Source organism: Streptomyces sp. NPDC042638, assembly GCF_040647235.1.
Classification (GTDB): Bacteria; Actinomycetota; Actinomycetes; order Streptomycetales; family Streptomycetaceae; genus Streptomyces; species Streptomyces rameus.
Window position 1 is genome coordinate 1 of the sequence record NZ_JBEZBT010000062.1, and the last position, 41763, is coordinate 41763.

Annotated in this window: 38 protein-coding genes and 1 pseudogene; 22 read left to right on the forward strand and 17 right to left on the reverse strand. The window is 72.4% G+C overall.

Annotated features, from left to right (window positions below; genetic code table 11):
- On the reverse strand, positions 1-978 hold a 978-nt coding region (locus tag AB0B40_RS32945), incomplete at its 3' end, for a phosphatidylglycerol lysyltransferase domain-containing protein (protein WP_362267181.1).
- A 227-nt stretch (positions 979-1205) separates the two neighbouring features.
- Here AB0B40_RS32945 and AB0B40_RS32950 point away from each other — a divergent pair.
- Positions 1206-2333, forward strand: coding sequence for an alpha/beta hydrolase-fold protein (locus tag AB0B40_RS32950; protein WP_345053481.1), 1128 nt, complete (start codon positions 1206-1208; stop codon positions 2331-2333).
- A 100-nt stretch (positions 2334-2433) separates the two neighbouring features.
- Entirely contained in the window at positions 2434-3813 is a 1380-nt protein-coding gene (locus AB0B40_RS32955; protein ID WP_345053483.1) for a hypothetical protein, read from the forward strand.
- A gap of 57 nt (positions 3814-3870) precedes the next feature.
- Here AB0B40_RS32955 and AB0B40_RS32960 read toward each other — a convergent pair whose 3' ends face one another.
- Together AB0B40_RS32960 and AB0B40_RS32965 are read right to left on the reverse strand one after the other, a co-directional pair.
- Positions 3871-5178, reverse strand: coding sequence for a PH domain-containing protein (locus tag AB0B40_RS32960; RefSeq protein WP_362267207.1), 1308 nt, complete (start codon positions 5176-5178; stop codon positions 3871-3873).
- A gap of 146 nt (positions 5179-5324) precedes the next feature.
- Positions 5325-5828, reverse strand: coding sequence for a PH domain-containing protein (locus tag AB0B40_RS32965; RefSeq protein WP_345053486.1), 504 nt, complete (start codon positions 5826-5828; stop codon positions 5325-5327).
- Between the two features lie 31 nt (positions 5829-5859).
- Here AB0B40_RS32965 and AB0B40_RS32970 point away from each other — a divergent pair, with 31 nt between their 5' ends.
- On the forward strand, positions 5860-7011 hold the full coding sequence (locus AB0B40_RS32970) for an NADH-quinone oxidoreductase subunit D (protein WP_345053489.1): 1152 nt from the start codon (positions 5860-5862) through the stop codon (positions 7009-7011).
- A gap of 42 nt (positions 7012-7053) precedes the next feature.
- Here AB0B40_RS32970 and AB0B40_RS32975 read toward each other — a convergent pair whose 3' ends face one another.
- Entirely contained in the window at positions 7054-8211 is a 1158-nt protein-coding gene (locus AB0B40_RS32975; protein ID WP_362267185.1) for an SAM-dependent methyltransferase, read from the reverse strand.
- Positions 8212-8329: 118 nt separating this feature from the next.
- Here AB0B40_RS32975 and AB0B40_RS32980 point away from each other — a divergent pair, with 118 nt between their 5' ends.
- Both AB0B40_RS32980 and AB0B40_RS32985 read left to right on the forward strand, forming a co-directional pair.
- Positions 8330-9535 carry a sensor histidine kinase gene (locus tag AB0B40_RS32980; protein ID WP_362267187.1) on the forward strand — a complete coding sequence of 402 codons (1206 nt, stop codon included), beginning with the start codon at positions 8330-8332 and terminating at the stop codon, positions 9533-9535.
- 105 nt (positions 9536-9640) lie between these two features.
- Positions 9641-10312, forward strand: coding sequence for a response regulator transcription factor (locus tag AB0B40_RS32985; RefSeq protein WP_345053496.1), 672 nt, complete (start codon positions 9641-9643; stop codon positions 10310-10312).
- A gap of 19 nt (positions 10313-10331) precedes the next feature.
- Here AB0B40_RS32985 and AB0B40_RS32990 read toward each other — a convergent pair whose 3' ends face one another.
- Positions 10332-11438: a DUF5937 family protein gene (locus tag AB0B40_RS32990; protein ID WP_362267189.1), complete on the reverse strand. Its 1107-nt coding sequence runs from the start codon at positions 11436-11438 to the stop codon at positions 10332-10334.
- A 163-nt stretch (positions 11439-11601) separates the two neighbouring features.
- On the opposite strand from AB0B40_RS32990, the gene AB0B40_RS32995 reads away from it, so the two are divergent.
- Entirely contained in the window at positions 11602-11832 is a 231-nt protein-coding gene (locus AB0B40_RS32995; protein ID WP_345053502.1) for a hypothetical protein, read from the forward strand.
- 121 nt (positions 11833-11953) lie between these two features.
- Here the strand turns inward: AB0B40_RS32995 and AB0B40_RS33000 are convergent, their stop codons facing one another.
- Positions 11954-13168, reverse strand: coding sequence for a beta-eliminating lyase-related protein (locus tag AB0B40_RS33000; RefSeq protein ID WP_362267191.1), 1215 nt, complete (start codon positions 13166-13168; stop codon positions 11954-11956).
- A gap of 186 nt (positions 13169-13354) precedes the next feature.
- On the opposite strand from AB0B40_RS33000, the gene AB0B40_RS33005 reads away from it, so the two are divergent.
- From AB0B40_RS33005 to AB0B40_RS33050, 10 genes are all read left to right on the forward strand, one after another.
- Positions 13355-14419, forward strand: a complete 1065-nt coding sequence (locus AB0B40_RS33005; RefSeq protein WP_362267193.1) for a DUF2520 domain-containing protein — start codon at positions 13355-13357, stop codon at positions 14417-14419.
- Positions 14416-15408, forward strand: coding sequence for a pantoate--beta-alanine ligase (gene panC / locus AB0B40_RS33010; protein WP_362267196.1), 993 nt, complete (start codon positions 14416-14418; stop codon positions 15406-15408). The genes AB0B40_RS33005 and panC overlap by 4 nt, the downstream gene beginning before the upstream one ends.
- Positions 15405-17099, forward strand: a complete 1695-nt coding sequence (locus AB0B40_RS33015) for an L-aspartate oxidase (protein ID WP_345053512.1) — start codon at positions 15405-15407, stop codon at positions 17097-17099. The genes panC and AB0B40_RS33015 overlap by 4 nt, the downstream gene beginning before the upstream one ends.
- Positions 17100-17128: 29 nt before the next feature.
- Positions 17129-18106, forward strand: a complete 978-nt coding sequence (gene nadC, locus AB0B40_RS33020; RefSeq protein ID WP_345053515.1) for a carboxylating nicotinate-nucleotide diphosphorylase — start codon at positions 17129-17131, stop codon at positions 18104-18106.
- Between the two features lie 5 nt (positions 18107-18111).
- Positions 18112-18909, forward strand: a complete 798-nt coding sequence (locus tag AB0B40_RS33025; protein WP_345053517.1) for a type III pantothenate kinase — start codon at positions 18112-18114, stop codon at positions 18907-18909.
- Positions 18910-19067: 158 nt separating this feature from the next.
- Complete coding sequence (locus tag AB0B40_RS33030) at positions 19068-19733, forward strand: hypothetical protein (RefSeq protein ID WP_362267210.1); 666 nt, start codon at positions 19068-19070, stop codon at positions 19731-19733.
- A 204-nt stretch (positions 19734-19937) separates the two neighbouring features.
- Complete coding sequence (locus tag AB0B40_RS33035) at positions 19938-20114, forward strand: hypothetical protein (RefSeq protein ID WP_345053519.1); 177 nt, start codon at positions 19938-19940, stop codon at positions 20112-20114.
- A gap of 168 nt (positions 20115-20282) precedes the next feature.
- Positions 20283-20741: a BlaI/MecI/CopY family transcriptional regulator gene (locus AB0B40_RS33040; protein WP_345053522.1), complete on the forward strand. Its 459-nt coding sequence runs from the start codon at positions 20283-20285 to the stop codon at positions 20739-20741.
- Between the two features lie 9 nt (positions 20742-20750).
- Positions 20751-21284: an amino-acid N-acetyltransferase gene (locus AB0B40_RS33045; RefSeq protein ID WP_345053524.1), complete on the forward strand. Its 534-nt coding sequence runs from the start codon at positions 20751-20753 to the stop codon at positions 21282-21284.
- A gap of 203 nt (positions 21285-21487) precedes the next feature.
- The gene (locus tag AB0B40_RS33050) at positions 21488-21823 is read left to right on the forward strand and encodes an Lsr2 family protein (protein ID WP_030751806.1); all 336 of its coding nucleotides are present in this window, start codon (positions 21488-21490) and stop codon (positions 21821-21823) included.
- Here the strand turns inward: AB0B40_RS33050 and AB0B40_RS33055 are convergent.
- Positions 21802-22527 (reverse strand): SCO3374 family protein, encoded by a 726-nt coding sequence (locus tag AB0B40_RS33055; protein WP_362267199.1) that lies wholly within the window; start codon positions 22525-22527, stop codon positions 21802-21804. The two genes, AB0B40_RS33050 and AB0B40_RS33055, sit on opposite strands and share 22 nt — an antisense overlap.
- Positions 22528-23030: 503 nt before the next feature.
- Between AB0B40_RS33055 and AB0B40_RS33060 the strand changes: the two genes are divergently transcribed.
- Entirely contained in the window at positions 23031-25556 is a 2526-nt protein-coding gene (locus AB0B40_RS33060) for an ATP-dependent Clp protease ATP-binding subunit (RefSeq protein ID WP_345053531.1), read from the forward strand.
- Positions 25557-25676: 120 nt separating this feature from the next.
- Here the strand turns inward: AB0B40_RS33060 and AB0B40_RS33065 are convergent, their stop codons facing one another.
- Complete coding sequence (locus AB0B40_RS33065; RefSeq protein WP_345053533.1) at positions 25677-26309, reverse strand: HAD family acid phosphatase; 633 nt, start codon at positions 26307-26309, stop codon at positions 25677-25679.
- 466 nt (positions 26310-26775) lie between these two features.
- Here AB0B40_RS33065 and AB0B40_RS33070 point away from each other — a divergent pair, with 466 nt between their 5' ends.
- Entirely contained in the window at positions 26776-27327 is a 552-nt protein-coding gene (locus AB0B40_RS33070) for a M23 family metallopeptidase (RefSeq protein WP_345053535.1), read from the forward strand.
- Between the two features lies 1 nt (position 27328).
- Here AB0B40_RS33070 and AB0B40_RS33075 read toward each other — a convergent pair whose 3' ends face one another.
- Positions 27329-27928: a helix-turn-helix domain-containing protein gene (locus AB0B40_RS33075; RefSeq protein ID WP_345053537.1), complete on the reverse strand. Its 600-nt coding sequence runs from the start codon at positions 27926-27928 to the stop codon at positions 27329-27331.
- A gap of 127 nt (positions 27929-28055) precedes the next feature.
- On the opposite strand from AB0B40_RS33075, the gene AB0B40_RS33080 reads away from it, so the two are divergent.
- Complete coding sequence (locus AB0B40_RS33080) at positions 28056-29627, forward strand: MDR family MFS transporter (RefSeq protein ID WP_345053540.1); 1572 nt, start codon at positions 28056-28058, stop codon at positions 29625-29627.
- A 490-nt stretch (positions 29628-30117) separates the two neighbouring features.
- Here the strand turns inward: AB0B40_RS33080 and cseC are convergent, their stop codons facing one another.
- From cseC to AB0B40_RS33105, 5 genes are all read right to left on the reverse strand, one after another.
- Positions 30118-31470 (reverse strand): two-component system sensor histidine kinase CseC, encoded by a 1353-nt coding sequence (gene cseC / locus AB0B40_RS33085; protein ID WP_345053541.1) that lies wholly within the window; start codon positions 31468-31470, stop codon positions 30118-30120.
- Between the two features lie 13 nt (positions 31471-31483).
- Entirely contained in the window at positions 31484-32185 is a 702-nt protein-coding gene (cseB, locus tag AB0B40_RS33090; protein WP_345053543.1) for a two-component system response regulator CseB, read from the reverse strand.
- Positions 32186-32224: 39 nt separating this feature from the next.
- Positions 32225-32878, reverse strand: a complete 654-nt coding sequence (locus tag AB0B40_RS33095) for a hypothetical protein (protein WP_345053545.1) — start codon at positions 32876-32878, stop codon at positions 32225-32227.
- Positions 32866-33405 (reverse strand): SigE family RNA polymerase sigma factor, encoded by a 540-nt coding sequence (locus AB0B40_RS33100; RefSeq protein WP_345053547.1) that lies wholly within the window; start codon positions 33403-33405, stop codon positions 32866-32868. The genes AB0B40_RS33095 and AB0B40_RS33100 overlap by 13 nt, the downstream gene beginning before the upstream one ends.
- Before the next feature lie 272 nt (positions 33406-33677).
- Positions 33678-34553 carry an A/G-specific adenine glycosylase gene (locus tag AB0B40_RS33105; protein ID WP_345053549.1) on the reverse strand — a complete coding sequence of 292 codons (876 nt, stop codon included), beginning with the start codon at positions 34551-34553 and terminating at the stop codon, positions 33678-33680.
- 180 nt (positions 34554-34733) lie between these two features.
- Here AB0B40_RS33105 and AB0B40_RS33110 point away from each other — a divergent pair, with 180 nt between their 5' ends.
- Positions 34734-35573, forward strand: a complete 840-nt coding sequence (locus AB0B40_RS33110) for a hypothetical protein (protein WP_362267203.1) — start codon at positions 34734-34736, stop codon at positions 35571-35573.
- A 120-nt stretch (positions 35574-35693) separates the two neighbouring features.
- On the opposite strand, the gene disA is transcribed toward AB0B40_RS33110, so the two are convergent.
- Both disA and radA read right to left on the reverse strand, forming a co-directional pair.
- On the reverse strand, positions 35694-36818 hold the full coding sequence (disA, locus tag AB0B40_RS33115; RefSeq protein ID WP_345053554.1) for a DNA integrity scanning diadenylate cyclase DisA: 1125 nt from the start codon (positions 36816-36818) through the stop codon (positions 35694-35696).
- A gap of 80 nt (positions 36819-36898) precedes the next feature.
- A complete protein-coding gene (gene radA, locus AB0B40_RS33120; RefSeq protein ID WP_345053556.1) occupies positions 36899-38308 on the reverse strand; it encodes a DNA repair protein RadA in 1410 nt (469 codons plus the stop codon).
- A 218-nt stretch (positions 38309-38526) separates the two neighbouring features.
- Between radA and AB0B40_RS33125 the strand changes: the two genes are divergently transcribed.
- The gene (locus AB0B40_RS33125) at positions 38527-40389 is read left to right on the forward strand and encodes a hypothetical protein (RefSeq protein WP_362267205.1); all 1863 of its coding nucleotides are present in this window, start codon (positions 38527-38529) and stop codon (positions 40387-40389) included.
- 145 nt (positions 40390-40534) lie between these two features.
- On the opposite strand, the gene AB0B40_RS33130 is transcribed toward AB0B40_RS33125, so the two are convergent.
- Entirely contained in the window at positions 40535-41287 is a 753-nt protein-coding gene (locus AB0B40_RS33130) for a hypothetical protein (RefSeq protein ID WP_345053586.1), read from the reverse strand.
- Between the two features lie 170 nt (positions 41288-41457).
- Between AB0B40_RS33130 and AB0B40_RS33135 the strand changes: the two are divergent.
- Positions 41458-41763, forward strand: a pseudogene (locus AB0B40_RS33135) (Ppx/GppA family phosphatase); the annotation flags it as partial.

Sequence of the window (41763 nt, forward strand, 5' to 3'; positions counted from 1 at the left end):
CGTCTCCGAGCAGCCCATGACGGCGGGCGTCCACGAGTGGGCCTTGGCCTCGTCCATGAAGCGCTCGATGGCACCGGGCCAGGCCTCGACGTCCCCGATGGGGTCGCCGCTGGCGAGCATCACACCGGAGACGACCCGGTAGGTGACGGCGGCCTTGCCGCTGGGCGAGAACACGACCGCCTTGTCGCGGCGCAGCGCGAAGTGGCCGAGCGAGTCGCGCCTGCCGTGCTTGTCCAGCAGGGCGCGCAGCTTGGTCTCGTCCTCCTCGGTGAGGCGGGCGGCCGGGTGTTCCGGGCGGAAGGCCAGGTAGATGGTGGTGGCCGCGGTGATCCAGCCGAGCGCGCCGAGGGAGAAGGCGACGGTCCAGGAGGTGTTGCCCTGGTAGTCGACGGGGCCCTCGAAGCCGAAGAGGCCGTAGATGACGTGCGTCAGCCGGTCGGCCAGACTGGGGTCGCCGATGGTCCGGTGGGGGTGGACGCTTACGATGACGAGGCCGAGCATCAGGGAACCGGCGCTCATCAGGACGAAGTTGGCGAGCGCGCGCCACCTGCTGCGGGGGTCGGGCAGGGCGGCGAACTGGTCGCGGTGGCGCAGCAGTGGCACGAGCAGCGCGACCGCGATGAGTACGCCGATGACCGAGTGCCGGTAGTCGAACTGCGCCACGGCGCCCGCGGGAAGCAGTGCCACCGCGGCCCGCCATGCCCGCCGCTTGCGCCGCTTGAGCCCGTGCGCGAGCAGCAGCAACAGCACGCCCGCGCTGAGCGAGAGTGCCGCCGCGAAGGGCCCGAAGGAGCCCGGCAGCACCTCGGCCAGGGCGTGCATACGGCTGTGCCGGAAACGCGGGAACACGCCCGCGGCAATGTCCAGGAGGCCCACGAGCGCGGCTGCCCGGCTGACGAGTGCGGGAACGGCATCGGGGCGAGGGCCGCGCAGCATGCGCCGCGTCCGGCTCGATCGGCCCGGAACCCCGTCCGACATTTCCCCATCTATCCTGATAGACATCGTATCCCGTAGTTCTGCGAGAGTCCTTGAACCCGGTGCCGATCGGGGCATCCGGCGACATTGCGCCCTCTAGGACGGTGTCTTGGGGAGAGAGGTTCACTCCCCACCGGAAAGTCCGGTCAAAGGCAAAGGAAAGCCCCGGGCAAACCCTCGCGACCATGCGTGGGCACACACGGGCGGAAAGCGCAGGCAGGAAACAGCTCATGGGTCTCACGAGCAACAAAGTGCTGGTGCTGGCGATAGTCGTCGCCGCCGCGCTGTTCATCGGCACGGTGTGGCTGTGGCCGCGCCTGGCCCGGCAGAGCTGGCGGGCCGTCAGTGGACGGGTCGGTCTGATGCTGTTCACTCAGGTGGCACTCTTCGTGTCGGTCGGACTCGCCGCCAACCAGGCATTCGGCTTCTACGCCAGCTGGGCCGACCTGTTCGGCACGGAGACGGACACGGGAGTCGTCGTCGACCACTCGGTCAACGGCAGCACCGGCGGCCCGCTCCAGGTGGTCTCCACCTCCGATGTGCCCGGTGTGCGCGCCACACGGCCGGAGACGGGCGGGCAGGTCCAGAAGGTGGACATCGTCGGCCGTACGACGCATATCGGCGCGCCGGCCTACGTGTATCTGCCGCCGGAGTACTTCCAGCCGCAGTACCGCAAGCGCACGTTCCCGGTGGCGGTCGTCCTGACCGGTTACCCGGGCACGGCGAAGTCGCTGGTGACCAAGCTGAACTATCCGAGCACGGCGCAGCGGATGGCCAAGGACGGGCAGATGCAGCCGATGATCCTGGTGATGCTGCGGCCGACCGTGGCACCGCCGCGGGACACCGAGTGCGTGGACGTGCCGGGCGGACCGCAGGCGGAAACGTTTTTCGCGAAGGACCTGCCGGACGCCGTCCTCTCGCACTACCGGGGCGGCAAGCAGCCCGGCAGCTGGGGCGTCATCGGGGATTCCACGGGCGGCTACTGCGCGCTCAAGCTCGCCATGCACCACCCCAACGTGTACACGGCCGGCGCCGGCCTCTCGCCGTACTACAAGGCGCCGATCGACCCCACGACCGGTGACCTCTTCCACGGCGACAAGAAGCTGCGGAACCGCGCCGACCTGTGGTGGCTCCTGCGGCACGAGCCCGCGCCGGACACCTCGCTGCTCGTCACCAGCAGCAAGGTCGGTGAGCACAACTACAACGACACGATGAAGTTCATCGAGCGTGTCCAGGCCACGAACCGGACCCGGATCTCTTCGATCATCCTCCAGAGCGGCGGACACAACTTCAACACCTGGCGGCGCGAGATCCCGCCGACGCTCCAGTGGATGAGCGGGCGGCTCGTCGACCACTGAGCAGCCGTGCCCCTGACGCCCCGTGAGGTCCCCGAGGTACAGCGGGGTTTTTTGCGGGGCGGGGGCCCACGGTTCGCCTACGCGCGGTAAGTTTCTGGCCATGCCACGTGGACGCCACCGCCATTCCCCTCCTCTGCACCGGCTGTTGCCTCCCTCGGCGATCGCCGGCGTGTCCGTCGTCTGCGCGCTGGGTCCCTGGGCGTTCTCCGGGGCCACGGTGTTGCGGGCGCTGGCCGCCGTCGCCGCGGCGACGGCGGTCGCCGGCGCGGTCGTGCTGCGCCGCTGGGACACCCAGGCGGGCAGGCAGGTCGCCGAACTCACCCGCGCGCGTGCCGGCGACGAGTGGCGGTACGAGGAGCGGGTCGCCGAGCTGGAGACCGACCTGGAGGAGTCCCGCGAACTGCGCACCAAGCTGGAGCAGCGGCTGCGCGCCAAGCGGGCCGAACTGGCCGGCCTGCGCAACGAGCACGCCGCCCTGCTGCGCCGGTACGCCACCGCGGAGACCGAGCGCGCCAGCGCCCTGGAGGGGCGGCGGCTGCTGGAGATCGAGGCGGCGCCCTCGGGAGCGGGCCCCGCGGCCTCGTCGCTGCCCGCCCTGCCGCCCGCGCGGAGCGGCGAGTCCGCGACGGCCTCCGGGGCGTCCGGCGCTTCCGAGTCGTCCACGGCTTCCGAGTCGTCCACGGCTTCCGCGGCTTCCGGGGCGTCCGGGGGCAGGCCGGCGGCGTCGGTGGTGTTCTCCGCCGAGGGCGCGCCGCTGTACCGGCAGGCGCTGAAGGCTCTGGCCCGGTTCGACCGGGAGGCCCCGGCCGGGTCCGTGGGCGAGTCCCGCTCGGTGAACGAGTCCCGGTCCGCGGGCGAGCCCGCGGGTGCGGTGGGGGCGGAGCAGGCGGGCGAGGGCGCCACGGCGTCCGAGGCCGGCCCCGAGGAGGACGAGCCTGCGGCGGCGGAGCCCGTGGCCGTCCGGCACGAGTCCCCGGAGCCGGGCGCGCCCGTGACCGGCACGCCGGAGACGGCCGAGCCGGAAGCTCCCGAGGGCGCCGTGGCCGAGGCCGTGCCCGCGGCCGGAGAGAAGGGCGCCCCGGACGGCGTGCGGGACGGTGTGCGGGACGGCGCCGGCGTTCCGTCGGCGGCCGGAGCCGCCGCCCCGGCCGTGGGCCGGCCGCCCGCCGGGCACTTCACGGTGCCGACCGCGGTGGCCGTCGTACCGTCCGGTCCGGCACGGCGCCCGGTGGTGGAGGGCGGTTTCGACTTCTTCGGCACCCAGAAGGGCGCGTCGAAGGCCACATGGGACTCCGTGCAGAACGAGGACCTCGCCGACGTGGTCGGCCCCGAGGCCCTCGCGGTGCACAAGGCCGAGGCCGAGGCCGGGTTCAAGCCCGCCGACGAGCGGTCCCGGGGAGTCGGTCAGGTCATCGACCTGACGGCGCACGACGAGACCGAGCAGATCGACATCCAGGGGCTGCGCAGCGCGGCTTCCTGAGCCGCCGTCAGCCGTACCCGGGCACGAGGTGCGTGTCCGGGTACGGCTGACGGGCGGTCAGCCGGCCGTCATCCAGCGGTCCGGGAGGGCGTCCCTGCGGCCCGTACGGGACCTCTCCGCCTGCTCGTCGAGGAGCCGCGCGGCCTCCTCCGCGTCCCGCAGACGGGCCGTCACGGTCTTGCCGGCACCGGTGTCCACGTGGACGTCGGCGAGCCCCCAGCAGCGCTCCCACGGGCCCTGGGTGAGCCGCATGCTCTGCACCTTGGCGTGCGGGACCAGCGAGAGCCGGCGGCACAGCAGGCCGCTGCGGGCGGCGAACACGGTGCCGGTGACCGCGAGCCGGTGGCCGCGCCACCGTACCGGCACGCACCACCGGGCCCGGCGCGGCGCCCGCGACAGTTCCCGCGGGACCGTCACGCCGGGCAGCACGCGCGCGACGACCGACTCGGCCACCGCGCGCGGGGCGACCGGGACCAGCACCGAGTTGGCGGAGCCGGCCACATCCAGTTCCACCCGCACCCAGCCGCACGGCCGCCACAGCAGGGGCTCCACGATCCGTACGGTCTGCACCCGGCCGGGCGGCACCGTCTCGTGGGTACGGTCGAGCAGTCCGTGGTCGATGTGCAGGCCGTCCGGGGACTCGCTCACCGTCCAGTCGAACTCGGAGACGAACCGGCCCACACTGCTCGCGCCGGCCGCGCCGAGCAGGGGCAGGGCGCTGGCGAGGACCGTCCACACGTTCTGGGTGGTGAGCCAGAGCACGGTCGGGACGACCAGCGCGGCGCACAGCGAGCCCCAGGTGGCGCCCGTCAGCACCAGGGAGCGTGCCAGCTCGCGCGGGGGCACGCGCAGGAGCGCCTGCGCCGGTGCTTCTCCGACGTCACGCGCGGTCTCGGGGGCGAAACCGGCCGCGCGCGCGAGCAGCTCCGCGCGCAGGTCGCGCGCCTCCCGCTCGCTCAGGAAGGCCAGCTCGTCCTTGTCGTCGGCGCCGACGACGTCGATCCGCAGCTTGGCGACGCCCGCCACGCGCGCGAGGAGCGGACGGGAGACGTCCACGGCCTGCACGCGCTCCAGCCGGATGTGCGCGGTGCGCCGGAACAGCAGTCCGGTGCGTATGCGCAGCTCGGTGTCGGTGACCGCGTAGTGCGTGAACCACCACGACAGGAAGCCGTAGAGGCCGGCCGCCGGCACCAGCACGGCGAGCCCCAGCAGGAGCATGGTGTGGGTCAGCCGCGCGAGCTGCTCCTGGGCGCCGCCCGGGTCGTGCGCCGCCCAGCCGGCCAGCACGGCGAGCGGCGCCCAGGCCCGGCGGAAGGGCGTGACCGGGTGCAGCCGGCGCTCGGTGACGGGCGGGCGCTCCGGTATGCCGCCGGTCGACTCCGCGCCGGTCGCGTGGTCCGCGCCGGTCGCGTGGTCCGCGCCGGTCGCGTGGTCCGTGCCGGCTGTGGGGTCCGCGCCGTTCGTGCCGGCCGGGGGCGTCGCAGGGCCGCCGTCCGCGTCGGCCGGGGATGTCACAGGCCCGCCGATCGTGCCTGGCCCAGCTCGTTGAGCCGGTCGCGCAGTCGTTCCGCCTCCGCTGGGTCCAGGCCGGGGATGGTCGCGTCGGTCGCGGCGGCGGCCGTGTGCAGCTGTACGGTGGCCAGCCCGAACCGCCGTTCCACGGGTCCGGAGGTCACCTCCACCAGCTGCATCCGCCCGTACGGCACCACCGTCTCCTCGCGCCACAGGACACCGCGGCTGATCAGCAGGTCGTCGGCGCGCTCGGCGTACCGCCAGGAGCGCCAGTTGCGCCCCAGCAGCCGCCAGCACCAGGCGGCGAACACCGGCGGCAGCAGCGCGCAGGCCGCCCAGGAGGGCCCCGCGAGAAGCCCCGGCACCAGCCCCGCGACGGCCGTGAGCACCCCCGTCCACACCGCCAGCAGCAGCCGGCGCACGCGCAGCAGACCGGGCTGCACACCCCGCCACACCAGCTGGTCCGCCGGTGCTGTAGTCCCTTCCGGGCTCCCCGTTTCCATGAGGCCAGCGTACGTAGGGGAAACTGGGGCCATGACTCCCACGACGGAGACCACGGTCGGTATCGGCGGCGCGGCGGAGAGCACCGACATGGTGCTCAACATCGGACCCCAGCACCCGTCCACGCACGGCGTCCTGCGGCTCAGGCTGGTGCTGGACGGGGAGCGCATCGTGCGCGCGGAGCCGGTGATCGGGTACATGCACCGGGGCGCCGAGAAGCTCTTCGAGGCACGCGACTACCGGCAGATCATCGTGCTCGCCAACCGGCACGACTGGCTGTCCGCGTTCTCCAACGAGCTGGGCGTGGTCCTCGCCGTGGAGCGGATGCTCGGCATGGAGGTCCCCGAGCGGGCGGTGTGGACGCGCACCCTGCTGGCCGAGCTGAACCGGGTGCTGAACCACCTGATGTTCCTCGGCTCGTACCCGCTGGAGCTGGGCGGGATCACGCCGGTGTTCTACGCGTTCCGGGAGCGCGAGGTGCTCCAGAACGTCATGGAGGAGGTCTCCGGCGGGCGCATGCACTACATGTTCAACCGCGTCGGCGGCCTCAAGGAGGACCTCCCGGCCGGCTGGACGGCACGCGCGCGTGAAGCCGTCGCCGCGGTGCGTTCGCGCATGGACGTCTTCGACGACCTGGTGCTCGGCAACGAGATCTTCCGGGGACGCACGCGCGGGGTCGGGACGCTCGCTCCGGAGACGGTGCACGCCTACGGAGTGAGCGGGCCGGTCGCGCGAGCCTCCGGCGTCGACTTCGACCTGCGCCGCGACGAGCCGTACCTGGCCTACGGCGACCTCCAGGACGTCCTGAAGGTCGTGACCCGGGACGCGGGTGACTGCCTGGCCCGCTTCGAGGTCCTGCTGGAGCAGACCCACAACGCCCTGGACCTCGCCGACGCCTGCCTGGACCGGCTGGCGCAGCTGCCGCCCGGGCCGGTCAACCAGCGGCTGCCCAAGGTGCTGAAGGCGCCCGAGGGCGACACGTACGCGTGGACCGAGAATCCGCTCGGCATCAACGGCTACTACCTGGTCAGCAAGGGTGAGAAGACGCCGTACCGGCTGAAACTGCGCTCGGCCTCGTACAACAACATCCAGGCGCTGACCGAGCTGCTGCCGGGGACGCTGGTGGCCGACATGGTGGCGATCCTGGGGTCGCTGTTCTTCGTGGTCGGCGACATCGACAAGTAGGCCGCGCCCGGGGTGGGCCGACGGCGGACGGCGGGGCCCGGCTCACCGGGCGGGCGGCTCCCGGAGGCCCGGGTCCGGGCCCAGGGGGTCCGGGATGCCGACGGGCTGGAGCAGCCAGCCGAAGTCCCCGAGGCCGCCCGGTGCGGTGAGTTCGGCGGCCTCACCGGCACTCGCGAGGGCGCGTACGTAGGCGGAAGGGTCTGTGGACGCCAGCGCGAGCGGAGGGCGCGCGCCGGTGATGTCCAGGGCGCGCAGGGCGGCACGTTGCGTGAGCAGGCGCGCGCCGGGAAGGTCGCGCGCTGCTTCGCCGGTCCCCTGCGCCGTGTCCGGCCGCGTGCGGGACGGCATGTGCGCCGGAGGGGGAGGCGTGCGTGTGGTGTCCCGCGTGCGTGCTCGCGGCGCCGCCGCGCACGCGTCCAGTGCCACATGCGCCGTGATGTCGCACGAGCCGTCCGGTACCGGTGCCCTCTCGCGTCCCTCCCGGAAGCCGGTGAGCGTCCCGAACGGAGGGCGCGCGTCCGCGGTGTGCGCGTAGTCCACGGCCACCGCGAGCCCCCGCACCACCCGGTCCACGGCCGACGCCCAGGCCCGGTCCCGGGGCAGCCCGATCTCCGCCCGCAGCCCCTCCTCGGCCGGCAGCGGCCACCAGCGCGAGAGCCAGTCGGCCTCGGCGCCCGCCACGCGCTCCCCGAGCCGCTCGGAGCCGTCCTCCGCGACGAGCACCAGCCGGGGCACGCCCGCGGAGTCCACCTCCACGACGTCCAGGGGGACGTTGTCCAGCCACTCGTTGGCGAACAGCAGCCCGGAGACCGCGTCCGGGAGCCCGCCCAGCCAGACGACCCGTTCGTCCAGGCCGGCGGGGCGGTCGGCGATCTCGACGGCGTACGCACGCGCGCGTGCGGCCACGTCGGCCGGCAGGGCGGCGAGCACCCCGGTGACCAGTTCCCCCCGCCCGGCGCCCATGTCGACGAAGTCCAGCACCGCGGGCCGCCCCAGCGCTTCGTCGACCCGGCACAGCAGCCGGGCCACGGCGCGTGCGAACAGCGGGGAGGCGTGCACGGACGTGCGGAAGTGACCGGCCGGCCCCTCCGGGCGCCGGTAGAAGCCGCCGGGCCCGTACAGCGCCTCCTCGGCCGCCGCGCGCCAGCCGCGCCGACGGGAATTCCCGCGGAAGCCCCCCACTGTCGTCTCATCCGTCACCGGGACAGCGTAGGCGCACAGATGATCACCGCCTCCACCTTGCGGAGTACGCGCGCGGGGCGCGGATCGGCCCTCCGGTTGACCCCTGCACCTGTCCGGTTTCCCTACTCTGGGTTACGTGCAGCGCCTCTATGACTTCCTCCGCCGTCACCCGACGTGGGTCGACGCCTTCTGGGCCGTCGTCCTGTTCGGTGTGTCGGGGCTGAGCGTGGTCACGCTCGACGGGGTGCGCGGTCACCACGGCTCGGTGGCCGCGGGGATTGCCGTGTCCACCGCGCTGTGCGTCGTCGTGGCGCTGCGCCGTCGTCTTCCCGAGCCGATGCTGCTGCTCGCCCTCGGGGCAGGGCTGGCCCAGCTGGTCCTGGACGTCGAGACGACCACCGCCGACTTCGCCATGCTGGTGATCACCTACACTGTCGCGGCGACGGGCGCGCTCTGGTCCTCGCGGCTCGCGCTCGGTGTCAGTCTCTGTGCGGCGACCGTGGCCGAGATCCGCTGGCCGACCGGTCACAGCAGCTTCGCCGGGCAGATCGCCATAGCGGTCTTCCAGACGGTGCCCTTCGCCCTCGCCTGGGTGCTCGGCGACTCCGTGCGCACCCGGCGCGCCTACTTCGCCCAGCTGGAGGAGCGCGCGGCCCGTCTGGAGAAGGAGCGCGAGGCCCAGTCGAAGGTCGCGGTGGCCGCCGAGCGCGCCCGTATCGCGCGCGAGCTGCACGACGTGGTCGCACACAACGTGTCGGTGATGGTGGTACAGGCCGACGGCGCCGCCTATGTCATGGATGCCGCACCCGACCAGGCGAAGGCGGCCCTGGAGACGATCTCCTCCACCGGCCGCCAGGCCCTGGCCGAGATGCGCCGCCTGCTGGGTGTGCTGCGCACCGGTGAGCACCAGGAGAGCGGCGAGTACGTCCCGCAGCCCGACGTCGAGCAGATCGACGACCTCGTCGAGCAGTGCCGCAGCTCCGGCCTCCCGGTCGACTTCAAGGTGGAGGGCACCCCGCGCCCGCTGCCCAGCGGCGTGGAGCTGACCGCGTACCGGATCGTGCAGGAGGCGCTCACCAACACCCGCAAGCACGGCGGGCCCAACGCGGGCGCGAGCGTACGGCTGGTCTACTTCGACGACGGTCTCGGCCTGCTGGTCGAGGACGACGGCAAGGGCGCCCCGCACGAGCTGTACGAGGACGGTGGCGTCGACGGGCGGGGGCACGGCCTCATCGGCATGCGCGAGCGGGTCGGCATGGTGGGCGGCACCCTGGACGCCGGGCCGCGTCCGGGCGGAGGATTCCGCATCAGCGCGCTGCTCCCGCTCAAACCGGCGCATTGACCCGGCCGCACGCCCCCTGTACGCCCCCCGCAATCCCCTGGCGACCGTGGCCTGTGACGCCGTACGGCGGCAGGGACGGCAACCGAAGACACGGAAGAGGACCCGATGACGATCCGCGTGATGCTCGTCGACGACCAGGTGCTGCTGCGCACCGGATTCCGGATGGTGCTCGCCGCCCAGCCGGACATGGAGGTCGTCGCGGAGGCGGGCGACGGCGTGGAGGCCCTCCAGGTGCTGCGGTCAGCCGCCGTCGACGTCATCCTGATGGACGTCCGTATGCCGAAGCTGGACGGCGTGGAGACCACCCGGCGGATCTGCGCGGAGCCGGACGCGCCGAAGGTGCTCATCCTCACCACCTTCGACCTGGACGAGTACGCCTTCTCCGGGCTGAAGGCGGGCGCCTCCGGCTTCATGCTCAAGGACGTGCCGCCCGGCGATCTGCTGGCCGCGATCCGCGCCGTGCACAGCGGTGACGCGGTCGTGGCACCCTCCACCACCCGGCGGCTGCTGGACCGCTTCGCGCCGATGCTGCCCTCCGCCGGCAACGAGCCCCGGCACAAGGAGCTGGAACGGCTCACCGAGCGGGAGCGCGAGGTCATGGTGCTGGTCGCCCAGGGCCTGTCCAACGGAGAGATCGCGGCCCGGCTGGTGCTGAGCGAGGCGACGGTGAAGACCCATGTGGGCCGCATCCTGACCAAGCTCGGCCTCCGGGACCGGGTGCAGGTGGTGGTGCTGGCGTACGAGACGGGGCTGGTGCGCGCGGGCGGCCACGGCTGACCGGAGGCGGTGGGGCGCGCTACCGGAGTATGCCCTCCAGGAAGTCACTGCCCAGCCGGGCGACGACGGTGACGTCGAGCTGGTGCAGCACGTACCGGCCGCGGCGGCGGGTGGTGACCAGGCCCGCCTTCTTCAGCGAGCCGAGGTGCCGGGATATCTCGGGAGCCGTCATCCCGTGGATCCGGGCCAGTTCGCCGGTGGTGTAGGCGCTGCGCGCCAGATGGCGGCACAACCGCATGCGCACGGGGTGGGACAGGGCGCTCATCCGCAGCGCGAGCTGCTCCACCGAGGGCGGGGCGGCCAGTTCGGGTGAGCCGACCGGGTAGTGCAGCACCGGCTGCCAGCCGTACCGGTGCAGGACGCTCAGGTGCGGCCAGCCCAGGCTCGTCGGAACGAGCAGGAGACCGCCGTCCGCCGTGGCCGAACGGCCGCTGCCCAGCTTGTCGACCGTGATCGTGGCGGCTTCCCTGTCGAGCGTCACGGTGGGCGACACCGCCTCCAGCGCCTCGGCCAGGCCCCGGCGCAGCAGGAGGTCCGTCTTGAGACGGGCGTCCGCCGCGAGCTGGTGCCGCAGCCTGGCCCAGGTGTCCGCGAAGAACGCCTCGTCGCAGTCCCGCACGAACTGCCGCAGCCAGTCCCGGATCCTCGGCGGATCGGCCAGCAGCCGCTCGGTGAACCGCACCTGCCGGGGCCCGCGCGAGGCGGCCAGCTCCAGCGCCCGGCGGCGCACCTCGGGGTCGGAGAGCGCGGAGGGGCCGCGCGAACAGTACGGCAGCGCGCAGGTGAACTCCATCGCCGCGTCCACGAACTGCTCGTCCGTCAGCTTGTCCAGCAGGTCCAGGTCCTCGGCGAGGGTGGCACCGGGCAGCGTGTCCCGGCCCGCGACGCCCGCGAACGGCAGGAACAGGTCCGAGAAGGTCGAGCGCCAGAGGAAGTCCGCCTCGCACATCCGGTCGGCCAGGTGCGAGTCCAGCCGGGTGGTCACACCGGTCACCCAGCCCTGCAGGCCGGGGTGGTGACCCGGCTCCGACAGCGCGTGCAGCGCCATGCCCAGTTCGGCCAGGGGCGAGGTGACGGCGGCGACCCTCTCCGGACGCAGCCCCGCGATGTCGATGCGCACGCTCATGCCCCCATGGTGCCCGCCGCCACCGACAACCAGGTCCTCGATTGACGGGTGACGTCAATCGACGCGACGTGCCGCGCGGAGCGGCGCAGTCTGGAGAGCGCCGGGGCAGCCGCGGAGCCCGAGCAGTCAGCGATCACTCAACGTCCCGAGAAGGCCGTCCGCCATGAGCATCACCCAGCAGTACCTCCTCGACAGCTACCGCGCCCGTCGGCACGGCGAGCCGGAGCCGCCCGTACCGGGCCGCCACGACGTCGACGTGCTCCGCGAGCTGCGCGACTACCGCCGCTTCCGCGCGGTGATCGCCGGCCGTCCGGCGCACGGGCGGCTCCGGCACGCTCTCGCACGCCTGGTGCGCCCTTTCGCGCGCCTGTTGAACCCCCGCGCACTCGGCTGATCCGGGGGCCCGGCGCACTCGGCTGATCCGGGCGCCCGGCGCGCTCGGCCGTCCCTGGCGCGCTCGGCCCGCCCCGGCGCGGCCCCGGCACGCCCGGCCGGCCGGGGCCCGGTGTGCTCCGCTACGCCGTGTCCGGCAGGCGGTCCGCGAAGTCCCGCACGGCCGCGCGGACGTCGTCGGCCGTCCACTCCAGGCCGGCGGCACGGACGGTGACCTCCGTGCAGGCCAGGCCGGGGCCCTTGGCGTCCCAGGCGTCCGGGAAGAGCATCACCGAGGTCTCCTCGCCCTGGCGCACGGCCGCCTCGGCCACCACCTCGGGCGCGTACGGCAGCCAGACCTGGAACTCGTGGGTGTGCGGCACCTCCGGGTGGACGCGGGCCCAGGGCACCCCGGCCGCCGCGAAACCCTCCCGCAGCGCCTCGGCCACCACGCGCGCGTGCCGCACGTACTCCGGCAGCCGGGGCAGCTCACGGTCCAGGCCGATGAGCGCGGACAGGACGGTCGGGAACTGCTGGAAGACCGTGCCGCCGTACCGGTGGCGCCAGGTCTTCGCCTCCTCGACCAGCGTGTTCGGGCCGGCGAGCGCGGCGCCGCCGAAGCCGTCGACCGACTTGTAGAACGACACGTAGACGCTGTCGGCCAGGCTCGCGATCTCCTCCAGGGGGCGGCCGAAGTGGTCCGTGCACTCCCACAGGCGCGCGCCGTCGAAGTGCACCACCGCGTCCCGCTCCCGCGCCGCCTCGACGACCTCGGTCAGCTCCTCCCAGGTGGGCAGCACGAAGCCGGCGTCCCGGAGGGGGAGTTCCAGCATCAGCGCCCCGAAGGGCTCCTCGAAGTCGCGTATCTCGGCCGCAGTGGGCAGCCGGGGCCCGGAGCCGACCCTGACCGGACGCAGGCCACTGACCTGGCTGAACGCGTTCCGCTCATGCACCTCGGGATGGGACAGCGGGTGCAGGGCGACCGTCGGGTCGCCGGTGCGGCCGGCCCAGCAGCGCAGCGCCACCTGCTGGGCCATGGTGCCCGTCGGGAAGAACGCGGCGGCCTCCGTGCCGAGCAGTGTGGCGACCCGCCGCTCCAGGGCGGCCACGATCCGGGTGCCGTAGACGTCGGCCGGCTCGTCCAGGTCGTAGGCCTCGGGCGCCGCCTCCGTCAGGAGCGCGAGACGTTCGCCGATCGTGCCCTGCCAGCCCGCGCGGGACAGGGTGCGCCGGGCCCGCCGGTGGGCCGCCACGCGCCGGTCCCGCAACCGCTCCCGTGCCGAACCTTCCGCCTCCTGCTCGGTCTGCCCGGTCTGCTCGGTCTCCCGGTCGGTGTTCTGCTCAGCCGTGTCCGTCATGCCGTGATCATGCCGTGCCGGGGCCGAGGGGGGCACTGGCATTTCCGCCCGGCGAGGGGCCCCCGGGACGGCGTGGCGAAACCCACAGCCTGTGGACAACCGGTCGGCACCGGACCGAGATAGCGTTAACATGACGAGAAATCGTCCGGTACCCAGTGCGGACTGGAACGGGAAGGCCGTCGTCGCGTGAGTACAGTCCACCAGCCAGACCTCAGGGACCGCCCCGCGCGGCTCACCGTCGGTGTCGTCGGCGCCGGCCGGGTGGGCCCCGCGCTCGCCGCGTCCCTCCAGCTCGCCGGGCACCGCCCGGTGGCCGTCTCAGGTGTCTCCGACGCCTCCCGCAGGCGCGCCGAGGCCATGCTCCCGGGTGTCCCGCTGGTGCCGCCCGCCGAGGTCCTCCAGCGCGCCGACCTCGTGCTGCTCACGGTGCCCGACGACGCCCTGCCCGGCCTGGTCGCCGGACTCGCCGAGACCGGCGCCGTACGGCCGGGACAGCTGCTCGTGCACACCTCCGGCCGGTACGGCGCGCGGGTCCTCGACCCGGCCCTGCGCGCGGGCGCGCTGCCGCTGGCCCTGCACCCGGCGATGACCTTCACCGGCACGCCCGTGGACGTCCAGCGCCTCGCGGGCTGCTCCTTCGGCGTCACCGCGCCCGAGGAGCTGCGGCTGGCCGCCGAGGCCCTGGTGATCGAGATGGGCGGCGAGCCGGAGTGGATCAGCGAGCGCGACCGCCCGCTGTACCACGCGGCCCTTGCCCTCGGCGCCAACCACCTGGTGACCCTGGTCGCCCAGTCGATGGAGCTGCTGCGCGCGGCCGGTGTGGGCGCGCCCGACCGGATGCTCGGCCCCCTGCTCGGCGCCGCCCTGGACAACGCGCTGCGCTCCGGCGACGCCGCCCTGACCGGGCCGGTCGCGCGCGGAGACGCCGGCACGGTCGCCGCGCACGTCACGGAGCTGCGCAGGCACGCCCCGCAGACCGTGGCGGGCTATCTGGCGATGGCCCGCGCGACCGCCGACCGCGCCCTCGCCACCGGCCTGCTGAAGCCGGAACTCGCCGAGGACCTCCTCGGGGTACTCGCCGACGCAGGCCACGCAGGCGACGCAGGCCACGGGGGCGACGCGGCCGGCGGCCCGAGCGGCACGGACGGCACAAGCGGCCCGCACGGCACCGACGGCACGGACGGCACAACCGGCCCGAACGGCACTGACGGCACCGACGGCTCGACCGGCACCGAGGGGAACGACCGATGACCACCGCCCTGCTGAGCACCGCCGAAGAGCTGCACGCGCGCGTGCGTGAAGGCCGTCGTGCCGTCGTGATGACCATGGGCGCGCTGCACGAGGGTCACGCGACCCTCATCCGCTCCGCGCGCGAGATCGCCGGCCCGGACGGTGAGGTCGTCGTCACGGTCTTCGTCAACCCGCTGCAGTTCGGTGCGGGGGAGGACCTGGACCGCTACCCGCGCACTCTGGACGCCGATCTGAAGCTCGCCGAGCAGGCGGGCGCGGACGCCGTCTTCGCACCCTCCGTGGACGAGGTCTACCCGGGCGGCCGGCCCCAGGTGGGCATCTCCGCCGGGCCCATGGGCGAGCGTCTGGAGGGTTCCTCGCGGCCCGGCCACTTCGACGGCGTCCTCACCGTCGTCGCCAAGCTGCTGCACCTCACCCGCCCCGACGCCGCCCTGTTCGGGCAGAAGGACGCCCAGCAGCTGGCCCTCATCCGGCGCATGGTGCGGGATCTGAACTTCGGCGTCGAGATCGTCGCCGTACCCACCGTGCGCGAGGAGGACGGGCTCGCCCTGTCCAGCCGCAACCGCTACCTCTCGGCCGACGAGCGCCGTACCGCGCTCGCGCTGTCCCGCGCGCTGTTCGCCGGCCGCGACCGGCACGCGGCACAGGAGGCGCTGCGCGCGCGGGCCAGGGAAGTGCCCTCCACGCACGCGCGTGCCGAGGCCCTGAGCGCCATAGGCGAGTCCCGCGCGGCGGCCGACGCGCACGCGGTGGCCACCGCCGCGCCCGGCGGCCCGGCGGCCGTCCGCGGCGCCGCCCGCCAGGTCCTGGACGAGGCCGTCCGTCTCGACCCGCCGCTGCGGCTGGACTACCTCGCGCTGGTCGATCCGGCCGACTTCACCGAGATCGGCGACGGCTTCACCGGCGAGGCCGTCCTCGCCGTCGCCGCCCGGGTCGGCACGACCCGGCTGATCGACAACCTTCCTCTCACCTTCGGAGCCGCCTCGTGACCAGCACAGGCATACGACTGCACGCACCCGCGCCCGGGTGGAGCATCCCGGCGGACGTGGTCGTCGTCGGCTCCGGAGTGGCCGGCCTGACCGCGGCGCTGCGCTGCGAGGCCGCGGGGCTGACGACGGTCGTCGTCACCAAGGCCCGCCTGGACGACGGCTCCACGCGCTGGGCGCAGGGCGGCATCGCCGCGGCCCTCGGCGAGGGCGACACCCCGGACCAGCACCTGGAGGACACCCTGGTGGCCGGCGCGGGGCTGTGCGACGAGGAGGCCGTGCGGATCCTCGTCACCGAAGGCCCCGACGCCGTACGGCGGCTGATCTCCACCGGCGCCCACTTCGACACCGACGACGAGGGCGACATCCACCTCACCCGCGAGGGCGGCCACCACCGGCGCCGGATCGCGCACGCGGGCGGGGACGCCACCGGCGCGGAGGTCTCCCGGGCGCTCGTGGAGGCCGTACGCGCGCGTGGGGTGCGCACCATCGAGAACGCGCTGGTGCTGGACCTGCTGACCGACGCCGACGGCCGTACGGCCGGGGTCACGCTGCACGTGATGGGCGAGGGCCAGCACGACGGCGTGGGCGCCGTGCACGCCCCCGCGGTGGTGCTCGCGACCGGCGGCATGGGCCAGGTGTTCTCGGCGACCACCAACCCCTCCGTGTCGACCGGCGACGGCGTGGCGCTGGCCTTGCGCGCGGGCGCCGAGATCAGCGACCTGGAGTTCGTGCAGTTCCACCCGACCGTGCTGTTCCTCGGCACGGACGTCGAGGGCCAGCAGCCGCTCGTCTCCGAGGCGGTGCGCGGCGAGGGCGCGTACCTGGTCGACGGGGACGGCGTGCGCTTCATGGCGGGCCAGCACGAACTGGCCGAGCTCGCGCCCCGCGACATCGTCGCCAAGGGCATCCTGCGGCGGATGCTGGAGCAGGGCGCCGAGCACATGTACCTCGACGCCCGGCACTTCGGCGCCGGCATGTGGGAGCACCGCTTCCCGACCATCCTGGCCGCCTGCCGCGCCCACGGCATCGACCCGGTCACCGAGCCCATCCCGGTCGCCCCGGCCGCTCACTACGCCTCCGGCGGTGTGCGCACCGACGCGCGGGGCCGTACGACGGTCCCGGGCCTGTACGCGTGCGGCGAGGTCGCCTGCACCGGTGTGCACGGCGCCAACCGGCTGGCCTCCAACTCCCTCCTCGAAGGCCTCGTCTACGCCGAGCGGATCGCCGACGACATCGTCGCGGCCCGCGCGGGGAACGGCCTGCACGCGCGCGTGCCCGCGCCGGTCCCGCACCCCGAGACGCCCGCGCACCCGCTGCTGGCCCCCGAGACCCGCTTCGCCATCCAGCGGGTCATGACCGAGGGCGCGGGCGTGCTGCGCTCGGAGGAGTCCCTCGCCCGGGCCGCCGAGCAGCTCCAGCGGCTGCACGCCGACGCCCGTGACGCCCTGGACGAGAACGGCAAGACCGCCGAGCCCGGCGTCGACACCTGGGAGGCCACCAACCTCCTGTGCGTGGCCCGCGTCCTGGTCGCCGCCGCCCGGCTGCGCGAGGAGACCCGCGGCTGCCACTGGCGCGAGGACCGCGCCGAGCGCGACGACGACTGGCGGCGCCACATCGTCGTACGGCTCAATCCCGACCGGTCGCTGGCCGTACGGACCACGGACACCGCAGACTTCCCCCCTACCCGGTAACACCCCAGTGCCCAGGAGCAGTGACGAACGTGAGCACCGACGACCTTCCTCTGGCCCCCGACGGCGGCTGCGGTGACGGCTGCGCCTGCGGCGCCGAGGGCGACGAGGAGTACCTGGAGTGCGGGCTCGACCCCGCGCTCGCCGAGTTGCTGGCCGCTGCCGGACTCGACCCCGTCGAGGTCGAGGACATCGCCAATGTCGCCATCCAGGAGGACCTCGACGGCGGTGTGGACGTGACCACCGTCGCGACCATCCCGGAGGACGCCGTCGCCACCGGTGACTTCACCGCGCGCGAGGCGGGCGTCGTGGCCGGCCTGCGGGTCGCCGAGGCCGTGCTCTCCGTGGTGTGCACGGACGAGTTCGAGGTCGAGCGGCACGTCGAGGACGGCGACCGGATCGAGGCCGGGCAGAAGCTGCTGTCGGTCACCACGCGCACGCGTGACCTGCTCACCGCCGAGCGCAGCGCGCTGAACATCCTGTGCCGCCTGTCCGGCATCGCGACCGCCACGCGCGCGTGGGCGGACGCGCTGGAGGGCACCGGCACGAAGGTCCGCGACACCCGGAAGACGACGCCGGGGCTGCGCTCGCTGGAGAAGTTCGCCGTCCGCTGCGGCGGGGGCGTCAACCACCGCATGTCGCTGTCCGACGCGGCCCTGGTCAAGGACAACCACGTGGTCGCCGCCGGCGGCGTCGCGCAGGCCTTCAAGGCCGTACGGGAGACCTTCCCGGAGGTGCCGATCGAGGTCGAGGTCGACACCCTGCACCAGCTGCGCGAGGTCGTGGACGCGGGCGCCGACCTGATCCTGCTCGACAACTTCACGCCCGGCGAGTGCGCGGAGGCCGTCGGTATCGTCGGCGGTCGTGCCCTGCTGGAGGCGTCCGGGCGGCTGACGCTGGGCAACGCGCGCGCGTACGCCGACACCGGCGTGGACTTCCTGGCCGTCGGCGCGCTCACCCACTCCTCGCCGATCCTGGACATCGGCCTGGACCTGCGCGAGGCGGAGTAACGGCCATGCTCCTCACGATCGACGTCGGCAACACGCACACCGTCCTCGGCCTGTTCGACGGCGAGGACATCGTCGAGCACTGGCGCATCTCCACGGACGCGCGCCGTACGGCGGACGAGCTGGCGGTGCTGCTCCACGGTCTGATGGGCATGCACCCGCTGCTCGGCGAGGAGCTGGGCGACGGGATCGACGGCATCGCCATCTGCGCGACCGTCCCGTCGGTGCTGCACGAGCTGCGCGAGGTGACCCGGCGCTACTACGGCGACGTACCCGCGGTGCTGGTGGAGCCGGGCGTGAAGACGGGCGTGCCGATCCAGTTCGACAACCCCAAGGAGGTCGGCGCCGACCGCATCATCAACGCGGTCGCGGCGAACGAGCTGTACGGCGGTCCGGCGATCGTCGTCGACTTCGGCACGGCGACCACCTTCGACGCGGTCTCCGCGCGCGGGGAGTACGTCGGCGGGGTCATCGCGCCCGGTATCGAGATCTCGGTGGAGGCCCTCGGGATCAGGGCCGCGCAGCTGCGGAAGATCGAGGTGGCCCGGCCCCGGAACGTGATCGGCAAGAACACGGTCGAGGCCATGCAGTCGGGCGTCGTGTACGGCTTCGCCGGGCAGGTCGACGGAGTGGTGAGCCGGATGGCCCGGGAGCTGGCCGAGGACCCGGACGACGTCACGGTGATCGCCACGGGCGGCCTGGCCCCGGTGGTGCTGGGCGAGTCCGCGGTGATCGACGAGCACCAGCCGTGGCTGACCCTGATCGGGCTGCGCCTGGTGTACGAGCGGAACGTGTCACGGCTGTGAGGGACGGCCGGCGCCCCGCCCGGGTGCCGGCCTCACCGGTGGCCCCGGACGAGGGAACCCCGGAACGACACGCTCCGAAACAACGTTCCGATCCGTCACTTTTGTCCGATTAGCGATAGCGTCGCCGCATGCCCACGCCATACGGATCCCGCGGCGGCATGGCGTTCGGCGTGGAGGAGCTGCGTGTGCTCCGCCGCGCCCTCGCCCTCGCCCTCCACCCCGGCCACGCTTCCGCCGAGGACGTGCAGGACTGTTTCCGGCTCGCCGAGTCGCTCGACGAGGCGATGCGCGAGGGGGCCAGGCTGCGCGCCTTCCTGGTGGCCGACCTGGGCCGGTACCGGGCCGCCCTGCCCGGCACCGCGGCCGGCTACCTGGCCGTGCTGGAAGAGGCGCTGGGGGCCGGGCACCGGCCGACGCCGGACGATCTCGCCGCACTGCGGGCACTGCGCGGCAACCCCGCGGCGGCGGAGCTGCTGGACCGCTGCCAGGCGCTGGCCGAGCAGGACGTGCGGGCACGGTTCGCCCAGGGGGCGCGCAAGGTGCCGGCGCCCGCCGTGCCGCCCGCGCGGACGCGTCTGCTGGCCCTCGCGGGCGGCGCGGGGGAATCCGGGGCCCGGCAGGTCGACGGGCGGGCCGAGGAGCCGTCCGAGCCCACGCGGAAGCCCGCACCCAAGCCCGCGCCGGGCCCGGCGGAACGGCCCGCGCCGGGGCCGGCCGAGCCGGAGCCGGTCGCGCCGAAGCGGCCCATCCCCACGCCGGGGGAGGTCTTCCCGCGCCGCAAGCCCACGCCGCCGGCGGAGTCCCGGCAGCTGGCCGCGGGCTGAGGCCCCGCCGCCCCGGCCCGCGGGCGGCCGGGCCGGTCTCCGGCCGAGACCAGGGTGGTTCCGGCCGGTACCAGGGGTGGTTCCGTGTGCCCCCGCCTTCGTGTGCCGCGCCTCCCCGTGCCCCTGCCCCCCTGTGCCCCCGCCCTTTGGTCCCTTCGTGTACCCCGGCCCTTTCGTCCCTTCGCCCGTGGATACTCTGGAGGCATGGACTACGTCTCCGCGCTCGTGCCCCCGGTCGTCATGGCCGTGTTCTTCATCGGTTTGGTCAGGGTGATCGTGAAGACCCAGGGCGGGGCCGCCAAGACCAAGGAGGACGCGGCCGTCGACGCCGCGCTCGCGCGCGTGGAGGGTCCGCGCCAGACCCCCGCCACCGACGCCTGAGCCGACCGCTCCGCGCCCTGGCCGGCCCCGGCGGGCCATTCGCCGTCCCGGCGTACGACTCACCGCACCCCGCTGCTTTCCGAGTCGTACGCCCTTTTTGTGCGCGTTTGTAGTCCTAGCGCACGTCCGGCACGCCATTGCCGGGATCTCCCACTATTGTTCTGAGCTGTGCCTCGCCCATTGGGAGAACTCGAAGACGCGGTCATGACGCGGGTGTGGAAGTGGAACCGCCCGGTGACCGTTCGAGAAGTCCTGGAAGACCTCCAGCAGGAACGCTCCATCGCGTACACCACCGTGATGACCGTTTTGGACAATCTCCATCAGAAGGGCTGGGTGCGCCGTGAGGCGGAAGGACGGGCCTATCGATATGAGGCCGTGTCGACGCGAGCCGCGTACGCCGCCGCCCTGATGAACGACGCCTGGTCCCAGAGCGACAACCCGGCCGCCGCTCTCGTCGCCTTCTTCGGCATGATGAGCGAGGAACAGCGCCAGGCCCTCAGGGACGCCGTACGCATCGTCCAGGGTCCGGAAGAAACCCGGGAAGCCCCGGCGGTGCGGCAACAGGAACCTCCGGAAGCCCGGCAAGAGGAGAACCCCGGCTCGGCGCGGGACGCGGACGGGCGATAGCGTCCGCTCATGTCAGCAGAGCGTCCCGAAGTCCCCGCAAAAGCCATCACCGTCCGGCGGGCCCGGACCAGCGATGTCCCGGCCGTGCGCCACCTCCTCGACGCCTACGTACGCGACCGCATCCTGCTCGACAAAGCCACCGTCACGCTTTACGAGGACATCCAGGAGTTCTGGGTCGCGGAACGCGACGACAACGCCGAGGTGGTCGGCTGCGGCGCGTTGCACGTCATGTGGGAGGACCTGGCCGAAGTCCGCACTCTGGGGGTGAAGCCCGGCCTCAGGGGCGCCGGCGTCGGCCATCAGTTGCTGGAGAAGTTGCTCCAGACCGCACGCTGGCTCGGCGTTCGACGCGTTTTCTGCCTGACCTTCGAAGTGGACTTCTTCGGGAAGCACGGCTTCGTGGAGATCGGGGAGACACCGGTCGACACCGATGTGTACGCGGAGCTGTTGCGTTCCTATGACGAGGGCGTCGCCGAGTTCCTCGGTCTCGAACGAGTGAAGCCGAACACCTTGGGCAACAGCCGGATGCTTCTGCATCTGTGATCGTCATTGCCCAGGTGCCCTATGTCCGAAACGCGCATGTTTCCGGACCTCGGCGGTGCGCCGAGTCTCTCCCGAGGGTTTGTGTTTTTCCGGCAAAAGCGGTTTGCTTTCCGACGTACTGCAGTACTGCATATAACAGGGGCGGCGAAACGGCGGACGCCGCACACCCCTGGTCCTCAACGTTATCGATGAAAGGAAATGCGGTGGCACAGAAGGTTCAGGTCCTTCTTGTCGACGACCTCGACGGCGGCGAGGCGGACGAGACCGTGACGTTCGCGCTGGACGGCAAGACGTACGAGATCGATCTCACGACCGCCAATGCGGACAAGCTGCGTGGCCTTCTTGATCCCTATGTGAAGGGCGGACGTCGTACCGGCGGCCGTGCCTCGGGTGGGCGTGGAAAGGCGCGTGCCGCTTCCGGCGGCAACCAGGACACCGCGGCGATCCGCGCCTGGGCGAAGGAGAACGGTTACGAGGTCAACGACCGCGGCCGTGTTCCCGCGTCGATTCGTGAGGCCTACGAGAAGGCCAACGGCTGATTCCGCCGGTCGGCGGGATCCCCGGCGCGGTCGCGCCGCAGCCGGACCCGGTGGCACTGCGCTGCCATCGTGTCCACCAGTCGCACGAGATCGGGGGCGCTCCCCTCGCGCCCTGCGCCCGGCCCGGCGGGTACGCCCGGCATGGCCGGCAGCGAATGCCCGACCTCGCCTCCCGGCCCGGGGGGCCGCAGCCACACACCGGCAACGGCCCCCTGAACGGATCGGCCCCGCGCGGATTCAGCGCTCCCCGGGCGGGCCCGCAGGGAATCGGGCCACCCCGGGGAATCAGGCCGTACGGATGTGAGCCGTACGGCAGCGGCCCCTACGGGCGGTGGCGGTGCCTCCAGCGCGCCGCCCTGCCCCAGGACCCGCAGATCCAGGGGCACCGCTCCCCACTCCAGCCAGTCGAGCAGTCCGGGCAGCTCCTCCGCGCTCCCCGGGGCCACCAGCAGCTCCATCCGGTCACCCCGAAGGATGACCGGAGAGCCCGGTGCGAGATGCCGGAGCGCCTGCGCGCCCGCCTCGGCCGGCACGTCGAGCACGTCGAACCGCACTCCCGTGAGCAGCCGCAGCGGCCGGCCGGGCACTGTCGGCCAGCCCAGATCGTTCTCGTACCAGTGCCGGGCCCGCGCGTCCGGGCCGGCGCAGATGTCACCGGCGCAGACGGCCCCGGCGCGGACATGACTCGTGAACCCATCTCCCATGGGTGAGGTGTCCGGGGCGGGGGGCCGGCGGGGAAGGGGGACCGCGGAAATCATGGGGACTGGGCCAACCATGCCAAGTGCAACCGCCGGAGTGGCGTTCAGGTTACGCTGGGTGCGCCACCGGCTGCGCAGAGTGCCGGAAAGAGGGGGCGCGTGGGGGTCGGGGGAGGCGCAAGGTTGTTCGCCCGTAGCTGAGCGAACCGGTGGGCGCGGCATGGAGTGTCAGTCCCCGCGGGTAAGACATGCCTAGTGGGAGGGGGCGACACGCAGTACAGGCCGTCTCACGTTCGCCATCGGCGTACTGGCGAGTGGGGTAACTGCCTGGCCTGCGGGAACATCGTCTCGCACCATCGGGTTGGAGCAGATGTCGGCGTTCGGGGTCAGGAGGCCATCGACGGTGTCGGCAGTTGGAATGAGCGGTCCCCGCTTGCGGGACTAAGCTGCGGAAGGACAGGGAGGGGAAGTTCCCCCCACTGCCTGACCGCTCTGAGGAGCGATTAACGATGTTCGAGAGGTTCACCGACCGCGCGCGGCGGGTTGTCGTCCTGGCTCAGGAAGAAGCCCGGATGCTCAACCACAACTACATCGGCACCGAGCACATCCTCCTGGGTCTCATCCACGAGGGCGAAGGTGTCGCCGCTAAGGCCCTGGAGAGCCTCGGCATTTCGCTTGAGGCGGTCCGCCAGCAGGTGGAGGAGATCATCGGCCAGGGCCAGCAGGCCCCGTCCGGGCACATCCCCTTCACCCCCCGTGCCAAGAAGGTCCTGGAGCTGTCGCTCCGCGAGGCCCTTCAGCTGGGCCACAACTACATCGGCACGGAGCACATCCTGCTCGGCCTGATCCGTGAGGGCGAGGGCGTCGCCGCCCAGGTCCTGGTCAAGCTGGGTGCAGACCTCAACCGGGTGCGGCAGCAGGTCATCCAGCTGCTCTCCGGTTACCAGGGCAAGGAGACCGCCACCGCCGGCGGCCCGGCCGAGGGCACCCCCTCGACCTCTCTCGTCCTGGACCAGTTCGGCCGGAACCTCACCCAGGCCGCTCGTGAGTCCAAGCTCGACCCGGTCATCGGGCGCGAGAAGGAGATCGAGCGGGTCATGCAGGTGCTGTCCCGTCGTACGAAGAACAACCCGGTGCTGATCGGTGAGCCCGGCGTCGGCAAGACCGCCGTCGTCGAGGGCCTGGCCCAGGCCATCGTCAAGGGCGAGGTGCCCGAGACGCTCAAGGACAAGCACCTCTACACGCTTGACCTCGGCGCCCTGGTCGCCGGCTCCCGCTACCGCGGTGACTTCGAGGAGCGCCTGAAGAAGGTCCTCAAGGAGATCCGCACCCGCGGCGACATCATCCTGTTCATCGACGAGCTGCACACGCTGGTCGGTGCGGGTGCCGCCGAGGGCGCCATCGACGCGGCCTCCATCCTGAAGCCGATGCTGGCCCGCGGTGAGCTGCAGACCATCGGTGCGACCACGCTGGACGAGTACCGCAAGCACCTGGAGAAGGACGCGGCCCTGGAGCGCCGCTTCCAGCCCATCCAGGTCGCGGAGCCGTCGCTGCCGCACACGATCGAGATCCTCAAGGGCCTGCGCGACCGGTACGAGGCGCACCACCGGGTCTCCATCACGGACGAGGCGCTGGTCCAGGCCGCCACCCTGGCCGACCGGTACATCTCCGACCGCTTCCTGCCGGACAAGGCGATCGACCTGATCGACGAGGCGGGCTCCCGGATGCGTATCCGCCGGATGACCGCTCCGCCGGACCTGCGCGAGTTCGACGAGAAGATCGCCGCCGTCCGCCGGGACAAGGAGTCCGCGATCGACTCGCAGGACTTCGAGAAGGCCGCCTCCCTGCGTGACAAGGAGAAGCAGCTCCTGGCCGCCAAGGCCAAGCGGGAGAAGGAGTGGAAGGCCGGCGACATGGACGTCGTCGCCGAGGTCGACGGCGAGCTGATCGCCGAGGTCCTCGCCACGGCCACCGGCATCCCGGTCTTCAAGCTGACCGAGGAGGAGTCCAGCCGCCTGCTCCGCATGGAGGACGAGCTCCACAAGCGGGTCATCGGCCAGGTCGACGCCGTCAAGGCGCTGTCGAAGGCGATCCGCCGTACGCGTGCCGGTCTGAAGGACCCGAAGCGCCCCGGTGGTTCGTTCATCTTCGCCGGCCCGTCCGGCGTCGGTAAGACCGAGCTGTCCAAGGCGCTCGCCGAGTTCCTCTTCGGTGACGAGGACGCGCTGATCTCCCTCGACATGTCGGAGTTCAGCGAGAAGCACACGGTGTCGCGTCTCTTCGGTTCGCCCCCCGGCTACGTGGGCTACGAAGAGGGCGGCCAGCTGACCGAGAAGGTCCGCCGCAAGCCGTTCTCCGTCGTCCTCTTCGACGAGGTCGAGAAGGCCCACCCGGACATCTTCAACTCGCTGCTGCAGATCCTGGAGGACGGCCGCCTGACCGACTCCCAGGGCCGGGTCGTGGACTTCAAGAACACGGTCATCATCATGACGACCAACCTCGGCACGCGGGACATCTCGAAGGGCTTCAACCTGGGCTTCGCGGCCTCGGGTGACACGAAGACCAACTACGAGCGCATGAAGAACAAGGTGTCGGACGAGCTGAAGCAGCACTTCCGCCCCGAGTTCCTCAACCGCGTCGACGACGTGGTCGTCTTCCCGCAGCTGACGCAGGCGGACATCCTGCGGATCGTCGACCTGATGGTCGGCAAGGTGGACGAGCGCCTGAAGGACCGGGACATGGGCATCGAGCTCTCCCAGTCCGCCAAGGAGCTGCTGGCCAAGAAGGGTTACGACCCGGTGCTGGGCGCGCGTCCGCTGCGCCGCACGATCCAGCGCGAGGTCGAGGACACGCTCTCGGAGAAGATCCTCTTCGGCGAGCTGCGTCCCGGTCACATCGTGGTCGTGGACACCGAGGGCGAGGGCGACGCCCAGACCTTCACCTTCCGGGGTGAGGAGAAGTCGGCGCTGCCCGACGTCCCGCCGATCGAGCAGGCGGCCGGCGGTGCCGGACCGAACCTGAGCAAGGACGCGTAAGCGTCCCGACGACGGCCGAATGGAAGGGGCCGGTGCCTTTGGGCACCGGCCCCTTCCGGCTTTTGCGCGCCGGGCGGGCTCCCGCCACGGGGAGCCCGCACGGCCAGGTGTCGGCGCGCGTCAGGACAACTGACCGTTGTAGTCGGGGAGCTTGTACGTCTTCTCGGCGTGGCCGCCCGACAGGTCGGTGGCGCTGTTGCCGATGTTCGCGATGATCGTGTAGCCGTCGTTCTCGATGTCGGCGCGCTGGGCGGTCTTGTAGGCGGCGACGTCCTTGAAGAGGTCGAAGAGGCCGCGGACATGGAGGCCGGAGACCTCGTAGCCGTCGTGTTCGAGGTTGAACTCGGTGGGCCAGTACAGGATGCCGGGACGGGCGGTGACGAAGAACAGGGAGACGCCGTGGTCCTGGGCGTAACGGGCGACGTCCAGCACGGGCTTGTTGGCCGGCTGGGGGTAGCTGAAGCCGAAGTCGGTCTCCAGCGTGGTGTTGTCGATGTCGAACACGATCGCCTGCTTCTCGCCGGGCGCGGCGGCGGCGATGCGGTTCTTCAGGTACGGCAGCGCCTGGTCCATGACCGCCTGGCAGTCCTTCTGCCAGGTGGCGTAGTCGGCCTTGGAGGCCGTGCTCGTGGCCGCCGCGGCGGTGGTGGCTCCCGCGGCCTCAGCCGCCTGGGCGGGGGCTGCCAGCGCGGCCAGGGCGGCCACGGATACGGCGGTCGCGGAGATGCGGCGTGCCCAGGGGCGTGTGGTCATCGTCGGGGTCCTCTCACGTCCGTACGTCATGTCCGTACGGGGCCGGAATGTCAGGGGCATGATCCTTGGCGAGAGTGGCGCGAGGGGAACCGTAGGGTTACTGGAGGGTAGGTGCCTAGAGGTCTGCGTCACATTCCTGAGGGCTCCGGTTTCAGTGGCCGGTGATAAGCGGCACAGGCGAAATGTCCGTTACTAGCCCTGATAGTGGGATGAGTCGGTCGGGCAAATCGGACAAAAAGTGTACGTATGCCCCGAAGCCTCACGGAGGAGAATGCCGTCGTCAGAGGGGTGCCGGCCGGGCGGCGGGGCTGTCAAGAACGGGGTTTGTTCTGCGGTCATCTACTACGCTATGCCGTAGTTGACCGGTTTTGGGCTTGGTGCGGTGCTCGGTTACCAAGGGATGGCCGCTCCGGAAGAACGTCTGTGCGCCGGGTGGCCGACTTGTCTCCGAGTTCACGAGGTCACGATGTTCCGACGCTTCACGTCCCGCTCCACCCGTACGTCCTCGCAGCGCAACCGCGTGGCCGTCCTGGCTGCCGGAATCGGCGCCGCGGCCGTGCTGGGGACCGGGGTCGCGAGCGCCGCGGCGCCGTCCGCCGCCTCCTGGGTCGACCCGGTGAAGAAGTACACGCTCTCCGCCAGCTTCATGCAGTCCGGCAGCCACTGGGTCGCCAAGCACAGCGGCCAGGACTTCGCCGTGCCGACCGGCACCGAGGTCCTCGCCGCGCACGGCGGCACCGTCGTCAAGGCCGGCGCGAACGGTGCCGGTGACGGCCCGGCGTACGGCAACGCCGTCGTCATCAAGCACGGCAACGGCACCTACTCGCAGTACGCGCACCTGTCCCGGATCGACGTCAAGATCGGTCAGATCGTGCAGACCGGCCAGCACATCGCCCTGTCCGGCTCCACCGGCAACTCCACCGGGCCGCACCTGCACTTCGAGATCCGTACCACCCCGAACTACGGCTCCGCCGTCGACCCGGTCGCGTTCCTGCGCTCCCAGGGCGTGACGGTCTGACCTAGTCCGTCTCGCGGGCGTGCTCGTGCGCCTGCTTGACCAGGTCCAGGGCGACCTCGAGAACGGCCTCGCGCTTCTTCTCGGGGTCGCCTTCCAGGTCCTGCATCACGAACATGCCGGCGTGCAGCGTGAACATCGCGCTGACCGAGCGCACCTGGTCCACGAGCTGCGCCTCGGGATTGATGAGGATGTCCCGCAGGCCGCGCATCCGGTCCTTGAAGGTGTCGCCGATGCGCAGTTCGCGCACCGTCGCCTGGTTCTCCTGCATGAAACGGAAGAGCGGTTCCGCCCCTGCGAGCGCCTCGCTGTAACGGCGGAGGATCTCCTGCTTGGTCTCCAGGGTGTGCGGCTGCAGCCGGCCCCACTCGATCAGGTTCTCGATCGGCTTCGTCAGGTCCTCGAAGAGGCTGACGATGATCTCTTCCTTCGTCCTGAAGTGGTAGTACAGGGCCGCCTTGGTGACGTCGAGACGCTCGGCGATCTCCCGCAGGGAGGTCTTCTCGTAGCCCTGCTCCGCGAAGAGTGCGAGCGCCACGTCCTGGATGCGCTGACGGGTGTTGCCCCGGCGCTGCTGCTTGGTGCCGTCCATGGTGACGCCCATCCTCGTACTCCTCGCGCTCCAGCGGAAACTTACTTGACGCCCGGCTAGTAGCGCGTCTACCTTCCCAGTGTAGTGAGTACTAGCCGGGCGGCAAGTAAGTAGTTGCCGCAGGGGGAATGGGAAGACGATGGCGGACACGGTCGAACAAGACAAGCAGGGCAAACAGCCCAGGAGTGTGCGGGTGGTCCTGCTCGCACTCATGATCGCGATGATGCTCGCGATGCTCGACAACATGATCGTGGGTACGGCGATGCCGACGATCGTGGGCGAGCTGGGCGGCCTGGAGCACCTCTCCTGGGTCGTCACCGGCTACACCCTGGCCACCGCGGCCTCCACCCCGGTCTGGGGCAAGCTCGGTGACATGTTCGGGCGCAAGGGCGCCTTCCTCAGCTCGATCGTGATCTTCCTGATCGGTTCGGCGCTGAGCGGCATGGCCCAGGACATGGGCCAGCTGATCGGGTTCCGGGCCGTGCAGGGTCTCGGCGCCGGCGGTCTGATGGTCGGCGTCATGGCGATCATCGGTGACCTGATCCCGCCCCGGGAGCGGGGCAAGTACCAGGGCCTGATGGCCGGTGTCATGGCGCTCGCCATGATCGGCGGCCCGCTGGTCGGCGGCACCATCACCGACAACTGGGGCTGGCGCTGGGCCTTCTACATCAACCTGCCGCTCGGCGTGGTCGCCCTCGCGCTGGTCACGGCCGTGCTGCACCTGCCGAGGAAGCGGGCGAAGGCGGGCATCGACTACCTCGGCGTCGCGCTGCTGACCGTCGGCATCACCTCGATCGTGCTGGTCACCACCTGGGGCGGCACCGAGTACGCCTGGACCTCCGCGCGGATCATGGAGCTGATCGGCATCGGTGTGGCCGCGCTGGTCGGGTTCGTGTTCTGGCAGACCCGGGTCGCCGAGCCGGTCCTGCCGCTGCACATCTTCAAGAGCCGCAACTTCACCCTGATGTCGGTCATCGGCTTCATCACCGGCTTCGTGATGTTCGGCGCCACGCTGTTCCTGCCGCTCTACCAGCAGGCGGTGCAGGGCGCCTCCGCGACCAACTCCGGGCTGCTGCTCCTGCCGATGCTCGGCGCGATGCTCGTGACCTCGATGGTCGCCGGGCGGGTCACCACCAGCAGCGGCCGGTACAAGGTCTTCCCCGTCGTCGGCGGCGTGCTGATGATCGTCGGGCTGTACCTGCTGTCCCTGATGGACACGGAGACCACCCGGCTCACCTCCGGCATCTACATGGCCGTGGTCGGCGCCGGCATGGGCTGCCTGATGCAGATCACCATGCTGGTAGCGCAGAACAGTGTGCAGATGAAGGACATGGGCGTGGCGTCCTCGTCCACCACCCTGTTCCGTACGCTCGGCTCCTCCTTCGGCGTGGCCATCATGGGCGCGCTCTTCAACCACCGGGTCCAGGACGTCATGGCCGAGCGGGCCGGAGCGCTGGGCAAGAACGTCACCGAGCAGTCGGCGCAGCTGGACGCGGCGAGCCTCGCGAAGCTGCCGGCCGCGGCCCGGGAGGCGTACCAGCACGCGGTGTCCGCGGGCACGCACTCCGCGTTCCTGCTCGGCGCCGGCATCGCGGTGGTGGTGCTCATCGCGGCGCTGTTCGTCAAGGAGGTGCCGCTGAAGGGCGGCCCGCAGAAGTCCGCGGCCGACGGCTCCGACGCCGCCCCGGCGGCTGTGATCGAGCCCGTCTGACCCTTCCCCCGCGTTCCGAAGGCCCCGGCAGGTGTCCGCCCCGGGGCCTTCGGCCTTTTCCCCGTCACTCCCGGCCCGCGGGCGCCGTTCCGCGCTCCCGGCTCGCGGACACCGATCCCCCTCAGGGCCCCCGGACACCGATCCCGCACTCCCGGACCACGTACAGGATCCGCAGTCTGCGTCCGGCCAGGCACGCCATGGACCCGGAACTGGACCGGAACTGGACCGGGACCGGGCCGACCCGGGACTCGACCGGAGCATGACGTGACAGCCGGGTGCCAGGGCGGCGCCGCGGCCCGTGCGCTGGGTCGCGCTGCTTCGCCGCCGAGTGCCGAGGGCCGGGCGCCGAGGGCCGGGCGCCGAGGGCCGGGCGCCGAGGGCCGGGCGCCGGGCGACGGGCGCCGAGTGCTGAGGGCCTGAGCGGCCGGGCGCCGAGGGACCGGCCGCCCCAGCCCCCGTGGCTTCGAGCCCGGCACGATCCGGACGACCCCTAGTTGCCCCCGGGCAGCGGCAGTGTCTGGTAGCTGCCGGTGCTGGTCGGGGCGTGCTCCGGCAGCCACAGGACGGCCACCGCGCCCTCCGCCGGAATGTGGGCCGGCGCGCCCGCGGGCCGTACGTTGCGGAACGTCAGCCGGGCGCCGAGCACGCGCGCCTGGCCGGCCGCGATGGTCAGCCCCAGCCCGTGCCCCTTCCCGGCGCGGTCCTTGCTGCCGGTGCGGAACCGGCTCGGCCCCTCGGCGAGCAGCTCCTCGGGGAAGCCGGGGCCGTGGTCGCGGACCCGGATGACCCGGCCCTCCACGGTGACCTCGACCGGCGGCCTGCCGTGCCGGGCGGCGTTGGCCAGCAGGTTGATCAGCACCCGCTCCAGGCGCCGCGGATCGGTGGTCACCTCCGACTCGTGCACCACCCGTACGGTGACGTCCGGATCCTTGGCCGCCACCCGGCGCGCGACGAACTCGCCGAGCATGATGTCCTGCAGCTCCGCCCGCTCCGAGGCGCTGTCGAGCCGGGCCACCTCCAGGACGTCCTCGACCAGCGTGCGCATCGCCTTCGCCCGGTCCAGGACCAGTTCGGTGGGCCGGCCGGGCGGCAGCAGCTCGGCGGCCGTCAGCAGGCCCGTCACCGGGGTGCGCAGTTCGTGCGCGATGTCGGCGGTGACCCGCCGCTCCGCCTCCAGGCGCAGGCGCAGCGCGTCCGCCATGGCGTCCACCGCCCGCGCGAGATCGTCGGTCTCGTCCCGTACGACCCCGCCGATGGCCGCCCGCACCCGGACCTCGGTCTCCCCCTTGGCCACCTCGTTCGCGGCGGCCGCCGCCTTGCGCAGCCGGCGGGACAGCTGGCCGCCGATCAGCACGCCCAGCGCGCTGCCCCCGAGCACCACCGCGACCGAACCGATGACCAGGGCCTGGTCGAGGTCGTTCAGCATGTTGCCGCTGCGGTCCGGGAGATGGATGTGCACGGACAGCACGTGCCCGTCCTTCACCGGTACGGCCGCCCAGATGTCCGGCTGCCCGCCGTGCTCGGAGACGTCACTGACCCGCCGGCCCCGCTCGACGCTCTCGCGCAGCGCGGCCGGCAGCCCCGGGTCGTTCACCTTGACGTACGGGAAGACCGGCCCCCGGTTCAGCTCGTAGTTGCGCTGGGCCAGCAGGAGCCGGTCGTTGGCCAGCTCGCGCGCGTTGTCCAGCATCGAGACACGGGCCGCGTTGTGCACGACCAGGCTCAGGACGATCGCCACCAGTCCGGCCACCAGCGCGATCGCCGCGCTGAGCTTCCATCTCAGCCCGGTGCGCAGGCCCGCGCGCTCCACGCGCCGGACCGGATGCCGAAGAAACCCCCGCATACCGCCGCTCCGCTCAGGCCTTCAGTTTGTAGCCGAAGCCGCGGACCGTCTCGATCCGGTCCTGGCCGATCTTCTGCCGCAGCCGCTGCACATGCACGTCCACGACGCGGGTGTCACCGCCCCAGCCGTAGTCCCACACCCGCTCCAGCAGCTTGTCGCGGGAGAGCACGGTGCCCGGCGCGGAGGAGAACTCCAGCAGCAGCCGCATCTCGGTCGGGGTGAGCGCCACCGGCTGCCCGGCCCGGCGCACCTCCATACCGTCGGTGTCGATCTCCAGCTCACCGAAGGACAGCGTGCCGGCGACCTCGGGCGCGGGCGTCTCCGCCTGTGCGGCCCCGCCGGCGTGCCCGAAACGGCGCAGCACCGCACGGATCCGGGCGACCAGCACGGCACCGTCGAACGGCTTGGTCACGTAGTCGTCGGCGCCCGCCTCCAGGCCGAGGACGACGTCGATGGAGTCGGCGCGCGCCGACAGCATGATCACCGGCACGGTGGACTCGTCCCGGATCCGGCGGCACAGGCTGACCCCGTCCAGACCCGGCACCATGACGTCCAGCAACGCGATGTCGGGGCGGTTCGCCCGGAACGCCTCCAGGCCCGACAGGCCGTCGGGCATCGCGGTGACCGCGAAGCCGTCCCGCTCCAGGGCGAGCTGGGTGGCCTCGCGGATGACGTCGTCGTCCTCGACGAACAGGACGTGGGTCTGGTCTGCCATCCCGGTGCTCTCAGTCCTCATGGTCTTACGTGTGGGCGATCAGTTGTCGGGCGCGGGCTGCGCGCCCCCGCCGCCGGCGTTGCTGTACTCGTTGCGGGTGGGCTTGCCCGGGACGAACCGGCCGCCCTTCCAGGTGTACGGGGTCACGATGTCACCGGACGGGCTGGAGATCGGGTCGTCCTTCTCGTAGTACTGCCGGAAGACCGACAGGGTGCCCTGGTCGATCTCCGCGTAGACCGGGGAGTCCTCGCTCTTGAAGACGTTGGTGAACCTGCCGTCCTCGTCCCGGTAGACGTACGAGGCGACACCGACCCAGTCGGCGCAGGTCATCACGTTGACGACGACGTCGTCGACCGTGGCGTCGGTCAGGTCGCCGTAGGAGACGTCGACCTGGTACTTGTCGCCGTCGCACGGCTTCAGCTCCCGTTTCACCGTCTCCGACACCTGGGGGTCGTTCCTGAGCAGCTCCACGACGTCCACCCGCCGGTACCTCTGGACGGAGGTGGGGGAGGGGGAGGCGACGGATCCCGCCATCGCCGAAGCACGCGCCGGGCCCTCGTCCCGGGCGCCCGTGCCCCCGCTGCCGCACGCGGCGAGGAAAAGGCCGAGGGCGGCGAGCGCGGTCCCCGCCGCGATCACCGCCTGTGTACTGCCGCGGACCCGGTCGGGTCCGGCCCCGGTCAGGCCGCGCAACGCTCCCGCTCCTCACGCTCCAGCGCGCGTGCGTCCAGATCGCGGGCCTCCAGCTCCTCACGGAGCCGGGCGAGCGCCCGGTGCAGCGTGCTCTTGACCGTACCGGCCGACATGCCGAGGGCCGCGGCCGTCTCCTCTGTGGACATCTGCTCCCAGTGTCGCAGCACCACGACACTGCGCTGCTTGGGTGCCAGCACCTTCATGACGTCCATCAGCAGAGCGCGGTCGGCGTGCTGCTCGGTGGAGTCCGCCACGGAGGCGTCCGGCAGCTGCTCGGTCGGCACTTCCTCCAGCTTGCGCGCCCGCCACCACTCGGTCCGCGTGTTGATCATGACTCGGCGCAGATAGGCGTCCGCGAGCCGCTTGTCGGCGATGCCCTCCCAGCGGCCGTACGTCCGTACCAGCGCGGTCTGCAGCAGGTCCTGGGCGTCGACCGGGTCCGGCACGAGCCGGCGGGCGCTGCGCAGCAGCGCGTCCTGCCGGGTACGGACGTACTCCTCGAACTCGAGCACCTCGCCCTGGGCCATGATCAACCGCCTCCGTTCCCCGTTGTCCCCCGGCTCGTGCCGGAAGTCCCGCTGTTCCCGAGCCCGGTGGTCCGCCGGGCACGAGGAAGAAGCTACGGAGTGGTTGTCACGGGGCTGTGCGGACCAGCCTGCGGCTGGCACTCGGCTATCCGTCGGTTGTGTAACAGGCACGGAAAAGGGGTAAGGCGAAGGGTGCTTATGTCCTTGTCCAGGTGATTTGCCCGGTTGGTTCCTTCGTAACGGACGCCTGAGGACTGTGACCTGGCTGCGCGTCAGCCCAGTGGCAGCCGGTACAGACCGCCGGGCAGCGGCTCCACCAGACCGTCCGCGACCAGCCCGTCGAGGGCGCGGGCCCGCTGCACCGGCTCGTGCCACACCCGGTCCAGCACTCCCTGCGGCACCGGCGTGCGCGCCTCCCGCAGCACGGCCAGTAGCTTGCCGCGCACCTGCCGGTCCGTACCGGCGTACGTCTGCCCGCGCCGCGGCGGCCCCGCGTGCTCCGGCTTGCCCGCGAGCCGCCAGGCGCACTGCGCCGCGATCGGGCACCGCTGGCACCCCTCGTTGCGCGCGGTGCACACCAGCGCGCCCAGTTCCATGGAGGCGGCGGCCCACCGCGCGGCGGTCCCCTCGTCCTGCGGCAGCAGCTCCCGCGCGAGCCGCCGCTCGGCGGCCGTGGTCGCGTTCGGCGGGTACTGCACACCTGTCACCGCCCGTGCGAGAACGCGGCGGACATTGGTGTCCAGCACGGCGTGCCGCTGTCCGTAGGCGAACGAGGCCACCGCGGCCGCCGTGTACTCGCCGATACCGGGCAGCGCCAGCAGCTGCCCGTGATCCGTCGGCACGTCCCCGCCGTGCCGCTCCGTTATGGCGACCGCGGCGCCGTGCAGGCGCAGGGCGCGGCGCGGATAGCCGAGCCGGCCCCAGGCGCGCACCGCCTCGCCCGGTGCCTCCTTCGCGAGGTCGGCGGGGCGCGGCCAGCGGGACAGCCACTCCTCGTAGACGGGCAGCACCCGGTTCACCGGGGTCTGCTGGAGCATGAACTCGCTGACCATCACGCCCCACGGGCCCGCCTCCGGGCGGCGCCAGGGCAGGTCGCGGGCGTGGGCGTCGAACCAGGCGATCACGGGGGCGTGGAGCATCTCAGTCATGTCTTTTCCGATCCTGCCATGGGTTGGAGGGCGGAACGGGTGACGGCGCGGTCACCGAGCGTGCTGAAAGGTGAAGAACCGTGCCGTCCGCGGAAGTTGCCGGGATGATGATCCGGAAAAGTTGGCGCCGGCGCGGCGGGTGGCGCGAGCAAGCGCTCCGATCTCTCGTAGAGTTTGCGCGTGGGATCTCTGCGCAATCCGGTCGGGCCGCTTCCCTCCACCATCTACTGGCGTCGGAGGGTCGTACTGCTGTCCGTGTTCGCCCTGTTGGCGCTGGTGATTACCTTGATCGTCACCGCCGGAGGCGGGGGCGGCAAGAAGAACGCCGACGGGTCCGACGGCAAGAATCCCGCGCACACCATCACGCCCGGGCCGACCCCCTCCGGCTCGGCGATCAGCCAACACCCGGGCGGACGCGAGGAGTCGGGCGGCGGGGACGCCGGCGGCAGCGAGTCCGGCTCCGGTGGCGGCAGCGGCTCGGCGGGAACGGCCGACGGAACGTCCGGAGCTTCCGGCACTTCCGGCGCTTCCGGATCCACCGGGTCCGGTGGCGGTTCGGGTACGGCGTCCGGTGGCGGCGTCGGTACGGGCGACGCGCTCCCCGCGTCCTCCACGCTGCCCGACTGCACCCCGGGAGCGGTGGCGTTGAGCCTGCGCAGCGAGCGCAACTCCTACTCGCCGGACCAGACGCCGGCCTTCGAACTCACCGCGAAGAACAGCTCGTCGGCCGACTGCAAGGTCGATCTCGGGCCCAAGGCCGCAGTGTTGACCATCACGCCCGCGGACGGGGACGACGCGTACTGGTCGTCCGCGGACTGCCCCGACGGCGCGGGGAGCCTGGTGTTCCGGGTGCCCGCGGGCGAGAGCATCACCTACACCGCGAAGTGGGACCGCAAGCCGAGCGCTCCGCAGTGTGCGACGCCCTCCGGCGGTTCGGCGAAGCCGGGCACCTACCTGCTGGAGGCCAAGGCGCCGGGGTACGGGAAGCAGCAGACGTCGTTCGTGCTGTCGGCCGACTGAGGCCCGCGCCCGCGCACCGCTTCGCCGGTGCCCGGGCGCACAGACCCGCGCGGACGGCCCCGGACGACGCGCAGCCGCCGGGCCGGGAGACGGCCCAGGCGGTTCGGCGCCCGGCAGCCCTCAGACGTACCGCTCCAGGATGGAGGACTCGGCCAGGCGCGACAGACCCTCCCGTACGCTCCGCGCCCGGGCCTCGCCCACGCCGTCGACGGTCTGCAGGTCGTCCACACTCGCGGCCAGCAGTTTCTGCAGGCCCCCGAAATGCTCCACCAGCCGGTCGATGATGGCGCCCGGAAGACGCGGAACCTTGGCCAGCAGCCGGAAGCCCCGCGGGGACACCGCGGAGTCCAGCGTCTCGGGCGAACCGGTGTAGCCCAGCGCGCGCGCCACCGTGCCCATCTCGAGCAGCTCCGCGTGGCTCAGCGCGTCCAGCTCGGCCAGCGCCTCCTCGACCGTGCGCGAACGCTTCGCCGTCGGCTCGGGAACGTAGTCCCGCACGACCAGTTCGCGGTCGGGCTCGACCCCGGCGATCAACTCCTCCAGCTGGAGGGCGAGAAGCCGGCCGTCCGTGCCCAGTTCGACCACGTACTCGGCGATTTCGGTGGCGATGCGGCGGACCATCTCCAGCCGCTGCGCGACCGCCGACACGTCCCGGACCGTCACCAGGTCCTCGATCTCCAGTGCCGACAGCGTGCCCGCGACCTCGTCCAGCCGCAGCTTGTACCGCTCCAGGGTCGCCAGCGCCTGGTTCGCGCGGGAGAGGATCGCCGCCGAGTCCTCCAGGACGCGGCGCTGACCGTCCACGTACAGGGCGATCAGACGCATCGACTGGGAGACCGAGACGACCGGGAAGCCGACCTGCTTGCTCACCCGGTCCGCCGTGCGGTGCCGCGTGCCCGTCTCCTCCGTGGGGATCGTCGGGTCCGGGACCAGCTGGACGCCCGCGCGCAGGATCTTCGACAGGTCCGACGACAGCACGATGCCACCGTCCAGCTTGCACAGCTCACGCAGCCGGGTGGCGGTGAACTCGACATCCAGCACGAAACCGCCCGTGCACATCACCTCGACCGTCTTGTCGGAGCCGAGGACGATGAGGCCGCCGGTGTTGCCGCGCAGGACCCGCTCCAGGCCGTCACGCAGGGCCGTACCGGGTGCCACGGCGCTCAGCGAGGCGCGCATCAGGCCATCGGGACCGGCACTCCCACCGGACTTTCCGGGAGCTGCTGCCCGGTCGTTGGCTGCCACTGCACTCCTCCGGTCGCAGGTTCTGACGCGCTCCAGTTCCCGCACTCGGTTCGTACGGACGGGCGAGACCTGGGCAAAGTCTACCGGCGCTCTTCCGCCTCCCGTGGGGCCTCTCGGCGACGGGAGCGCGGCAGAACCCGGAGCGCGTCCCCCATGTCGGCGACTTCCAGCACCTTCATGCCGGGCGGCACCTTGCCCGGATCGCCGGGTACGAGCGCGTGCGTGAAGCCCAGCCGGTGCGCCTCGGACAGTCTGCGCTGCACGCCCGTGACCCGCCTGACCTCGCCCGCGAGGCCCACCTCGCCGATCGCCACCAGGTTCTTCGGCAGCGGGGTGTCGCTCGCGGCGGAGGCCAGCGCGAGCGCGATGGCGAGGTCGGCGGCCGGCTCCGACAGCTTCACGCCGCCGACCGTCGCCGAGTAGATGTCCCGCTTGCCGAGGGCGCTGATCCGGCCGCGCTGTTCCAGCACCGCCAGCATCATCGACACGCGGGAGGTCTCCAGACCCGACGTCGTGCGCCGTGGGGAGGGGATCTGGGAGTCGACGGTCAGCGCCTGCACCTCGGCCACCAGCGGGCGGCGGCCCTCCAGCGTGACGGTCAGGCACGTGCCCGGGACCGGCTCGGCCCGGCGGGTCAGGAACAGGCCGCTGGGGTCGGCGAGGCCCGTGATGCCCTCGTCGTGCAGCTCGAAGCAGCCGACCTCGTCCGTCGCCCCGTAGCGGTTCTTCACACCGCGCACCAGGCGCAGGCGCGCGTGCCGGTCGCCCTCGAAGCTCAGGACGACGTCCACCAGGTGTTCCAGCAGGCGCGGGCCGGCGATGGCGCCGTCCTTGGTGACGTGGCCCACCAGCAGCGTGGACATGCCGCGCTCCTTGGAGGCGCGGATCAGGGCACCGGCGACCTCCCGGACCTGGGCCATGCCGCCGGGCGCGCCGTCGATCTCCGGGGAGGCGACCGTCTGCACCGAGTCGAGGATCAGCAGGGACGGCTTGACCTCGTCCAGGTGCCCGAGGACGGCGGCCAGGTCGGTCTCGGCGGCCAGGTACAGGTCGTCGTCGAGAGCGCCGATGCGGTCGGCGCGCAGCCGCACCTGGCTCGCCGACTCCTCACCGGTCACATAGAGGGTGCGGTGTTCCGCGCTCGCCGACTTGGCGGCCACGTCCAGCAGCAGGGTGGACTTGCCGACGCCCGGCTCGCCCGCGAGCAGGACGACCGCGCCCGGTACGAGGCCGCCGCCGAGCACCCGGTCCAGCTCGGGAACACCGGTGGAGCGGGCGGTGGCCTGCCGGCCGTCGACCTGGCCGATGGGCAGCGCGGAAGTGGACACCCGGCCCGGTGCCGTCGTCCGGACGGCGGGCGCGCCGTACTCCTCGACCGTGCCCCAGGCCTGGCACTCGGGGCAGCGGCCGAGCCACTTGGCCGTCTGCCAGCCGCACTCGGTGCAGCGGTAGGACGGGCGGTCCTTGGTGGTCTTGGTACGGGCAGCCATGCGGAAACCGTAGCCCGCGGCACTGACAACCGGGCTGGTGACCGTGCTCCAGCGGCCGGGGCGCACGGACGAGTGAAGGGTTCTCGGCCATCACCCGCCGTGATCCAGCCGCGGGGCAAAGGGTTCCTGTCCCCTTATGAGGGATCGTTTCACCCGTACGGATTAAAAGTGCTCAAGGTTCCGGAAGGGGCACTCCACAGCCGCCTACGGTCGCACGGGTGATGAGCAGCAGTCCGGAGACGACCACCCGCACGACCGGAGCGCACCGGGCGCACCGCGAGCCGCGGGACGCACGACGCGAGTCGCGAGAGGCGCGCGACCGCGCCGCCGCACGCACCCTCGCCCAGCGCACGCCGGCGCGTTACGAGCCGTACCTGGACGGCCTGTTCACCTACTGCATGTCGGTGCTGTGCGACCACGACGCGGCCACCGCCGCCCTCGGTGACGTCCTGGCCCTGGCCGAGCGCCGCGGCCAGCGGGGCCCCGAGGCCGCCGCCGACCGCAGGGCCTGGCTGTACGCACTGGCCCGCTGGGCATGTCTGCGCAAGCTGGCCGAGGCCAAGCAGAAACGTCAGGCCACACACGCGGCGGGGCGTACCGCGACCGGGCGAGGCGCCGCGAAAGGAACCCGGGCGAGGACCGGATCAGGCACCGGGACAGGCGCCGGGACCGGATCAGGCACCGGGGCGGGGGCACGGGCGGGGGCCGGCAAGGGCACCGGGGAGAGACCCGCCGCAGGCGTGGGCGCCGGGAACGCGGTCCCGGACCGGCCCCCCGCCGACGACGTCCAGGAGCAGCGGCGTCGCGAACTCGCCCTGCTGGCCTGGCCCGAGGCCGCCGGCACCACCCCCGAGCAGCGCGAGGCCCTGGAACTGGCCGTCCGCCACCACCTCGCGCCCCACGAGGTCGCCGCCGTCCTCGGCATGGAGCCCGCCGCCGCGCGCGAGCTGCTGGCCTCCGCCGCCTGCGAGGTGGAGCGCACCCGCGCGGCCCTCGCCGTCGTGGAGACGGGCGGCTGCCCGAGCGTGGCCCATCTCACCGGCGACAGCCGGCTGGTCCTCAGCACGGCCCTGCGCCGCGAACTGGTCCGGCACGTCGACGACTGCCCGCGCTGCCGCCGTACCGCCGAGCGCGCCGTCGCCGGCCGCTGGCCCGGCGCCACGGTCACCCCCGCCGAGCTGCCCGTCCTGGAGGCCCCGCGCGCGGCCCTGCACATGACGCCGGCGCTCCACTCGCGCGCGCGGGGCACGGCCGTACCCCGCTTCGACCGGCGCGGCTTCCCGATGGACCCCAAGGACCGCTCGGCCCGCCGTGACCGCCTGCGCGCGCGTGCCGTCACGACGACGGTCGTCGCCACGGTCGTCGCGGCACCGGTTCTCGCCCTCTGGGCCGCCTACCGGGGCGGCCTGGCCGGGGAGAGCGACGGCCCCTCCGTGACCGCGCGCGAGGCGCAGGGCCCCGACGCCCTCGGCGGCGACACGGCCGGCGGCTACGAGAACGCGGGGAACGCCGACGCGAAACCGGGCCCCCGCGTCGGCAGGGACGGCAAGGCGGACGTCTCCGTGGAGGTCGTCAGCGTCGGCGGAACGGGCGAGAAGGGCCCGGGCCGGCTGGACGTCAGCGCGGGCAACGACGGCGACACGACCCTGATCACCCTCACCGCCTCCGGCACGTCCGAGGTCCGCTGGTCGGTGTCCACGCCGGCGGCCTGGCTCTACTTCAGCCAGTCCTCGGGAACCCTCGGCCCCGGCCGGACGTTGACGATCAAGGTGTACGTCGACCATCTGCGCGAGCCGTCCGGCCACTGGCAGGCGCGGGTGGCGGTGGCCCCGGCGGGCGCGGTGGTCTCCATCGACGGGTACGGCACGGCACCGAGCCGCCCGACGTCCCGCCCCCCGTCCGCCGACCCCACCACCGCGGCCCCGCCCAGCACACCCGCCACGGAGCCGCCCGTCACCCAGTCCCCGCCTCCCACGGACCCGACACCCACCCCGACGACCCCACCGCCCACCGACACCCCGACCCCGACACCGACCCCGACAGCGACGGACACGGAGACTCCCAGCCCGTCGGGCAGCTAGGGCCTGTCCAGAGAGGGGGAAGGTGAAGGAAGGGGAGCGGGAGACAGGGGAGCCGGGAGGGACAGGGGTGGTGCGGGGCGGCCGGGACCGCCGGGCGGACCGGGACGGCCGGGCGCCGCCACTCCCGCCCGTGCGGACGTGGTCGCTACGGCGCCGGGTCGGCCGGGTGCGGCGCCACCATCGGCAGCTGGGACGCCAGCCGCTGTTCGCACAGCTCGACCAGACGGTCGTAACCGGCCTTGCCCATCAGCTCGATCAGCTCGGGGCGGTAGGAGACGTACACCGGCTCGCCGGCTCCGTGCGCCGACGTCGCCGAGGTGCACCACCAGTGCAGGTCATGGCCGCCCGGGCCCCAGCCCCGGCGGTCGTACTCCCCGATGGACACCTGGAGCACGCGCGTGTCGTCCGGCCGGTCGATCCAGTCGTACGTCCGCCGGATCGGCAGCTGCCAGCACACGTCCGGCTTGGTCTCCAGCGGCTCCCGGCCCTCCCGCAGCGCCAGGATGTGCAGCGAGCACCCCGCCCCGCCCGGGAACCCGGGCCGGTTCTGGAAGACGCACGACCCCTCGAAGGGCCGCGTCTGACGGGAGCCCTCCTCGTCCTCGGAGACCCACCCGTTGCGCGTGCCCTCGTCGTGGTGCTGCCAGATCTCCGGCGTGAGCCGGGCCACGTGTCCGGCGACGCGCTTCTCGTCGTCCTCGTCGGAGAAGTGGGCGCCCAGTGAGCAGCAGCCGTCGGCCGCGCGGCCCGGCTGGATGCCCTGGCAGCCACTGCCGAAGATGCAGTTCCAGCGAGAGGTCAGCCATGTCAGGTCGCAGCGGAAGACCTGCTCGTCGTCCGCCGGATCGGGAAACTCCACCCAAGCGCGGGCGAAGTCGAGCCCCTTCTCGTCGCTCATCTTCGCCTTCGCGGATGCCTTCGCGGACGCCTTGGCGGCCTTGCGACCTTTATCCGCGTTGTCCGGCTTGTCGGCCTTCGCCTTTTTCGTCTTTGGCACTCGTCCAGGGTAAGTGGCCCGGCCCCGCTCCGGGGACCGAGGACGAACCTCTTGGCAGTAGCGTTCCGTACATGAGACTCGGTGTCCTGGACGTGGGTTCGAACACGGTGCATCTGCTGGTGGTGGACGCCCACCCCGGCGCGCGCCCGCTGCCCGCGCATTCGCACAAGGCCGAACTTCGGCTCGCCCAGCTCCTCGACGACAGCGGTGCCATCGGTGACGACGGCATCGACAAACTGATCGCCGTCGTACGGGACGCGCTCCAGGCCGCCGAGGACAAGGGTGTGGAGGACCTGCTGCCGTTCGCGACCTCGGCCGTCCGCGAGGCCAGCAACGCCGACGACGTCCTCGCGCGCGTGGCCGACGAGACCGGCGTA

Bases quoted from the DNA above. Each gene is read 5' to 3' on its own strand.
- AB0B40_RS32950 (WP_345053481.1), top strand. From the start codon at position 1,206: ATGGGTCTCACGAGCAACAAAGTGCTGGTGCTGGCGATAGTCGTCGCC.
- AB0B40_RS32955 (WP_345053483.1), top strand. From the start codon at position 2,434: ATGCCACGTGGACGCCACCGCCATTCCCCTCCTCTGCACCGGCTGTTG.
- AB0B40_RS32965 (WP_345053486.1), bottom strand. From the start codon at position 5,828: ATGGAAACGGGGAGCCCGGAAGGGACTACAGCACCGGCGGACCAGCTG.
- AB0B40_RS32970 (WP_345053489.1), top strand. From the start codon at position 5,860: ATGACTCCCACGACGGAGACCACGGTCGGTATCGGCGGCGCGGCGGAG.
- AB0B40_RS32985 (WP_345053496.1), top strand. From the start codon at position 9,641: ATGACGATCCGCGTGATGCTCGTCGACGACCAGGTGCTGCTGCGCACC.
- AB0B40_RS32990 (WP_362267189.1), bottom strand. From the start codon at position 11,438: ATGAGCGTGCGCATCGACATCGCGGGGCTGCGTCCGGAGAGGGTCGCC.
- AB0B40_RS32995 (WP_345053502.1), top strand. From the start codon at position 11,602: ATGAGCATCACCCAGCAGTACCTCCTCGACAGCTACCGCGCCCGTCGG.
- AB0B40_RS33000 (WP_362267191.1), bottom strand. From the start codon at position 13,168: ATGACGGACACGGCTGAGCAGAACACCGACCGGGAGACCGAGCAGACC.
- panC (WP_362267196.1), top strand. From the start codon at position 14,416: ATGACCACCGCCCTGCTGAGCACCGCCGAAGAGCTGCACGCGCGCGTG.
- AB0B40_RS33025 (WP_345053517.1), top strand. From the start codon at position 18,112: ATGCTCCTCACGATCGACGTCGGCAACACGCACACCGTCCTCGGCCTG.
- AB0B40_RS33030 (WP_362267210.1), top strand. From the start codon at position 19,068: ATGGCGTTCGGCGTGGAGGAGCTGCGTGTGCTCCGCCGCGCCCTCGCC.
- AB0B40_RS33035 (WP_345053519.1), top strand. From the start codon at position 19,938: ATGGACTACGTCTCCGCGCTCGTGCCCCCGGTCGTCATGGCCGTGTTC.
- AB0B40_RS33045 (WP_345053524.1), top strand. From the start codon at position 20,751: ATGTCAGCAGAGCGTCCCGAAGTCCCCGCAAAAGCCATCACCGTCCGG.
- AB0B40_RS33055 (WP_362267199.1), bottom strand. From the start codon at position 22,527: ATGGGAGATGGGTTCACGAGTCATGTCCGCGCCGGGGCCGTCTGCGCC.
- AB0B40_RS33060 (WP_345053531.1), top strand. From the start codon at position 23,031: ATGTTCGAGAGGTTCACCGACCGCGCGCGGCGGGTTGTCGTCCTGGCT.
- AB0B40_RS33065 (WP_345053533.1), bottom strand. From the start codon at position 26,309: ATGACCACACGCCCCTGGGCACGCCGCATCTCCGCGACCGCCGTATCC.
- AB0B40_RS33070 (WP_345053535.1), top strand. From the start codon at position 26,776: ATGTTCCGACGCTTCACGTCCCGCTCCACCCGTACGTCCTCGCAGCGC.
- AB0B40_RS33075 (WP_345053537.1), bottom strand. From the start codon at position 27,928: ATGGGCGTCACCATGGACGGCACCAAGCAGCAGCGCCGGGGCAACACC.
- AB0B40_RS33080 (WP_345053540.1), top strand. From the start codon at position 28,056: ATGGCGGACACGGTCGAACAAGACAAGCAGGGCAAACAGCCCAGGAGT.
- cseC (WP_345053541.1), bottom strand. From the start codon at position 31,470: ATGCGGGGGTTTCTTCGGCATCCGGTCCGGCGCGTGGAGCGCGCGGGC.
- cseB (WP_345053543.1), bottom strand. From the start codon at position 32,185: ATGGCAGACCAGACCCACGTCCTGTTCGTCGAGGACGACGACGTCATC.
- AB0B40_RS33100 (WP_345053547.1), bottom strand. From the start codon at position 33,405: ATGGCCCAGGGCGAGGTGCTCGAGTTCGAGGAGTACGTCCGTACCCGG.
- AB0B40_RS33105 (WP_345053549.1), bottom strand. From the start codon at position 34,553: ATGACTGAGATGCTCCACGCCCCCGTGATCGCCTGGTTCGACGCCCAC.
- radA (WP_345053556.1), bottom strand. From the start codon at position 38,308: ATGGCTGCCCGTACCAAGACCACCAAGGACCGCCCGTCCTACCGCTGC.
- AB0B40_RS33130 (WP_345053586.1), bottom strand. From the start codon at position 41,287: ATGAGCGACGAGAAGGGGCTCGACTTCGCCCGCGCTTGGGTGGAGTTT.